42 protein-coding genes (1 of these 42 running past the window's edge) are annotated in these 57,671 nt (G+C 61.9%); 21 read left to right on the forward strand and 21 right to left on the reverse strand.

Features of this window, described 5'->3' with window-relative positions; genetic code table 11:
• Positions 1-46: 46 nt before the first annotated feature.
• The 18 genes from nrfD to N008_RS13270 all read left to right on the forward strand — a co-directional run bounded on the left by nrfD (position 47) and on the right by N008_RS13270 (position 29,454).
• Positions 47-1,504 (forward strand): NrfD/PsrC family molybdoenzyme membrane anchor subunit, encoded by a 1,458-nt coding sequence (gene nrfD, locus N008_RS13185; protein ID WP_081910791.1) that lies wholly within the window; start codon positions 47-49, stop codon positions 1,502-1,504.
• A complete protein-coding gene (locus N008_RS13190; protein WP_044016625.1) occupies positions 1,497-2,021 on the forward strand; it encodes a DUF3341 domain-containing protein in 525 nt (174 codons plus the stop codon). Before nrfD ends, N008_RS13190 begins: the two co-directional genes overlap by 8 nt.
• Positions 2,021-2,770 carry a c-type cytochrome gene (locus tag N008_RS13195; protein WP_052381526.1) on the forward strand — a complete coding sequence of 250 codons (750 nt, stop codon included), beginning with the start codon at positions 2,021-2,023 and terminating at the stop codon, positions 2,768-2,770. Before N008_RS13190 ends, N008_RS13195 begins: the two co-directional genes overlap by 1 nt.
• A gap of 6 nt (positions 2,771-2,776) precedes the next feature.
• Complete coding sequence (locus tag N008_RS13200) at positions 2,777-4,096, forward strand: hypothetical protein (RefSeq protein ID WP_044016627.1); 1,320 nt, start codon at positions 2,777-2,779, stop codon at positions 4,094-4,096.
• A 117-nt stretch (positions 4,097-4,213) separates the two neighbouring features.
• Positions 4,214-5,245, forward strand: a complete 1,032-nt coding sequence (locus N008_RS13205) for a cytochrome c oxidase subunit II (RefSeq protein ID WP_316963289.1) — start codon at positions 4,214-4,216, stop codon at positions 5,243-5,245.
• Between the two features lie 28 nt (positions 5,246-5,273).
• On the forward strand, positions 5,274-7,127 hold the full coding sequence (locus N008_RS13210; RefSeq protein ID WP_156109312.1) for a cbb3-type cytochrome c oxidase subunit I: 1,854 nt from the start codon (positions 5,274-5,276) through the stop codon (positions 7,125-7,127).
• Between the two features lie 176 nt (positions 7,128-7,303).
• Positions 7,304-8,395 (forward strand): COX15/CtaA family protein, encoded by a 1,092-nt coding sequence (locus N008_RS13215; protein ID WP_044016630.1) that lies wholly within the window; start codon positions 7,304-7,306, stop codon positions 8,393-8,395.
• 52 nt (positions 8,396-8,447) lie between these two features.
• Positions 8,448-9,311, forward strand: coding sequence for a heme o synthase (gene cyoE, locus N008_RS13220; protein ID WP_052381528.1), 864 nt, complete (start codon positions 8,448-8,450; stop codon positions 9,309-9,311).
• Between the two features lie 121 nt (positions 9,312-9,432).
• Positions 9,433-10,020, forward strand: coding sequence for a heme-copper oxidase subunit III (locus N008_RS13225; protein WP_044016634.1), 588 nt, complete (start codon positions 9,433-9,435; stop codon positions 10,018-10,020).
• A 21-nt stretch (positions 10,021-10,041) separates the two neighbouring features.
• The gene (locus N008_RS13230) at positions 10,042-10,818 is read left to right on the forward strand and encodes a cytochrome c oxidase subunit 3 (RefSeq protein ID WP_044016636.1); all 777 of its coding nucleotides are present in this window, start codon (positions 10,042-10,044) and stop codon (positions 10,816-10,818) included.
• A 96-nt stretch (positions 10,819-10,914) separates the two neighbouring features.
• Positions 10,915-11,253, forward strand: coding sequence for a cytochrome C oxidase subunit IV family protein (locus tag N008_RS13235; RefSeq protein ID WP_044016638.1), 339 nt, complete (start codon positions 10,915-10,917; stop codon positions 11,251-11,253).
• A gap of 37 nt (positions 11,254-11,290) precedes the next feature.
• Positions 11,291-11,923, forward strand: a complete 633-nt coding sequence (locus N008_RS13240) for an SCO family protein (protein ID WP_052381529.1) — start codon at positions 11,291-11,293, stop codon at positions 11,921-11,923.
• Complete coding sequence (locus tag N008_RS13245) at positions 11,910-12,464, forward strand: DUF420 domain-containing protein (RefSeq protein ID WP_044016642.1); 555 nt, start codon at positions 11,910-11,912, stop codon at positions 12,462-12,464. Before N008_RS13240 ends, N008_RS13245 begins: the two co-directional genes overlap by 14 nt.
• Positions 12,465-12,573: 109 nt before the next feature.
• The gene (locus tag N008_RS13250) at positions 12,574-12,831 is read left to right on the forward strand and encodes a hypothetical protein (RefSeq protein WP_044016643.1); all 258 of its coding nucleotides are present in this window, start codon (positions 12,574-12,576) and stop codon (positions 12,829-12,831) included.
• Positions 12,831-13,244 (forward strand): DUF983 domain-containing protein, encoded by a 414-nt coding sequence (locus N008_RS13255; protein ID WP_231569709.1) that lies wholly within the window; start codon positions 12,831-12,833, stop codon positions 13,242-13,244. The genes N008_RS13250 and N008_RS13255 overlap by 1 nt, the downstream gene beginning before the upstream one ends.
• Before the next feature lie 90 nt (positions 13,245-13,334).
• On the forward strand, positions 13,335-17,057 hold the full coding sequence (locus tag N008_RS13260; RefSeq protein WP_052381530.1) for a sensor histidine kinase: 3,723 nt from the start codon (positions 13,335-13,337) through the stop codon (positions 17,055-17,057).
• A 183-nt stretch (positions 17,058-17,240) separates the two neighbouring features.
• On the forward strand, positions 17,241-21,020 hold the full coding sequence (locus N008_RS13265; protein WP_156109313.1) for a hypothetical protein: 3,780 nt from the start codon (positions 17,241-17,243) through the stop codon (positions 21,018-21,020).
• Between the two features lie 583 nt (positions 21,021-21,603).
• Positions 21,604-29,454: an FG-GAP-like repeat-containing protein gene (locus N008_RS13270; protein ID WP_197062855.1), complete on the forward strand. Its 7,851-nt coding sequence runs from the start codon at positions 21,604-21,606 to the stop codon at positions 29,452-29,454.
• A 173-nt stretch (positions 29,455-29,627) separates the two neighbouring features.
• On the opposite strand, the gene N008_RS13275 is transcribed toward N008_RS13270, so the two are convergent.
• Positions 29,628-31,700 carry a beta-N-acetylhexosaminidase gene (locus N008_RS13275; RefSeq protein ID WP_052381531.1) on the reverse strand — a complete coding sequence of 691 codons (2,073 nt, stop codon included), beginning with the start codon at positions 31,698-31,700 and terminating at the stop codon, positions 29,628-29,630.
• Positions 31,701-31,991: 291 nt separating this feature from the next.
• Between N008_RS13275 and N008_RS13280 the strand changes: the two genes are divergently transcribed.
• On the forward strand, positions 31,992-33,794 hold the full coding sequence (locus N008_RS13280) for a hypothetical protein (protein ID WP_156109314.1): 1,803 nt from the start codon (positions 31,992-31,994) through the stop codon (positions 33,792-33,794).
• A gap of 132 nt (positions 33,795-33,926) precedes the next feature.
• On the opposite strand, the gene N008_RS13285 is transcribed toward N008_RS13280, so the two are convergent.
• The 7 genes from N008_RS13285 to N008_RS13315 form a co-directional block, all read right to left on the reverse strand.
• A complete protein-coding gene (locus N008_RS13285; RefSeq protein WP_044016646.1) occupies positions 33,927-35,282 on the reverse strand; it encodes a DUF58 domain-containing protein in 1,356 nt (451 codons plus the stop codon).
• Between the two features lie 91 nt (positions 35,283-35,373).
• Positions 35,374-35,664, reverse strand: a complete 291-nt coding sequence (locus tag N008_RS13290) for a GIY-YIG nuclease family protein (protein ID WP_044016648.1) — start codon at positions 35,662-35,664, stop codon at positions 35,374-35,376.
• Between the two features lie 131 nt (positions 35,665-35,795).
• A complete protein-coding gene (locus N008_RS13295; RefSeq protein ID WP_231569826.1) occupies positions 35,796-36,689 on the reverse strand; it encodes an AAA family ATPase in 894 nt (297 codons plus the stop codon).
• 340 nt (positions 36,690-37,029) lie between these two features.
• A complete protein-coding gene (locus N008_RS13300) occupies positions 37,030-38,445 on the reverse strand; it encodes a DUF4350 domain-containing protein (RefSeq protein WP_044016650.1) in 1,416 nt (471 codons plus the stop codon).
• A 14-nt stretch (positions 38,446-38,459) separates the two neighbouring features.
• Positions 38,460-39,254: a DUF4129 domain-containing protein gene (locus N008_RS21690; protein ID WP_052381533.1), complete on the reverse strand. Its 795-nt coding sequence runs from the start codon at positions 39,252-39,254 to the stop codon at positions 38,460-38,462.
• A gap of 40 nt (positions 39,255-39,294) precedes the next feature.
• Positions 39,295-40,278: a hypothetical protein gene (locus N008_RS13310; protein ID WP_044016651.1), complete on the reverse strand. Its 984-nt coding sequence runs from the start codon at positions 40,276-40,278 to the stop codon at positions 39,295-39,297.
• Between the two features lie 32 nt (positions 40,279-40,310).
• A complete protein-coding gene (locus tag N008_RS13315) occupies positions 40,311-41,264 on the reverse strand; it encodes a stage II sporulation protein M (RefSeq protein WP_044016653.1) in 954 nt (317 codons plus the stop codon).
• Positions 41,265-41,455: 191 nt separating this feature from the next.
• Here N008_RS13315 and N008_RS13320 point away from each other — a divergent pair, with 191 nt between their 5' ends.
• Positions 41,456-42,175: an RDD family protein gene (locus N008_RS13320; RefSeq protein ID WP_044016655.1), complete on the forward strand. Its 720-nt coding sequence runs from the start codon at positions 41,456-41,458 to the stop codon at positions 42,173-42,175.
• Positions 42,176-42,277: 102 nt separating this feature from the next.
• Here the strand turns inward: N008_RS13320 and N008_RS21695 are convergent, their stop codons facing one another.
• From N008_RS21695 to N008_RS13345, 5 genes are all read right to left on the reverse strand, one after another.
• Entirely contained in the window at positions 42,278-44,257 is a 1,980-nt protein-coding gene (locus tag N008_RS21695) for a DUF4394 domain-containing protein (RefSeq protein ID WP_197062856.1), read from the reverse strand.
• Between the two features lie 287 nt (positions 44,258-44,544).
• Complete coding sequence (locus N008_RS13330) at positions 44,545-45,219, reverse strand: SDR family oxidoreductase (RefSeq protein WP_052381535.1); 675 nt, start codon at positions 45,217-45,219, stop codon at positions 44,545-44,547.
• Between the two features lie 154 nt (positions 45,220-45,373).
• A complete protein-coding gene (locus tag N008_RS13335; protein ID WP_044016657.1) occupies positions 45,374-46,123 on the reverse strand; it encodes an energy transducer TonB in 750 nt (249 codons plus the stop codon).
• Between the two features lie 159 nt (positions 46,124-46,282).
• Entirely contained in the window at positions 46,283-47,824 is a 1,542-nt protein-coding gene (locus N008_RS13340) for a bifunctional GNAT family N-acetyltransferase/carbon-nitrogen hydrolase family protein (RefSeq protein WP_231569827.1), read from the reverse strand.
• A gap of 296 nt (positions 47,825-48,120) precedes the next feature.
• Positions 48,121-49,239, reverse strand: a complete 1,119-nt coding sequence (locus N008_RS13345) for a hypothetical protein (protein ID WP_044016661.1) — start codon at positions 49,237-49,239, stop codon at positions 48,121-48,123.
• Positions 49,240-49,323: 84 nt separating this feature from the next.
• Here N008_RS13345 and N008_RS13350 point away from each other — a divergent pair, with 84 nt between their 5' ends.
• A complete protein-coding gene (locus N008_RS13350) occupies positions 49,324-49,800 on the forward strand; it encodes a hypothetical protein (protein ID WP_044016662.1) in 477 nt (158 codons plus the stop codon).
• A 226-nt stretch (positions 49,801-50,026) separates the two neighbouring features.
• Here the strand turns inward: N008_RS13350 and N008_RS13355 are convergent, their stop codons facing one another.
• The 8 genes from N008_RS13355 to N008_RS13390 form a co-directional block, all read right to left on the reverse strand.
• The gene (locus tag N008_RS13355; protein WP_044016664.1) at positions 50,027-50,683 is read right to left on the reverse strand and encodes a CoA transferase subunit B; all 657 of its coding nucleotides are present in this window, start codon (positions 50,681-50,683) and stop codon (positions 50,027-50,029) included.
• Between the two features lie 105 nt (positions 50,684-50,788).
• Positions 50,789-51,487 (reverse strand): CoA transferase subunit A, encoded by a 699-nt coding sequence (locus N008_RS13360; protein WP_044016666.1) that lies wholly within the window; start codon positions 51,485-51,487, stop codon positions 50,789-50,791.
• Between the two features lie 141 nt (positions 51,488-51,628).
• Entirely contained in the window at positions 51,629-52,576 is a 948-nt protein-coding gene (locus tag N008_RS13365) for a bifunctional riboflavin kinase/FAD synthetase (protein ID WP_052381536.1), read from the reverse strand.
• 28 nt (positions 52,577-52,604) lie between these two features.
• Positions 52,605-53,372, reverse strand: coding sequence for a tRNA pseudouridine(55) synthase TruB (gene truB / locus N008_RS13370; protein ID WP_052381877.1), 768 nt, complete (start codon positions 53,370-53,372; stop codon positions 52,605-52,607).
• A 190-nt stretch (positions 53,373-53,562) separates the two neighbouring features.
• Positions 53,563-54,351: an undecaprenyl-diphosphate phosphatase gene (locus N008_RS13375; protein ID WP_044016670.1), complete on the reverse strand. Its 789-nt coding sequence runs from the start codon at positions 54,349-54,351 to the stop codon at positions 53,563-53,565.
• A 110-nt stretch (positions 54,352-54,461) separates the two neighbouring features.
• The gene (locus N008_RS13380; RefSeq protein ID WP_071884536.1) at positions 54,462-54,782 is read right to left on the reverse strand and encodes a DUF3098 domain-containing protein; all 321 of its coding nucleotides are present in this window, start codon (positions 54,780-54,782) and stop codon (positions 54,462-54,464) included.
• Between the two features lie 145 nt (positions 54,783-54,927).
• Positions 54,928-55,821 carry a cell division protein FtsX gene (locus N008_RS13385; protein ID WP_044016671.1) on the reverse strand — a complete coding sequence of 298 codons (894 nt, stop codon included), beginning with the start codon at positions 55,819-55,821 and terminating at the stop codon, positions 54,928-54,930.
• Positions 55,822-55,965: 144 nt separating this feature from the next.
• Positions 55,966-57,671, reverse strand: partial view of a translocation/assembly module TamB domain-containing protein gene (locus tag N008_RS13390; protein WP_044016673.1) — the final stretch only. Its footprint extends 2,872 nt past the window's final position; only the last 1,706 of its 4,578 coding nucleotides appear in the window; its start codon lies off the right edge, out of view; the stop codon is at positions 55,966-55,968.

The following is a 57,671-nucleotide window of genomic DNA, read 5'->3' on the forward strand; positions in this document are numbered from 1 at the left end:
CAAAAAGCTGAGCCCCTAAGTTCCCAAGACCCAAAATTCTAAAACTATGCAGCACGTATCGCCTGTACGGGAGCCGCTCGTAACCGGGGGGAAAACGTACCACGACGTCACTCAGGACGTGTGCCGCCAGGTAGAAGCCGCTCCCAACGTCCGTTGGATGGCCGCCCTGGCCGTGGCTCTCTTCTTCCTTGGCGTATTCTTCTACTCCGTGTACCGCACCTTGTGGTACGGCATCGGCGAATGGGGCCTGAACAAAACCGTTGGCTGGGCCTGGGACATCACCAACTTCGTATGGTGGGTAGGTATCGGCCACGCCGGCACCCTGATTTCGGCAGTACTGCTGCTGTTCCGCCAGAAGTGGCGTACCTCCATCAACCGGGCTGCTGAGGCCATGACCATTTTCGCAGTAATCTGCGCGGCCATGTTCCCGGTACTGCACATGGGCCGTCCTTGGCTCGCCTTCTATGTGTTCCCGCTGCAGAACACGCTGGGCTCGCTGTGGGTGAACTTCAATTCGCCGCTCCTCTGGGACGTATTCGCCATCTCGACCTACTTCACGGTGTCGCTGGTGTTCTGGTACACGGGTCTGGTACCTGACTTCGCCACCATCCGTGACCGGGCTAAAGGTCCGATTGCCAAAGTAGCTTACTCGCTGCTGAGCATGGGCTGGAAAGGCTCGGCCAAGCACTGGAGCCGCTACGAAACGGTGTCGTTGATTCTGGCAGGTGTTTCGACCCCGCTGGTACTCTCGGTACACACCATCGTATCGATGGACTTTGCCACCTCGGTAGTACCAGGCTGGCACACCACCATCTTCCCTCCCTACTTCGTAGCGGGCGCTATCTTCTCGGGTTTCGCCATGGTACTGACGCTGATGCTCATTACCCGCGTAGTATTCAAGCTGGAAGACTACATCACGCTGGAGCACATTGCCCTCATGAACAAAATCATGATGGTGACCGGCTCGATCGTAGGGGTAGCCTACATCACCGAGTTCTTCATTGCTTGGTACTCGGGCGTTGAGTTCGAGCAGTACGCCTTCATCAACCGCGCAACCGGTCCTTACTGGTGGGCTTACTGGTCGATGATGACCTGCAACGTAATTACGCCTCAGCTGGTGTGGATTCGTCGGGTGCGCTACAGCATTCCGCTGACGTTCATCCTGTCGATCATCGTAAACATCGGTATGTGGTTCGAGCGTTTCGTGATTATCGTAACCTCGCTGCACCGCGACTACCTGCCATCGAGCTGGGCTATGTTCTCGCCTAGCATCATCGACATCGGTATCTATGTTGGTACGCTGGGTCTATTCTTCACCTTGTTCCTGCTGTTTGCCAAGTTCTTCCCAGTAATCAACATGGCAGAAGTAAAGTCGGTACTGAAGTACACGGTCGATAACGGCCCGACGTACACCGGCCACGACCCGCATCACCACGCAGTTCATCAACCCGCCACCCACGGCGTGCCGGCTTCGGCTCCCATAAACTACGATAAGCATGACTAAGCGCTTCGCCCTCGGCATCTTCGAAGACGAAGACGTGCTGCTGCACGCCGTTGAAAACGTCCGCGAAGCGGGCGTGAAAATCTACGAAGTCTTCACCCCGTTCCCCATCCACGGCATCGACGATGCCCTCGGCATCGAACGGTCGCGGCTGCCCATCGCCGCGTTCTTCTACGGGCTGGTTGGTCTGTGCTTCGCCCTGTGGCTGCAGATCTACACGCTCGGTTTCGACTGGCCGATGATCATCGGTGGTAAGCCGCACATCGCGTTGCCGGCCTTCATTCCGGTATCCTTCGAATTGACGGTATTCTTCTGCTGCCATGGCATGGTGATTACCTTCTATACCATCAGCAAGCTGTACCCCCGCTGGAAGACGCCCGTTCTGGACGTGCGCTCCACCGACGACAAGTTTGTGATGGCCATCGAACTGAACGAGAAGACCGACCTGAACCATCTGACGCAGCTGCTGCGCGCCAACGGCGCCTCAGAGGTGAACGAAAAAGAAATGACCAAATTCTAATGACGCATTCGCTGAAACTAGGTCTGCAAGCGTCGGCAATTCTGTTTGCCTCGGTGCTGACCACCGGCTGCAACCGCGCCGATGATCCTGGCATTGAGTACGCTCCGGAGATGTACGAATCTATTCCGTACGACCCCCTGCGTCAGGTGAATGCCAATACGGTAAACCCGATGGGCATCAACGAGCGCACCCCCGTGGTGGGCACCGTGGCCCGCGGCAAAGCCGAGTATTACTCACACATCGCCAAAGACGATGTGGCTACTGCTGAAACCAAGCTGCGCAACCCGTACTCCTATACCAAGGAGAATTTGGAGGAAGGCAAGTCGCTGTATGTGCGCAACTGCCAGCACTGCCACGGTGAGCAGGGCGACGGCCAAGGTCCGGTAGGCATCAAGTTCAAAGGTGTACCGAACTACTCGGCTGGCGCTTACAAAACCATGAACGACGGGCACATCTACCACGTCATTCAATGGGGCCGCAACCGCATGATGCCGCACGGCTCGCAGGTAAACCCTGAAGAGCGCTGGAAGATTGCCATGTACGTTCGCGCACTGCAACTGGGCAAAGGTGCTGATGGCGTAGCCGACCTGCTGAAAGCCAACGGCGCCTCAGCTGCTGGTGTAGCCGCAGCCGACTCGTCGCAGACCACTGACACGCAAACGCAGGCGCCTGTTCAGGAAGCGCAGGCAGACAAAGGCTCGGAAACTCCGGGCCAAGGAGACCAGGCACGTAACGGCACCGCAAACTAATCCACTATGGCAACTCTGACGCAACACGAAGGCGTTACGGCGGAATACCTGGAGATTTCAGCCGGTACTCGCAAGAAATTCATGATGATCATCCTGGCGGGCGTTCTGCTGCTAGTGACGGGTCTGATTGTCGCTTACTTCAACATCGGCGCGGAGCACGCTGAAGGCGCTGCTGGTGCCCACGGTGCTACTGCTGGTCATGCAGGCGGCCACCACGGCAGCCCGCTTTGGCTGAAGCGCCTGATTGTAAGCCTTTGGCACAACAACGTATTCTTCACCGGGGTATCGGTAGTGGGCACGGTATTCATGGCCATCCAATATGTAGCCTACGCCGGCTGGTCAGTTCTGATTAAGCGGGTATATGAGGCCCTCAGCGCCTGGGTAATTCCGGGCGGTGTGTTGATGGTTATCATCTTCTGCCTGGGCCTGATCAACAACGACATCTTCCACTGGACGGTGCCGGGCATAATGGAGAAGGGCAGCGAAACTTACGACGCCATCATTGCTGGTAAGTCGGGCTTCCTGAACATGCCGTTTTACCTGGGCCGCATGATCGTCTTCATTGCTATCTGGGCTTTCTTCACCAAAAAGCTGCGCGACCTGTCGCTGGCCGAAGACCTGAACGGCGGCACGGAGTATTTCCATAAGTGCATCAACGTATCGGCCCTGTTCCTCGTGCTGTTCGCCGTTTCCTCGTCGATTGCGGCCTGGGACTGGGTGATGTCGGTTGACGTACACTGGTTCTCGACCATGTTCGGCTGGTACGTATTTGCCTCGTGGTGGGTATCGGGCATTGCTGCCACCACGCTGTGCACCATCCTGCTGAAGGATGCCGGCTACTTGCGCTGGGTTAAAGCAGGCCACCTGCACGATCTGGGCAAGTTTATGTTCGGCTTCAGCATCTTCTGGACCTACGTATGGTTCTCGCAGTTCATGCTGATCTGGTACGCTAACCTTCCTGAGGAAGCTGTGTACTTCAACCAGCGCTTGGGCGGCTTCAACGGTCAGTACACATGGCTGTTCTTTTTCAACCTGCTCATCAACTTTGCCTTCCCTTTCCTTGTTCTGATGACGCGGGATGCAAAGCGCCAGATGATCATGCTGAAAATCGTTACCATCGCCATTCTGATTGGTCACTGGTTTGACTTCTATTTGATGATCATGCCTGCAACTATGCAGGAGAATAACGGGTTCATCATTGAGTTCGGGGTTGCGTTGGTGTTCCTGGGTAGCTTCCTGCTGCTCATGACTAAGCGACTGGCGCAAGCCTCGCTGGTGCCGCTGCACCATCCGTTCCTCGACGAGAGCGTGCATCACACCACCTAATCAGACATGAGTGCCGGCAGGGGAGAGGCAAATTCCTTTTGCTTCTCTCCTTGCCAGCCTCGCAAATCTCACCTCTTTCCTTACCCAATGACTGCTCTTGGTATTCTGCTGGTACTGGTGTTGCTGCTGGTCGTATTCGGCCTGCTGTTCCGCCTCCAGATTCTGACCTCGATTTTCTCTGGCAGCTCGGCCCGCGAATTTGGGATGAGCAACCGCGTCAACGCGGTGCTGATGATTGTCTTTATGGTAGTCGGTGGTGCGGCCTTCGCTTGGTCGTTCGGCGACAACTTCAATAAAATGAATCCGCCGATTGCCTCCGTTCACGGCTTGGCAACGGAGCGTATGTTCTGGACCACGATGATCATCATCGGCATCGTGTTTGTTCTGACGCAGGTAGCTTTGTTCTACTACTCCTACAAGTACCAGCAAAAGGAAGGTCGTCGGGCCTACTTCTTCCCCCATAACAACAAGATCGAAATCATCTGGACGGTAATTCCTGCCATTGTGATGGCAGGTCTGGTGTTTGCTGGCTGGAAAGAATGGACTCGTATCACCGGCCCGGCTCCCAAAGACTCGGTTGTGCTGGAAGTAATGGGCAAGCAGTTCAACTGGCTTGTACGCTACCCCGGCCGTGACCTTAAGCTCGGCGTAGTAAACTACCGCCTGATTGACGCCACCAACGAATTCGGCTTCGACCTGACCGATAAAACGGGTCTGGATGACTTTGTTGCTGGTGAGATCCACGTGCCAAAAGGCCACCCTGTATTGCTGAAGATCCGCTCGCGCGACGTATTGCACGCAGTATATATGCCGCATTTCCGCGTGCAGATGTACGCAGTGCCTGGTATGCCAACCAAATTCTGGTTCACGCCTACCAAGACGACCGACGAGATGCGCGCCGAGCTGGGCAACCCCAAGTTCAACTATGAACTGGCTTGCAACCAGATCTGTGGCCGTGGTCACTTCGCCATGAAGCTCAACATCGTGGTGGACGAGCCGGACGACTACGTAGCCTGGTTTGGTCAGCAAAAATCTTTTTCTGAACAGAACCCAGATGTGCTGGCTTCTTTCAAACAGAAAGAGGAAAAGCTGGTTGTAAAAGAGGCTGCTGCCGCCGTGACGGTGCCTGCTGCCAACGCTTCACTCTAGTTCAACGCAGTTAATTTGTACGCTTTTTATGGCTGCTAATCTTCCCACTCAAGTGCAGGGGGGCATCGGGGTAACCGAGCCAGGCATCTTGCACGATGAGCACCTGCACGACGATCATCATCACGATCAGCACTGGCTGTTCAAGTACGTGTTCAGCACGGACCACAAGGTGATTGCCAAGCAGTTTCTGATTACGGGTATCTTCTGGGCTATCCTGGGTGGTACTCTCTCCAGCTTGTTCCGTCTGCAGCTCGGCTGGCCCGAGTCGACGATGGAGTGGCTGACGCCTGTGTTGGGCAAATGGATTGAAGCTGGCAAGCTGAATCCGGAGTTCTATCTGGCCCTTGTAACGATGCACGGCACCATCATGGTGTTCTTCGTGCTGACTGCTGGCCTGTCGGGTACATTCTCCAACTTCCTAATTCCGCTGCAGGTTGGTGCCCGCGACATGGCTTCGGGCTTTATGAACATGCTTTCGTACTGGTTCTTCTTTGTATCCGGTATCATCATGTTTACCTCGATGTTCCTCGAAACCGGTCCTGCTTCTGCTGGCTGGACAATCTATCCGCCGCTGAGCGCCCTGCCCCAGGCTATTCCTGGCTCCGGCATGGGTATGACGATGTGGCTGGTGTCGATGGCGCTGTTCATCGTGTCGCAGCTGCTGGGTGGTGTTAACTACATCACTACAGTTATTAACCTGCGTACCCGCGGCATGAGCATGAGCAAGCTGCCGCTCACCATCTGGTCGTTCTTCTTGACGGCTATCCTGGGCCTGTTGTCGTTCCCGGTACTGTTCTCGGCGGCCCTGCTGCTAATCTTCGACCGTTCGTTCGGCACGTCGTTCTTCCTGTCGGATATTTACATTGCCGGTCAGGCTCTGAATAACACGGGTGGTTCGCCGGTACTGTTCCAGCACTTGTTCTGGTTCCTGGGTCACCCCGAGGTGTACATCGTAATCATGCCTGCTATGGGTATGGTGTCGGAGATCCTCGCCACCAACGCTCGTAAACCGATCTTCGGCTACCGCGCCATGATTGGCTCGCTGCTGGGTATCTCGTTGCTGTCGTTCGTCGTGTGGGCTCACCATATGTTCGTAACGGGCATGAACCCCTTCCTCGGATCGGTCTTCATGTTCCTGACGCTGATCATCGCCGTACCATCGGCCGTGAAAACCTTCAACTGGCTGGCTACGCTGTGGCGCGGTAACATCCGCTTCACCACCGCCATGTTGTTCTCGATTGGTTTCGTGTCGCTGTTCATCTCGGGTGGTCTGACGGGTATCATCCTCGGTAACGCCGCGCTGGACATCCAGATGCATAACACCTACTTCGTGGTAGCTCACTTCCACTTGGTAATGGGTAGCTCGGCGTTCTTCGGCCTGTTTGCCGGTGTGTATCACTGGTTCCCCAAAATGTTTGGCCGCATGATGGACGAGAAGCTGGGCTACATCCACTTCTGGTTGACTTTCGTGGGTGTATATCTGGTGTTCCTGCCGATGCACTACGTAGGTATCGCCGGTTTCCCTCGCCGCTACTACGCTTGGACGGGCTTCGATTCGTTCAGCCAGTTTGCTGACCTGAACAAGTTCATTTCGGTGGCCGCTATTCTGGCATTCTTCGCTCAGTTCGTGTTCATCTTCAACTTCTTCTACAGCATCTTCCGCGGCCGTCGTGCCAGCGAAAACCCTTGGCGTTCGACTACGCTGGAGTGGACCACGCCTGTCAACCCTGGCCACGGCAACTGGCCCGGCGAGATTCCGGCTGTGTATCGTTGGCCCTATGACTATAGCAAGCCAGGTGCTGAAGACGACTTCATCCCGCAGAACGTACCGTATTCGAAGACCCAGTCCTCGAACCTGCCGTACGAGAGCGAAATGGAATAGTCACCATTTGACAATCTTCCCGAAACGGGCCGCTGTATTTACGGCGGCCCGTTTTGTTTTACGGCAAACCAAGCCTGTTGCATTGCTGTTTTACTGATGGTCCGGGTGCCGCCAGTACTGGTAGCTACTCCCTTTTTCTGACTGATGGCACAACGAGATGTTGGGCCCCTTTTTCTATGAATCAACCTGCTTTTGTGAGGCGGTTTCGCTTCTTCGGGATTCTGACGGTGGTGGCAGTATATCTGCTGATTCTGGTCGGTGGTATCGTCCGGAGTACGGGCTCCGGTATGGGCTGCCCCGACTGGCCCAAGTGCTTTGGAACCTGGGTGCCACCCACGGCGGTAGGCCAGTTGCCAGTCAACTACAAGGAAATTTATACGGAGCAGCGGGTAGCCAAAAACCAGCGCATTGCCAAGACGCTGGATAAGTTGGGATTCAAGCAGGTGGCCGCTCAAATTTTTGACCACCCCACGCAATACATCGAAACCGACTTCAACGCCACCAAAACCTGGATTGAGTACCTAAACCGGCTGCTGGGGGCCTTAATTGGCGTTTTCATTTTCCTGACGGTGCTGCTGGCCTTACCGTATCTGCGCCGTGACCCGGTGGTGTTTGGGCTGGCCTTCCTTTCGCTGCTGCTGACTGGCTTCCAGGGCTGGCTGGGCTCGTTGGTGGTGTCTACTAACCTGCTGCCTGAAATGGTGACGGTGCACATGGCCGTCGCGCTGCTGATTGTGGCGCTGCTGATTTATGCTGTTGACCGCTCACAGCGGGTAGGGCAGGACAGCCAGGATGTTGAACCATTCTGGACGCCGTCAGCGGGCCTTAGCCTGTGGCTGTGGGTGATTACGCTGGCCACCTTTGGCCAGATTATTCTGGGCACCCAGGTGCGGGAGCAGATAGACGTAGTAGCCGCGGCCGCCGACTATGGCAGCCGCGCCAACTGGGTGGAGCAGCTGGGCCTGACGTTTAAGGTACACCGCTCGTTTTCGCTGCTGCTGCTGCTGCTGAACCTGTACGTAGCCTTCCGCCTGTACCAGACTCGCTCCCAGCGCCTGCAGCGCCTGGCCAACGTAGTGATTGTGCTGCTGGGCCTGGAAATAGCGGCTGGTGTCACGCTGGCCTACTTCGCGCTGCCGGCCGCCGTGCAACCGGTGCACCTGACGCTGGCCACCGTGCTTTTTGGAGCACAGTTTCTGACGATTATCCGCTACCGCCGCCAGACGAAAACACAGGGGCAGGCCGCTATTCCGCGCGTTGTTGCGTAACTTTGCGGCCCGGTTTGGAGTCCTTCCGCCGCCCGTGTTGTTTTAACTTCTGATGATCAAAGCCAGGGCGTATTTTCAACTGCTTAAGTTTCGGCTGGCCCTGACGGTCGCCTTCTCCAGTGCCATAGGCTTTTTGCTGGGGGCTCATGCCTTCGATTGGGGGCGGGCACTGCTGGTGATGCTAGGAGGTCTGGCTATCACTGGTTCGGCCAATACCATCAACCAGATCTACGAAAAAGACCTCGACAAGCTGATGAAGCGCACGGCCAACCGGCCGCTGCCCCTCGGGGTTCTGTCGGTGGCGGAGGCTTGGGTGTTCACCGTCGTGCTGGGCGCATTTGGGTTGGGGCTGCTGGCCTACTGCTTCAATCCGCTGGCGGCGGCGCTGTCCTTGATTTCGCTGATCCTGTACGGCTTCATTTACACGCCGCTCAAGCAGCTCTCCCCGATCTGTGTGTTTGTGGGCGCCATTCCCGGCGGCCTGCCGCCGTTTATCGGGTGGGTGGCCGCCACCAACGCCATTACCGGCGCCGCCAGCATTGGCGGCTGGGTGCTGTTCGGCATTCAGTTTATGTGGCAATTTCCGCACTTCTGGGCTATTGCCTGGGTGCTCGATGAAGACTATCGGGCTGCGGGCTTTAAGATGCTGCCGTCGCCGGGCCGAAAAGACCTGCGTACGGCCTTCCAGATCATGACCTACACGCTGCTGCTGATTCCTATGAGCCTGCTGCCGCTGCAGTTTGGCATTAGCGGCAAAGTATCGGCGCTGGTAGCGGTGGTGTGCGGGGTGCTGTTTCTGATGCAGACCTTCTACCTGATGCGCACCTGCTCCAAAAAAGCGGCCATGAGCATCATGTTCGGCTCTTTTCTGTATCTGCCCATCGTGCAGATAGCCCTTGTTCTCGACAAACTCTAGTAAAGCGTACCGCTTGGTTGACTCTTTTGCGCAGTTAATTGTTAAAGCTCCGGAGGTAGTGAAATGCCTGACATACGCTGAAACCACTGCCGCCGAAAGAGAGTAACAAACCCCATACTTCATGCAAACCACCGAATCCTTAGAAACCAAAGAGCCCGGCTCCGGGCTGCACCCGCTGCGGCTGCTGCTGATTCTAATGATCATCAGCATCATCATGATGTTCGCGGCCTTCACCAGCGGCTTCATCGTGCGCCGCGAAGAAGGCAACTGGCGCGAATTTGATCTGCCCATCAGCCTGCTCTACAACACCATTGTGATTGTGCTGAGCAGCGTTACCATGCAGTGGGCCTACGCCTCGGCCAAGCACGATGAGCTGGGCCGCGCCAAGCTGGCCATGGGCCTGACCGTGCTGCTGGGCTTCGCCTTTCTGGTGGGCCAGTGGTTCTCATGGGGCGATTTGGTGGCTGGCCGCACCTATTTTGGTGGGGTAGATGCCAACCCTTCCGGCTCGTTTGTGTATGTACTGATGGGCGTCCATGGATTTCACCTCATCACCGGAGTGATTTTTCTGGTCAAGACCTACCTGAAAACCCTTCGCTATCAGGTGCATTCGCGGCAGATGATGCCCATCGCCAACTGCACCATCTATTGGCACTTCCTGGGCGGGCTTTGGTTGTACCTGTATTTGTTCCTACTTTTGAACCACTAGTTTCGTCTTACCCCGCACTGTATGTCCACGATTTCCACGACGCAGCCCCTCTCTACTGCCAGCGCCGCCGACCGGCCGCGTAGCGGCAACTGGGACGGAGGCAACGAGCCCTTCAAGGCCAGCTACGGCAAGCTGATGATGTGGTTCTTCCTGCTGTCGGACGCCTTCACGTTCGCCGCGTTCCTGACCACCTACGGCCTGATCCGCCACCGCTACCCGGCATTTGATGCCGCTGCTGGCAAGGCGTTCGAGTTTTCGACCGCCTACTGGCCGGTGCCGGACAAAGTATTCAATGGTTTCCCCGGCCTGCACGGCATGGACGTACCATTGGGCTTTGTGGCCCTGATGACGATGATTCTCATCTTCAGCTCCGTGACGATGGTACTGGCCGTAGAAGCCGGCCACCGCATGGACAAGAAGGACGTGCAGAAGTGGCTGTTGTGGACTATCCTGTTCGGGGCCACGTTCCTGGGTTCGCAGGCTTGGGAGTGGAGCCACTTCATCCACGGCACCGATGCTGGCACCAAGATGCTGGACGGTACCACGGTATATGGCGCCAACCTAGCCGTGAACCAGTACGGTCCGGTGCTGTTCGCTGACCTGTTCTTCTTCATCACCGGTTTCCACGGGACGCACGTATTCTCGGGTGTCTGCTTGCTGGTGTGGTCGTTTATCGCCACCACCAACGGCACCTTTGAAAAGCGTGGCCACTACGAAATGGTCGAGAAGATTGGCCTGTACTGGCACTTTGTAGATCTGGTGTGGGTGTTCGTTTTCACCTTCTTCTACCTCGTTTAAATTGTTTAATGGCTGAAGTGTTGAATGGTTGATCCTTCGACTGACTCGCAGAACCGTAAACCATTTAGCAATTCAACAATTTAACCATTCACTAAAATGGCTAATCACGCAGGCACTGAGCCTACCGCTCCCGGCGAAATCGCCAAGCCAAACACCGGTTGGATCTGGAGGACATTCTGGATTCTGGTTGGCATCACGGCCCTGGAATTCGTCTTCGTATTCCTGATGGATCCGAGCACGCTCCGCAACTCCATCTTCATCATCCTGACGATCTTCAAGGCGTTCTTCATCGTGGCCGAGTTCATGCACTTGAAGCATGAAGTGAAAGCTCTGATCTGGACGATCCTCATTCCGATGGCCCTGCTCGTCTGGCTGCTGATTGCCCTGGTGACGGAAGGTTCTTATCAGAACTCGTTCTGGAACGTATTCAACTAACTACATGAGGCCCAAACACGTCCTGTTGTTGGGCCTCATGCTGTTGGTCCCGGTGCTGGCCTTTGTGTTTCTGTACACGTTCGGCACCAACCGTTACGCGCTGCCCACTTACCTGCCCACGGGCGTCGATTCGACGCTGGTGGAAGGGAAGTGGCGGCGCGATACTGTTTTCCACCAGCTGGCCGATTTCCGGTTTACGTCGCAATCCGGCCGGGTGGTAACGCAACGCGAGGTGGCGGCCAACGGCCTGTATGTGGCCAACTTCTTCTACACCACCTGCCCCGGAGCCTGCCCGCGCATGAACAGCCAGATGGCGCGCGTGCAGGAGCGGTACCGCAAAGATCCGCGCGTGAAGCTGGTATCGTTTACCGTTGACCCGGCCCAGGATTCGGCGGCCGTGCTGGAGCGCTACGCCGAGCGGTATGGTGCCATTGCCGGCAAATGGTTTTTCCTGACCGGAGACAAAACGGCGCTTTACCGGTTAATCACGGATGAGTTTCGGCTGGAAGCTCCCAAGGGCCAGGCGCCCGGCATCGAGCACAGCCAGAACCTCTACCTCGTAGACCGCGACCATCGGGTGCGCGGCATCTACGACGGCACCAAAACCAAAGACGTTGAGCGCCTCATGACGGAAATCGACGTGCTGCTCTACTCCTATGAACACGAATAACCCTTCTGCTTCTGCCGGCGGCAACACCAAATTCAAGGTGCTGGCGGCCGTGCTTGGCGCAGTCATTCCGGTGGCTGTGGCGGTGCTCCACTTCTTCCCCAACGTGTTCCGCATCGAAGGCGCGCAGGTGAAGATGCTGCCGGCCGTGAATGCCGTGCTCAACTCCCTGACGGCGCTGCTGCTGATGGCCGGCTACTACTTCATCCGCCGCAAGGACATTGCCAAGCACCGCGCCATGATGGGGTTGGCCTTTCTGTTGGGCTCCCTGTTTCTGGTGTCGTACGTGGCTTACCACTCGCAGGTGCCCAGCACCACGTTTGGCGGGCAGGGCTTGATCCGGAGCTTCTACTACTTCATTCTGATTACGCATATTCTGCTGGCCGCCATTACGGTGGCGCTTGTGCTGTTCACGCTGTATTTCGCGCTGACCGAGCAGTTTCAGAAGCACCGCCGCATTGCACGATGGACCTACCCCATCTGGCTGTACGTGTCCGTGACGGGCGTGATTGTGTACTTCATGATTGCGCCGTACTACACGTAGCGTGCGCAGAAGGGCTGCCGCCAGAGCAGCATTCTGGCCGGATTGTCAGCAAGAGTACCATTTGTCGTGCCGGGCAAACCATTCACCTACAAACGCAGTTGGTAAGAGTATGAAAAAGCTGTTTGTAACTTCGGTATTCGCCCTTCTGCTGGGCGTGCTGTTCAGCCTGGCTCCTAGCCCGGCGGCGGCACAGTGCACCATGTGCAAAACGCAGGTGGAGTCGGCCCGGACGGAAAAGGATGGGTATGACTTCTCGGGCCTCAACAAGGGCATTCTGTACATGGCGGCCATTCCGTACCTGCTGGTGGGGGCCGTGGGCTACTTCTGGTACCGCAACTCCAAGGCTAAGAAGCCGGCGCGCCGCTAGTGGCCCCTCGGGCCGACTCGACGGTGGCGGCCATGCTGGCGCAGAAGTGCCCGCGCTGCCACCGGGGCCCGTTGTTTCGCTACTCAGCGCTGCATCTTACCCGCTTCGACGATATGTATGAAAGCTGCGCGGTCTGCGGGCAGCACTACGAGCCGGAAGTGGGGTTTTACTGGGGAGCCATGTACATCAGCTACGGTTTCTCGACCCTGATTGTGGTGCTGACCGGCGTGCTGCTGTTTTACCTGGCCCACGACCCGCCGGTCTGGGTGTACGTTACGGCGGTGGCCGTAGTGGTTGTTGCCCTGACGCCATTGCTGTTCCGGTACGCCCGCGTGGTGATGTTGTACTTTTTCGGCGGCATCCGCTACACTCCCCGATTCGCTGAAAGTTTGCCGCTGCGCCCCGCGGAATAGGAGCCAGCTAGGAAATGCCGCCATTTGGCGGCATTTTTGTTTGGTAGCGGCTTCTGCGTAGCCGTGTGCTGCCGCTCAATCCTGCGCCTGTTGAAGTTCGCCCGTTCCCTACCGCTAGCCCTGCTGCTGGCCGCTTTCCTCTGTTTTGCGGGTGCTTTCCTGAGCAACCGGTATGGACAGACGCCCGACGTGCTGTTGCGCGCCGATGCGCTGCGGCTGCAGAAGCTGGTGCGGGACGCCGAGCAGAAGGCCGAACGGGAAGCCACCGACGTACTGCAGCAGGCAGTCCGGGGCGAGCTGCGCTTCGGCTCGCTGGTGGGCCGCACGACCTATCCGAGCTTCATCTACCAGAACGGCCAGCTGCGCTACTGGTCCGACCACACCACGCGGCCCCAGCCCGAAAACGTCGGCCAAAGCTTTCGGGAAAAGCTGGTGGACATGCAGTTTGGGCGCTATCTGGCGCTGCGCCAGGCCTCAGGCCCCTACGTGGTGCTGACCTATGTGCCGCTGGAAAAACGTTACGGCATCAGCAACCGCTACCTGCGCGAAGGCTCCGAAAAGGCCCTGTTCCGGGGGCTGAACGTGCGGCTGGTAACCGATAAGAAGCCTGGTCTGCCGGCTATTGAATCGGATGAAGGCCGCTACCTGTTCTCACTGGAGCGCCTGCAGCGCAACCCCATCACCGGCAAGTACATCCCGATGGCGCTGCTGGTGGTGGGGCTGCTGCTCTATCTGGCCAGCTGGCTGATGTGGGCCCGGCGGCTGTTCGGGGCGGGGCGCGTGCTGGCCGGCAGCGCGGCGCTGCTGCTGCCGCTGGGCTTGTTGCGAGCCGTGCTGCTGCCGTTGGGGCTGCCGTTTTCCTTTATTGAGCTGCCCTTGTTCGACCCGCGGGTGTACGCGGCGTCGTGGCTGTCGCCCTCGCTCGGCGACCTGTTCATCAACGCGCTACTGCTAGCGCTGGCGGCTTACTGCGGGCTACGGCTGTTCCGGCACTACAACCCCACCCGCTGGGTGGAGCGCCTCACCAAAACCTCGGACCGCACGACGGTAGGCGTGGTGGCCGGGGTGCTGTTTTTTGTGCTGCTGGAGCTGCAGTTTCAGTTCTATTCCAACAGCTTCAACAACTCGCGGGTCATTCTCGACATCACGCAGGATATTTCGGTATCGGGCCTCAAGCTGCTGCTGACGCTGGCTATTGCCCTGCACACCGGGGCCTATCTGGTGGGGTACTATCTGGTGGCGCAGCTGTTCAGCGCCACGCTGGGTACCGGCAAAGGGCGGGAGGGCGTGTTTGGCCTGGGTTTGGGGGCGCTGCTGTTTCTGCCGGTGGGCGTGGCACTGGGGCAGGTGCAGGTGATGCTGGTCGGCATCACGCTCTGGATTTTCCTGCTGCTGCGCCTGACCGGGCTGCGGCGCGTGGCGGCCATGGGCACCTACCAGGTATATCTGTTCATCTTCCTGATGCTCAGTGTCAGCGCGGCCGTGGGGGCGTTGGCGCTGTTCGAGCACTTCGACCGCCAGCTGGTGCAAAACAAGCAGAACCTGGCCGGCAACCTGCTCACCGACAACGACCTGCAGGGCGAGTTTCTGCTTACGGAGCGGGCCCGCGAAATTGCGGCCGACCCGCTGATCCGCAAGGTGCTGGCTGGTCCGTTTGCCAACCCGGAAGTGGTGCGCCAGAAAATTGTGAAGCATTATCTCGGCAACTACTTCGGCAAATACGAAGTCACGATATCGTTTTTTGATGCCGCCGGCCGGCCCATCGGGGCGGGGCAGGGGGCCGAAACCCTGTCGCAGGCGCGGTACAGGCTGCTGCAGAACTCCACCCGCACCGACCAGCTCAACCTGTTTCTGGTGCGCGGCAGCAACTCGTTCAGCACCCGGCGCTACGTGGATTTCGTGGCCGTGCCCGGGGCGGGGCAGGGTACCAACACTGTGCTGCTGGAGCTTAGCCTCAAGAAGCTGACCACCTACAGCGTGGTGCCCGAGCTGCTGGTCGACCAGAAGCTCTTTCAGCCTGGGCTGGGCGCCGAGCTGAGCTACGCCGGCTACGAGCAGGACCGGCTGGTGTACAGCGAAGGGGATTTCGACTACGTGAACCGCCTGCGCCGTCAGCAGTACAACGACCCGCGCCTGTACCGCACGGGGCTGGTGGTGGGCCGCTTCCACCATTTGGCCGTGCGCGACGAAACCCAGCACCGCACGGTGGTCGTCACCACGTCCACCTACAGCTTCTCCGACTGGCTGGCCAATTTCTCGTTTCTGTTTTTGCTGCACACCTTCTACTGGCTGCTGGCCATGGCACTGTACCTGCTGGTGCGCGGCGAGTACCTGGCCGTGCTGCGCACCAACTTCAGCACCAAGATTCAGCTGTTTCTCAACTTCGGGATTCTGGTGCCGCTGGTGCTGGTGAGTATTGCCACGGCCAGCCAGGTAACGTCGTCGTATAAGCGCGACCTGCGCCGCACCTACGAGCGGCGCGGCCGCACCGTGCAGGACAACCTGCTGCAGAACCGCGTCCTGCTCACCGACTCGGCCGGCCGCCCCGCGCTGCTGGCCCTGGCCGACAACGTGGCCTCGCTCACCGAAACCGACCTCAACCTCTACGACGCCCGCGGCCAGCTCATCGTCAGCAGCCAGCCCATCATGTTCGAGTCGGGGCTGCTGGGGCCGCTGATGAACCCGCAGGCCGTGGCGGCGCTCAAGGAGCGCGCCCAGCCGCGGGTGCTGCTGATGGAGCGGGCCGGCTCGCTGTCGTTCAACTCGCTGTATCTGCCGCTACGGGCCGCCGAAACCGAGGCCGGGCAGGCCGGGCGGGTGCTGGGCTACGTGGGCATTCCGTTCTTCGACTCCGAGAAAGAGCTGGACAACAAGCTGATTGAGCTGATTTCGACTCTGCTCAACATCTTCACGGGTATGTTCATCGTGTTTCTGGTGCTCACGTTTGTGGCCTCGCGCATGCTCACCAACCCGCTCAAGCTGCTCACCCAGAAGCTCCGCCAAACCACGCTCACCGGCCAGAACGAAACGCTCGACTACCAGTCGGACGACGAAATTGGGCTGCTGGTGCGCGAGTACAACGCCATGCTGCTCAAGCTGGAGGAAAGCAAGCTGGAGCTGGCCACCCAGGAAAAGGAAGCTGCCTGGCGCGAAATGGCCCGGCAGGTGGCCCACGAAATCAAGAACCCGCTAACGCCCATGAAGCTGAGCCTGCAGTTTCTGCAGCGCGCCATCCAGGACCAGCGCCCCAACCTCGACGAGCTGATTGCCAAGGTGTCGCAGACGCTCATCACCCAGATCGACGTGCTGACCGACATTGCTACCTCGTTCAGCACCTTCACCAACCTGCCCGCCATGCGCCCTGAGCGCCTCGACGTGGCCCCGATTCTGCGCCGCTGCGTGGAGCTGCACCAGGGCAGCCGCCCCGACGCCCGTATCGAGCTGCACCTGCCCGAAGAAGAAACGCCTACCATCGTGTTTGCCGACGAAAACCTGTTGGTGCGCACGTTCAATAATCTGCTCATCAACGCGCTGCAGGCCGTGCCGGAAGGCCGCGCCGCCCAGGTTTCGGCCCAGCTGAGCGTGCAGAGCAACAAGCGGGTGCAGATCAGCATCCAGGACAACGGCGCCGGCATCCCGGCCGACGTGCGCGAGAAAATCTTCATTCCCAACTTCACCACCAAAGCCACCGGCTCCGGTATCGGGCTGGCGGTGGCGCGCCGCGGCATCGAAAGCGCCGGCGGCAGCGTCTGGTTTGAGACGGAGGAAGGCACCGGCACTACGTTCTATATCGAGCTGCCGCTGGCGGGGTAGGGCTAAGCTCCGGCCTGGCGACGAGCCGCAGGCGAGTAGCCGGAACCGCGCCACTTGCGCTAGCGCGAGGTACTCGCTCCGCTCGTTCGCCAAGCTGGAGCTTAGCGGTACAACAGGCTGGCACGAATCCACGCTATTTTTACGTTGAGCTACCGGCAGCCCGCCGGCGTGTATATCTTTTCTATGAGTAGCAGCTTTCCGCCCCACTTTCTGCGCCTGTGCCTGCTGCTGGCGTGCGTGGTGGCGTGGGCGGGCGCGAAGGCCCAGCAGCGGCCCGAAACCCCGCCCAACACTCGCCGCTGCCTGTGGGTGCGCCTGCTGCCCGGTCGGGATACCACGGATTTTGCCTTGCCCGACACGCTCACCGTAGTGCCCACTTCCGTGAGCATCAAGGGCCGCGCCGTGGCCTACGACGCCCGCCAGGACCGGTACCGCTACGTGGAGCCCGGCCGCCGCCTGCCCAGCCCCGAGCCCGGCCAGCCGGATATTGCCGTGCCCGGCCTCGATTCGGTGCTGGTGTGCTACCGGGTGCTGCCGCTGCGGCTGGCGGCGCCGGCGTTTCGGCGGCCGCGCGGTTTGCTGGATAGTCTGAGTTTCCCGCGCCGCACGTTCGGGCAGGAAGATTTCACGGTGAAAGAGCAGATTCTGAGCACACCGGGCATCAACAAAACCGGTAATCTGGCCCGTGGCATCAGCTTCGGCAACGCCCAGAACGTGTTTGTGAACTCCTCGCTGAACCTGCAGCTCGAAGGCCGCCTCACCGACAACATCAACCTCACGGCCGCCATCAGCGACCAGAACGTGCCCTTCCAGCCCGAAGGCAACACCCAGCAGCTGCAGGAATTCGACCGGATCTACATCACGCTCACCAGTCCGCGCTGGAACCTGACGGCTGGCGACGTGGTGATGCGCAACAAGCCCGACTACTTCCTGCGCTTCTACAAAAACGTGCAGGGCGCGGCCCTGGAAGTGAATCTGGGGCAGAATGCGGGCGGCCTCAGCGGCTTCAGCACGCCCCAGCTCACGCCCCTGAGCGGCTATCCGGGCGTCGGTTCAGGCTCGTATTCGACCACCACCATCACCAACGGCGGGCAGCAGGGCGCCACCACCGCGCCCGGTAGCCCGCTGGCGCCGGTGGGTTTGGGCGTGCCGCAGGTGGCCGGCACTACCGTTTCAGGCGAAACCCGCGGCCGGTTCGGGCCCGTTCGGTCGTCTACCACGGTGGCGGGCGGTGTGGCCAAGGGCAAGTTCGCCAGCATTGATGTGGCCCCGATTGAGAACGTGCAGGGTCCGTACCGTTTGCGCGGGCCCAACGGCGAGCAGTTCATCATCGTGCTGGCCAACTCCGAGCGGGTGTACCTGGACGGGCGCCTGATGACGCGCGGCTTCGACAACGACTACGTCATCGACTACAACCAGGCCGAAGTCACGTTCTCGCCCCAGCACCTGATTACCCGCAATTCGCGCATCAAGATTGACTTCGAGTATTCCGATTTCAACTACGCCCGCTCGCTCTACCACGCCAGCCACTATCAGCAGGCGGGCCGCCTGAACGTGCACGCCAACTTCTACCGCGAAGCCGACAACCCCGACAACTCGCCCAACCTCCAGCTCGACAGCGTGGACCGCCGCCGCCTGCGCGAGCTGCCCGACAATGTGGCCCAGGCCAGCACGCCCGGCGGCGGCAGCCCCGTGGCCTACACCCGCACGCAGGTGCTCTACAACCGCGAAACGCGTACCATCAACGGTCTGCCCGTGGAGGTGTTCACGTACCCGGCCGACTCCACGCGCGACGTGTACAACGTGCGCTTCACGGAGGTGGGCCCCGGCAACGGCGACTACAACCTGAGCACCCGCTTTCCGGGCGCCAACGGGCGGGTGTTTGAGTTTGTGGAGCCGGTGGCCGGCGTGCCGCAGGGCCGCTACGCGCCCATCCGGCTGCTGCCGGCGCCGCTGCTTAAGCAAATTGTGTCCGGCGGGGCCAGCTTTCAGCTGGATTCCACGGCTTCGGTGTTCGTGGATGTGGCCGTGTCGGAGCTGGATCTGAACCGCTTTTCGCCGGCTTCCGACAAGGGCCAGGCCATGCGCGTGGGCTACGCCGTGCAGGACCGCCGCCTGCCCGGCCTGGGCTTCCTGCGCGACTACCGCTTCCGCAGCGCCCTCGACTACGAGTACACCAGCAGCCGGTTCGCGCCCGTGGATCGGTTTCGCGACATCGAGTTTGACCGTAACTGGAGCACCGCCAGCACCGTGCAGGGCAACGCCACCCGCCGCGAGGCGCAGTCCGACAACATTCTGAACTTCGCGGTGGGCGCGGCCAAAGACGAAAACAACGCCGTCAACTACCGCCTCAGTCGTCGGTTTCGGGCGGGGGAGGTTAGCGGGCTGCAGCACTGGCTGGATGCCGCCCGCCAGATCGGGGACGTGCAGCTGCGTGGCAGCTTGTTTCTGCTGAGCTCGCAGGCGGGGCGCAAGGAGTCCCGGTGGGCGCGGGGCGAGGCGGCGGCGCGCTACGTGGGCGCGCCCATCGTGCCCGGCTACGCCTACCGCTTCGACAAAAACCGGGTGGCCCTGCCCGCCGGCGACTCCGTCACTTCGGCCAACTACTTCGACGAGCACAACGTGTTCCTGCAAAGCCAGGACTCGGCCCGCACCCGTTTCCGCGCCGACTATACCTTCCGCCGCGACCAGACGCCCAACCCCGAGCAAACCGCCATCCAGCCGCGCAGCACCGCCCAAACCTGGCAGGGCACCATGACCACGCGCCTCGGCAAAAGCCAGGACCTAGCCATCCTAGCCACCTACCGCAACCTGGCCGTGCGCGACAGCGCCCGCCAGCGCAACGTGCTGGCCAAAATCGACTGGAACGCCAGCTTGCTACAAAACCAGATTCGCTCCGAGCTGAGCTACCAGGTGGCTACCGGCCGCGAATTAAAACGTGATTACGCGTTCGTGGCCATGCCCAACGGCCAGGGCACGCACTACTACGGCGGCGACACCAACGGCAACAACACCGAGGACCGCGACGAATTCCTGGAAGCCCAGACCTCGGACGCCGTCTACCGCACCCACATCAAGGTGTACCTGCCCACCGACGACTACATTCTGGCCTTCACCAACCGCTTCAGCTACCGCCTTACTACCAGCGCCCCGCGCGCCTGGCGCGAAGCCGGCGGCTGGCGGGCGGCTGCGGCCCGCTTCTCGGCCATCAGCACCGTCACGCTGGACCGCCGCACCACGGATAACAGCCTGTCGTCGCGCCTGAACCCGTTTGCGTTCCAGACCGAGGACTCGCTGCTGCTGAGCCTCAACAAGCTGCTGCGCAACACGCTGTACTTCAACCGGTCCAACCCCATCTTCGGGGCGGAAATGACCGTGCAGCAAACCCAGCAGAAGGTGCTGCTCACGCAGGGCTCCGACATCCGCAACCTGGCGGCGCAGAGCCTGCTGCTGCGCCGCACGCTGGCGCAGTCGTTTACGGGCCGCCTGAACCTGAGCCGCACCATCCGGCAAAACAGCTCCACGTACCTGGAAACCCGCAATTTCCGGGTGCTGGCCTACGAGGTGGCGCCCGAAATCAGCTACCAGCCCAACGGCACCTTTCGCTTCACCGGCACCTACCTGCGCACTGACAAAAACAACGTCGCGCCCATTAACGACGCCAACAAAGCTCGCGGCATCTTCGACGAGCTGGGTATCGAAACCCGCATCAGCCAGGTCAGCAAGCGCACCATCACGGCCACCACGCGCTACGTGCGCATCAGCTTCGATGGCGCCCAGGACTCGGTGGTGGGCCTGGAAATCCTGAACGCCCTGCGCCCCGGCAGCAACTTCACCTGGAACCTGAACGCCGAGCAGCGCCTCAGCAACGGCCTCAACCTAAGCCTGGCCTACGACGGCCGCAAAGCCAACGGTATCGGCGCCGTGCACACCGGCCGCATGCAGGTGTCGGTGCTGTTTTAGGGCGGCTCGCTTCAAAGCGTATCTGTACTTTGGAGGGAGTTTAAAAGTGCCCTCGCAGAACTCACTGAGCGAAAAAGTGCGCCGGCCAGAAGTAAGTAAAACAGTAAAACTTGCTATTGCATATATACAGATGTCAGCAGCTTTTTGGTAGTTTTCCTGTGTCGTAGGACTGTAGAAAAATCATTCGTTAGTAAACACTCATTGTTTGGCTAAAACATTTACTTCCGCCTTAATCCCCTATTGTCCTTTATCCACCGCATTTCCATCTGGCCGCTTCTGGCGGAACGTAGGAGTGGTTGTGGCAACAATGCTTACCGGTGCTCAGACCGCGTCTGCTCAAATGGTGGTGTCAACTCGCCAGCCCACGCGTTCAGTTGTTTCGGCGCCGCGTGGTAGTGCTGTGGTAATAGGGTTCTCGCAACCTGTAACGGGCGCCACCGCCGCGGGTATGCGCGTGTACAGCCCGCTTCTGCAGGGTCGCCGCGCCGGAACCCTGACGGGCGGCAGCACTAGTACGCTCACGTTTACGCCCATCAGGGCCTTCGCCCCGGGTGAATTGCTCTCGGTCAGCTTACCTTCAACCTTGCTTTCCACCAATGGTGCGGCGTTGCGGCGCGAGGTCTATCAGTTTCAGGCTGCTACCGGCGGCCCCGGCCGCGGGTTCTTCCTCGACACTACCATAGTGGGCAACACCACCACCCGCGACCAGGTGCTTGGCGACCTGGACAATGATGGCGACCTGGACCTGGTCACGACCGGCTCGCTGTACGGATGCCGCATTTTTCTGAATAACGGGGCCGGTCGGTTTGCTCTCAAATCCGGGCTGGTGACGGCCGAAGAGCCCAGCGGCGTAGCGCTGGCCGATGTCGATCAGGACGGTGACCTGGATATGCTGGTTAGCGACGCTGAAAATTCCACCGTGGCCGTGTGTCTCAATGATGGTACCGGGGAGTTCATCGGGTCAGTTGGTGGGGCGCAAAATGCGCCTGTAGGGGCGCGGCCGGTAGAAGTGGCTGCCGGCGACGTAGATGGCGACGGCGACCTGGATTTTGTAACGGCCAACGCCGACGACGGCTCAGCCACGGTGCGCTACAACAATGGCAGTCTGCCACTGCTATACACTGGCGTTACAACCGTGCCCATGGGCGCCGGCCCTACGTCCGTTGCGCTGGCCGACATCGACAATGATGGCGACCTGGACCTGCTGACAACCAATGCTGGCACGCCGAGTGCGCCATCCGGAAGCGTGAGCGTAAGCCGCAATTCGGGGATGGGCGTCTTTGGGAGCTACACCAGCGTGACCGTGGGCCTACAGCCTTCTGATCTGGCTTTGGCCGATGTAGACGGTGATGGCGACCTGGACCTGCTGACGGCCAGCGTCGGAACAGCCAGTGTGAGTTTGCGGCTAAACAATGGTAGCGGGACTTTCACGGGCACCACCACGTTGCCGCTGCCTGCGGGCAGTACTCCCAGTGGCTTGCGAACCGGTGACGTAGACGCCGACGGCGACCTGGATGTAGTGGTGGCCCAGGGCCGTGGCGGGCGCGTACTGACGTTTCTGAACACGGCCGGCACGTTTGCGCAGCAGAGTCGGGCGCTACGCCTGAACCGTACCCCAGCTACAATGGCCGTCACCACAGAAGGCGTAACGCTGGGCGACGTTGATGGTGACCTGGACCTCGACCTCATCACGTCCGACAACGAAGGCCACGTGCTACTGAGCCGGAACGAAGGCCCACCACCGCCATTGCCGTCGCCACGTGTTACCGGCCTGACACCCGAGCGGGGGCCGGTGGGCACGGTTGTTACCATCACCGGTACTGCCCTGCTTGATATAGCTGCTGTGACGTTCAATGGTGTACCGGCCGTGGGGGCTGTGCCAAATGCTGCCGGCACTTCTCTGGACGTGACCGTGCCGGCCGGTGCCAGCACTGGTCCGGTGGTGGTCGTGACCGAGGAAGCCGGCACCGCCACCTCGCCTGCCAGCTATGAGGTTACGCTGCCCGTGCCGGTGCTGCTGACGGGGATTGTGCCCGCCCGCCACGCGGTGAATGCACCGGTTACCAGTCCTGTCACAGCGAGCTTCTCGGCTTCAGTTACGGCGGCTTCTGCCGGAAAAATGCAGATATTCAGCCGCTGGCGTGGGCGTAGAGCCGGTACGCTGGACGGTGCCGGCACCGCTACCCTTAGCTTCCGACCGGCGCAGCCCTTCGCAGCGGGTGAGCAGCTCAGCGTGAGTCTGCCGGCCAGTATGCAAGCCCCCGACGGCAACCAAGTGCGCAAACAGGTGGTGCAGTTTACTGCCGCCGTGGTCGGCACCGGGCGGCACGACTTCGTGACCAGAAGTGTACTGCCGGCCATTGAGACCAATCATTTCCGTGTGGGCGACCTAGACGACGACGGTGACCTGGACTTGGTGGTTCCCAGCGGCAACACAGGAATAGTGAGATATCTGAATGACGGGGCTGGTAATTTCACCAGTGCCTCCACCATCAGCGGCCCCGCCGCGGCCAACCTGCTCGAACTTGGTGACCTGGATGCCGACGGCGACTTGGACCTGCTCAGCACAGCATACAATGGCCAGGCGGTAGTGTGGCGCAATAATGGTCCGGCCGGGTTCAGCATCGCCGGAAACTTGTATACCGGGGGCTACGCGGGCAACGCGCTGGTAGACGCAGATGCCGATGGCGACCTGGACCTGCTGGCTCTGCGGGGCAACGTAGTCAGTACTTTTTACAACAACGGCAGCGGTATTTTTTCGGCGCAGCAGGATTCCTATCCTGGGGTAGCAGGTACGAGCCTGCTTACCGGCGATGTAGACAACGACGGAGATATTGATCTGCTGATTTTGGGTACTACCGGCGGTTCGAGCCAGCGGGTAGCCGGCATAGCCCTGAATGATGGTAATGGCGTGTTCAGCGCCTCCGCCAGCCTGCCGCCGGTGGCGGGCATTGCTGCCCAGGCCGCCCTGGCTGACCTGGATGCTGATGGCGACCTTGACCTGGTGACGAGTGTTGGCTATCAGGAGTCTCTCAACGTCCGGCTCAACGATGGGCAGGGCCGTTTCGGCAACAGTATTGCTACCCTGTCGCTGGTCTGTACGAGCTTGGCCATAGCCGACGCGGATTCGGACGGCGATTTGGATATCATCACTCATGCCGGAGTGGCGCTCAACGATGGTGCCGCTCGCTTCCCCCGCATCGTGGCTACCCCGGAAGCCGGCCTTTCGGCCAGCCTAGCCCTGGTCGCCGACCTAGACGGCGACCAGGACCTGGACTTGCTTACCAATGATCAGCAGGGAGCTATCCGGGTCAAGCTGAACCGGCCCGGCCCACCGCCCACCGTTACGGAGTTGCAGCCAGGTAGTGGCCCGGTAGGGGGGCTAGCCCGCCTTGTCGGTGCCAACCTGCAGACGGTGACGGGGGTGGTGTTCAACGGTGTGCCGGCTATCAGCTTCACGGCTATTTCGCCCACTCAGGTGCTGGCCACCGTGCCCGCCGGCGCCACCACCGGTCCGGTTGTACTCACCACACCAGCCGGTACCGCTACGGCTCCCGGTAGTTTTGTGGTGACGCAGCCGCTGGCCGTTACCGGATTGGCACCGCGCCTCAACGCCAATAATGTGGCCGCCAATACGCCCGTCACGGTGACGCTGTCCCGCGCTGCCGGGGCTGGTGCGGCCGCGGAGCTACACGTATTCGGCAACCGGCACGGTGGCCGCCGCCAGGGTACCACCACGGGCGGTGGCACCACCACCTTGGCCTTTACCGCTGCCCGGCCCTATGCCGCCGGCGAACTGGTGAGCGTTACGATTCCTGACCGCCTCACGGGCGCCGATGGCAGCCACGCGCTGCGCCAGACCCAGCAGTTTCGGATAGCGGCCACAGGCACGGGTACGGGGCTGATGATGCCGTTGCCCAACGGTCGTTCTGTGGCGGCTTACCAGTCGCGCTACGGGTTTGCCGTGGGCGACGTGGACAATGATGGAACCACAGATTTGCTTACCACGGCAGGTATGGTCCGCTTCAACGATGGAGAGGGCGGCTTTGCCGACAGCCTGGCATATGCGCTGTTCATTGGCGACAGTCCGCGCCAGGTAGCCCTGGCCGACGTGGACGCCGACGGTGACCTGGACCTGCTCTCTAGCAGTGGCCACCTATGCCTCAATACCGGCAGCCGTACGTTCGACCGGCAACCGCGTATCAGGGGCCTCTACGAAGACACACCAGACTTTGCCTTGGGCGACCTTGATGCTGATGGCGACCTGGATATTGTGGCGCCGAACGCTGCTCGCGACAGTGTGCAGGCGTTGTTCAATGACGGGGCCGGGCACTTTGCCGCCCGGCTAGGAGTGGCAGTGGGGGGGCAGTCTGCTGGCATCAGCCTCGGCGACCTCGACAACGATGGCGACCTGGATTTTGTAGTGGCCAACGAAAGCGGACCAGGCACCGGCACCGGCAGTACGCTCAGCATCGGCCTCAACAACGGTACCGGCTGGTTTGCTCAGGTGCAAACGGTGGGAGCGGGCACGGGCCTGACCCGCGTGGTGCTCGGAGACCTGGACAATGACTACGACCTCGACCTAGTGACCAACAACGGTCTGGTACTGCTCAACAACGGCACCGGGGCGTTTGCAGGTGGCCCGGCCGCCCCCGCCGGAACCGGCCTAGCATTGGCCGACCTCGACGCGGATGGCGACCTGGATCTGGTAGTTACGGCGGCGGCTGCAACGCTGGTGCGGCGTAACAACGGCCTGGGGCAGTTTAGTGGCAACGAAAGCCTGGCAGCAGGCGACCAGCTGCACGATCCCACCCTCGCCGACCTGGATGGCGACGGCGACCAGGATCTGCTCGTAGCTGATTCCGGTAGCCTACTGCTGCACAGCCTGCTCAACCAGCGTCTGGCAGCACCCGCCGGCATCAGCGTGTCGCCGACCAGCGACTTGCCGGGGGCTGTAGTGTTCGTGACGGGTGCTGACCTGATCGGCACAACCAGCGTAACTTTCAACGGAACTCCAGCGCCTGATTTTACCGTCCTGACAGCCTCTCGTTTGGCAGTGCGTGTGCCACCTGGGGCTTCTTCAGGCATCGTACAGGTTGTCAATACGGTAGGTGCGGCCAACTCAGCAGGCGTGTTCACGGTGCTTCAGCCGGTGGCAGTTGTCAGCACCAGTCCGTTGCGGCAGGCTACGGCTCCGCGCACGGCGCCGGTTGTAGTCGGTTTCGGGCAGGCCCAGCCGGTGCACACACCGGCAAACCTGGCGATATTCAGCCAGCGGCGCGGTGGCCTGCTGGCTGGTGCCCGCAGCGGGGCCGGCAGCTCTACGCTCACCTTTACGCCCACGCAGCCCTACGAGCCGGGTGAACGGATATCGGTGAGTGTGCCGCCGGCTACCGTTGCCGGCCAGAGCCGTGTTGTGAGGCGGGTATTTCAGTTTACGGCGGCCGTTGAAGGCACCGGCCGCGGATTTCTGGGGGCCGCCTCTGCAACTCAGGACGGCGACCGGCAGGTGCTGCCCGCTGATGTTGACAACGATGGCGACCAGGATCTGCTGCTGCTCGGCGAGCTGCAGGTGATGCTGAAGCGCAACAACGGCACCGGTACCTTTGGGCCGTCCACGCCCGTGCTGGTGAGTACGTCGCAAGCCGGATTGCTGGGCAATATGGCAGTAGGCGACATCGACGGCGACGGCGACCTTGATCTGGCCGTTACGAATGCTAGCGCCGATGTGGTGCATCTCCGCCTCAACAACGGCAACGGAACATTTACCGCGGCCCCTGATGTGTCCGTAGCAGATCGGCCGATTCAGGTGGTGCTAGCTGATTTTGATGCTGATGGCGACCAGGATCTGCTAACAGCCAACTCCGGCGAGTTTGCCACCACCACCAGCCTGCGGCTCAACAATGGCAGTGGCAGCTTTGGCGGTACCACCAACGAGGTACTTTATCCAGATGGCTACGCGGCAGTTGGACTGATCCGAGTTGGCGACCTCGACAATGATGGCGACTTGGACTTGGTGATGACCTATAGCATCACTAACTACGTGCGGCTTAATGATGGGCAAGGGCACTTCACCTCCGCGGAGCGACTGCCCTTCTCGCAGGACATTGGCGCGTCGTCGCTGCATCTGGCCGACGCGGACAACGACGGCGACTTGGACGTGCTGGCGCTGAGCTGGCGCGACACTGTGGGCAATGTCCATCCGCTGGGGCAGTCCTGGCTGAACGTGGTCCGTAACGATGGCGCCGGCAACTTCCGGCCCGGCGGCTTTTGGGCGGGACGGGGTATGGACGGAATGACCGTGGGCGACCTGGATGCCGACGGCGATACGGACCTGGTCACAATCAGCTCCGGCTTCAGCACCGCCGAGGTGCTTGCTAATGACGGTGCCGGTCGCTTTGCTTTGCGGCAAGGGCTGCCTACGCTCTCCCGGCAATACAACCCTACGCTGGCTGATATTGACCGTGACGGCGACCTGGATCTGCTCCAGACCTACCCATATTTTGTAGTGCACCAGAACAATGTGCCGCCGTCCCCAACTATCACCAGTTTTACACCGGCTATCGGGCCCGAAGGCACCGTAGTACAGCTGACTGGCAGCAATTTCGTGGGGGTGTCGGCAGTGCGCTTCAATGGGGTAGTAGCACCGGGCTTCTTGGTAAACTCGGCAACGCAGCTTACCGTGAGGGTGCCCGCCGGAGCCTCCACGGGGCGGTTGACAGTGGTAACTGCGGGTGGCACGGCTACTTCCGCTAGTAATTTCACAGTGCAGGTGCTGGCTGTAACCAGCGGCTTGGTGCCTGGTCCCAATGCTGGTTCGGTGTCGCGCGCGGCTACTCTGAACCTCACATTTTCCGCCCCGATTACAGCCGCTACAGCCGGTAACATGCGGGTGTTCGGCAGTCAGTTACGTGGGCGCCGGCCTGGGGTAGTGATGGGCGGCGGCTCCGCCACGCTGCGCTTTGACCCAGACCAGGACTTTGCGGCGGGCGAACGGGTTAGTGTAAGCTTGCCGGCCAGCATGCAAACCACCACGGCTGGCATAGTACGCAAGCAAGTATATCAGTTCACCGCTGCTACGTCAGGAGCAGGGCGAGGCTTCTTCCGACCGGGCGTCGAGGTGCCACTACGGCCCTACACGTACGCGCTGGCCACCGGCGACCTCGACAATGATGGCGACCTGGATGTGCTTACTTCCACAGAAACCAACGGGGTATTCGGCGTTGGAGTGTTGCTTAACGATGGCCAAGCCCGCCTGCTGCCGGGACCAGTAATTAATACCGGCAACCGCACTGCAGTATGGCATATTGAGGCGGCTGATGTCGACGGCGACAGTGACTTGGACGTGGTAGCCAGCGCCGGTACACTCAGTCCGGTGGTATGTCTCAACAACGGCAACGCTACCTTCGCACCACCCCGATTCATTACCATGAACTGCGACTGGTTTGCCTTGGGGGATATGGATGCCGATGGTGACCTGGACTTGGTAGCCGCTGCCTCTGGTGCCAACCTTCTGACGGTGGCCCTCAACGATGGACAAGGATATTTCACGGCCCTGCCGACCACGCTGTCCGCGCCTTCGGCCGTGATGGTGGTACTGGTCGACGTGGACCGGGACGGTGACCTGGATGCGCTGACGGCCAATCAGGCATCGGGTATGCAGCAGTTTCTTAATGATGGCGACGGGGTGCTGGTAGCTGGGACGTCGCCGCGCGTGCCGGGAGCACCGCAGAGCCTAGCCGTCGGCGACCTGGACAGTGATGGAGATGCAGACTTGGCTGTAGGCTACACTGACTTCACCTCCGGTGGGTGGGTAGCCATCCTTGCCAACAATGGCAGCGGAGAGTTTACGCGTACGGGTACGCCTCTGGCGGCAGGCAGCGTCGGTCAGATAGTGCTCGGCGACCTAGACCAGGATGAGGATTTGGATCTGGCCGTCACTGATGCCGGCAGTAGCCTTGTGCGGGTGCAACTTAATAATGGCGGAGGAAGCTTCAGCACGTCGCAGAGCGTAGCCGTGCCCGGCAACCCGGCCCGCTTGCTGTTAGCCGACTTCGACACGGATGGTGACTTGGACTTGGGTGCACTACCAGCTACCAGCAGTGCTTCGCAATTGTCAATCCGACTCAATGAAGCACAGCCTTTATCTGGGCTGGCTGCCAAACCCAAAGCACACGTGTTGACGTTGTATCCTAACCCGGCGCACAGCGAATTTACTCTCATCGTTCCAGATAGTCAGCGTCGAAATACGGTGAATACTGTGGCTGTGGTCCGTCTGTATAATACGGTTGGCAACCTCGTGTTGGAACAGGAAGTGCCAGCATCAGCAAGTGGTCGGCACACGATGCAGGTGGCACATTTGCCGGCCGGGATGTATGCAGTACACCTGATAGTGAAAGGCGAGGCAGCTGTGAGTAAGATCGTGCTTCGCTAGCCACTGAGCAGACATACGCTGTACTCACTAAGCAGTGCTGAAACCAGCCTGTTCCATATACACAGTAGCCCTGAAAAGCGCGCGGCCTGCCAGCAGTTATCCGCTGGCAGGCCCGGCTTTTCAGGGCTACTGTGTATTGGGCGCAAGGGCCTGAATTTAGAAGTGGCAACTTATCAGGGAGCCAGCAGCTTCCGGAACCCGGCCACAACCGCCAGCTCTGTCTGGCCGGCCGGTACTTTGGCGGCGTCCAGCTGCTTCTGGGCAGCGGCCAGCCACGCAGCCGACGGCACGGTGCCGCGCTCCAGCTGCGTGAGGCGCTCCAGGCCCAGCGCGGCCAGCAGGCGCAGCTGCCCGGAAAGCGGGGCGTACTCGGTGAGGGTGGGGGAGGTGAGCAGCAGCGGCTGCAGGCGCGGGTCGTTGGTTTGCCAGAGCTCCAGCTGCGTGCGCAGGCGCTTGTGCAGGTCGCGCGCGGCGGCGGTGCGGGGCAGGGCGGCGGTTTTGGCGGGGCGCAGGGCCAGCAGCGAATCCACGCGCCAGCTGAACTGCCGCGCCACGTCCGATTCGGCCGGCGCGGCGTCAACGAGGCGGGTTAGGGGCGTACTGGGGGTATAACTGAAGCCCTGGAAGTGGCGCTTGTATTCCTTCACGGGCTCCAGCACGGCCGCGAAGGTGCGCAGCGGCGCCAGCATGGCTGGGTCGGGCCCGGCGAGCTGCCGGAGCAGCTGCAGCGGCGCGCGGCGGTGCTGCAAGCCCAGCTTCTCCAGCTGCCCCGCCACGGCCTCCAGCCGGCGGTACATATCCGGCACGTCCTGCACCGTGCGCGCCGACCACAGCCGCTCGGCCACGGCCGCGCCGCGCGGCCAGATGCGCGAATCGATAACCACGCTGTCGGCAAACTCGCTCCACATCGTGGCCTCGCCGCCCAGAATCAGGGCCTGCTGCTCGGGCGTGAGCGGGTTGTCGGCGGGGAGCGGGTCGGTGAGGTAGCTGCTGGCGGCCGTCAGGTAGAGGTCGAGGTAGTAGCCGCTGGACAGCAGGGCCGGGTTGCCGGCTTTGGCGGCATCGTAGAGGCCCTTTTTGCCGCGCCAACTTTGGATAACGGCATTCTGCGGCAGGCCGGGGCCCAGGATTTCGTCCCAGCCCACCATCTTCTTGCTGTACTTCGTGACGATGGCCAGCACCCGGCGGTTGAAGTAGGTCTGCAGAGCGTGCTTGTCGAGCGTCTTATCGGCTTTCAGCATGCCATTGACGCGAGCAAACTCCATGATGCGCGCACTTTTGCGCCACTGCCGCCCGTCGTTTTCGTCGCCGCCGATGTGGAAATACGGGTCCGGAAACAGCGCCGTCATTTCCCGAAACAGCGTGTCGAGCAGCGCGTAGGTGGTTTCCTTGGTGGGGTCGATGGCGAGGTTGGCGGTGCGCCAGCTCTGGTACACGCCGTAGATGGAGTCGTTGGAGGCCAGCTGCGGGTAGGCCGCCATCCAGGCAATGGTGTGGCTGGGCACGTCGAACTCGGGCAGCACCCGGATGCCGCGGGCGGCGGCGTAGCGCAGCACCTCGCGCACCTGCGCCTGGCTGTAGTGCTGCCCGCTGACTTCGTGCAGACGCGGCAGCGTGCGGCTTTCCACCCGAAAGCCCTGGTCGTCGGCGAGGTGCCAGTGCAGCACGTTCAGCTTCACGGCGGCCATGGCGTCGAGGTTGCGCTTGATGACCGACACCGGCATGAAGTGGCGGGCCGCGTCAATCAGCAAGCCCCGCCACACAAAGCGCGGCTGGTCCTGGATGTCCACTTCGGGCAGCACCGTGCGGCGGCCGTCGGGCTGCGGCAGCTGCTCCAGCGTGGCCAGGGCCCGCAGCACGCCCAGCGTGGTGGGCGCGTCAATCAGTACGCCGGTGGGCGTCACGCGGAGGCTGTAGCGCTCCTCGTCCTGCTGTTCGGGCAAGCCCACGCGGCCGTAGCGAATCTGCAAAGGCGCGGCGGCCGGGCTGCCGGCGGGCAGGGCGCTGCCGTTGCGGCGCAGCCGGTCCAGCGTGCGCCCGACGGCAGCCTTCAGCACCGGGTCGGCGGGGCCGGTAAGCAGGGGCCGCAGCGCCAGCCTGGCGCCCAAACTGCCAGAGCCCCAGCGTACGGAGGTAGGCACCGGCAGCAGATTGCGGGTAGCGGCCGGGGCAACGGCCTGCGCCTGCAGCAGGCCGGCGGGCACCAGCGCGGTCAGCAGCAGCACAGCGAAAAAGCGGAAAAGCATAAGCGGCAAAAGAGCAGGGTGGGGGCGAAAGATACGGCACCCGCCGAATCAGCCGAGGCTATCTGCACCATTCGTGCCGGGCTTGAACGGCGGTAGCGCGAAGCCTTTGCTTCGCGTACCCTCGGACAATTGACTTATGCGTCGCACACTCACTGTGCGCGGCGCCTACGTGCCGTGGTGCGCAAAGCAAAGGCTTCGCGCTACAGCGGTCCGGCCTCAGCCGCAACTCATGCGTGCAAAGGCGCGGGCTTTTCCGCAATTTGCGGCAGCGTATTCCTATTGTTCCTATTCATGATTTCTCCTTCCCGATGGGCGGCTTGGGTTTGCACGGCGCTGCTGCTGGTGCTGGCTTGGTGGTATTATCCGGCCCCGCAGAGTGGCAATAAGTCGCCGGTGCTGAATTGGGATGCTTCCGGCTACTACCTATACCTGCCGGCCACCTTCATCTACCACGACCTGCGCGAGCTGAACTTTCGCGACGCCTACCTGCGCGACTACGCGCCCACGCCCGATTTCTACCAGGCTTACCGCGACTCCGCCAGCGGCCATTTCGTGCTGAAATATCCGGCGGGCCTAGCTTTGCAGGAGCTGCCGTTTTTTCTGGCGGCCCACGCCGTGGCAGCCCCGCTCGGCTACCTGCCCGACGGCTTTTCGGCGCCGTATCAGCTGGCCGTGAAGCTGGGCAGTCTGCTGGTGTCGGTGCTGGGGTTCTGGCTGATTCGGCGGGCGCTGCTGCCGCGGTTTGGCGAGTGGCCCACGGCGGGCGCGCTGCTGATTTTGCTGCTCGGTAGCAACTACCTCACCTACAGCGGCGCTGGCCACGCCGGCATGACGCATAGCTGGCTGCTGACCTGGTACGCCGCCTTGCTGCTGCTTACGCCCGCCTTCTACGCGCGGCCTGGCTGGGTGCGGGCCGCTGGTATCGGGGCCATTATCGGGCTGATGACGCTCACGCGGCCTACGGCGCTGCTGGCCGTAGTGCTGCCGCTGCTCTGGGGCCTGACTTCGCTGGTGGCGCTACGGGAGCGGCTCACGTTCTGGCGGCGGCACTGGCTTTTGCTGCTGGGGGCGGCGGTGGCCGGCGGCGCGCTGCTGAGTCTGCAGCCGCTGTACTGGCACTATGCCACCGGCCGCTGGATTGTGTACAGCTACCAGGAACAGGGCTTCAACTGGCTGAAACCGCACCTGTTCGAGGGCATCTTCAGCTTCCGGACGGGCTGGCTGCTGTATTCGCCGCTGCTGGTGGTGGCGCTGCTGGGCTTCGGGCCGCTGCGGCGGCAGCAGCCGGCGGCGTTCTGGCCGCTGCTGGTGTTCATGGTGCTGTTCACCTACGTCACGTTTGCCTGGAACGAGTGGCTGTACGGCGGCGGACTGGGTGCACGCGCCATGATTGACAGCTACGCCGTGCTGGCCTGGCCGCTGGCCGCCGCGCTGAGCTGGCTGCTGGCCCGGCCGCGCTGGGCAGTGGCTGCGGCGCCGCTGCTGCTGTTGGGCTGCGCCTACGGCTACTGGCTGACGCAGATGGCCATTCCCGGCGGCCAAGGCCTGCTGGCGGCCGGCGACATGAACCGCACCTACCTGCGCCGCATCCTGTTCCGCTACGAAGTGCCCCCAGAAACCCGCCTGCTGCTCGACAGCAACTCCGAATTCACGGGCGAGGCCCGCAACACGCGTGTGCTCTGGCAGCAGGATTTCGAGCAGCCTGCGCCGGGCCTGTGCGGCACGCCGGCCCTGCAAGGCGCCTGCTCCCTGGCCCTCGACGCCCAGCACCCGCACAGCACCGAATGGACGGTGCCGGTCCAGCCCGGCCAGTTCACCTGGGTGCGCGCCTCCGCCCAGGCCCGCGCCGACCAGACCGAGTGGGACATGAACCGCATGACGCAATACGTGGTGCGCTTCCGCCGCGGCCAGGAGGTGGTGAAGGAGCGCACCGTGCGCCTGCAACGGGCCCTGGAAGGCGGCTGGCCCCGTGACCTGCACTTCGACATGCGCCCCCCGCAAGCCGATTTCGACAACGTCTCCATCACCTTCCTCTACTACGGCACCAGCGCCAACCTGCTCCTCGACAACGCCCGGCTGGAGGCTTTCGACTAATCACGGATTTTTGCGGATTAAACGGATTAATCGGATTTCGTGGACGGCGTGCTGTGGTAGGGTTCTGCTACTTCTATAGGTGCTGACGACTATAAAATCCGACCAATCCGTTTAATCCGCAAAAATCCGTGATTATATCAGCCCCCGAGCCTTGAATTCCAGGTATTTGTTGATGGTGTTCACCGTCAGGTTTTGTGGGGCCGTGAGCAGGGCGTGGATGCCGTAGCGGTTCAGCTCGCGCACAATCTGGCGCTTTTCCTGCGCGAATTTATCGGCAATGGTTTGGTTGTAGACGTCCTGCGGGGTGGCGGCGGGGGCGTCCAGAAACTCGCGCAGCTCGGTGTTTTCAAAGAACACCACCAGCAGCAGGTGGTCTTTGGCGAGGCGGCGCAGGTAAGGCAGCTGGCGCTGCATGCCGCTCAGCGTCTCGAAGTTAGTGAACAGAATCAGCAGGCTGCGCTGTCGGACGTTGTTCCTGACGCTGATGTACAGCCGCTCGTAGTCGGTTTCAAGGTACTTGGTGCGCTGGCGGTAGAGCACTTCCAGCAGCTTGCGCATATGGCCGCCACGCCGGTCGGCGGGCAGCACCGCGCCGGGCTGGTGCGAGAAGGTAATCAGGCCGGCCTTGTCGTGCTTGAGGATGGCAATGTTGCTGACGACCAGGGTAGCGTTGATGGCGTAATCCAGCAAACTCAGGCCCTCAAACGGCATACGCATCACGCGGCCCTTATCAATCAGGCAGTACACCTGCTGGGCGCGCTCGTCCTGAAAGTGGTTGACCACCAGCGAGTCGGCGGTGTGGCCGGTGGTGGTGCGACGGGCGGTGGCTTTCCAGTTGATGGAGCGCGGGTCGTCGCCGGGCACGTAGGGCCGGATCTGCTCGAACTCCATGCTGTGCCCGACCCGCCGGATGCGCTTCACGCCCACTTCCGTCAGGCGGTTGCTGATGGCCAGCAGCTCGTACTGCCGCATCTGCAGAAACGACGGATACACCGGCACCACCCGTTTCTCATCAAACTGAAAGCGCCGCCGCACCAGCCCCAATGGCGAGGCCACGTACACGTTCAAGGCCCCAAACTCGTACTCGCCGCGCTTCACCGGCCGCAGCTGATACCGGATTACCTGCGTCTCGCCCGGCCGGATAGCAGCCCGAAACAGCACGTCGCGGCGCTGAAACTGGTGCGGAATCTCGTCGATGGTTTCGGTGCTGACCGGGAAGCGGTAGTGGTTTTCGAGGTAGAGGCTGATGTCGTTGTCGGAGCCGTTGGCCAGCTTGTCGCCCAGCACGCGCCGCCCGAACAGGTGGCCGGCGCCGCCTTTGGCCGGGGCGTAAAGCAGCAGAACATCCAGCGCCAGCAGCACCAACAGCAAGCCCAGCGCCAGCTGCACCGGTGCCAGCCAGCCCGGCAGAAAAAACGCCACCACCAGCCCCAGGATAAGAGCGGCAAGTAGCAGAAAGAAGCGGCGGGTGAGAAAGAAGGATTTCATGGATTGTCATTGCGAGCGGAGCGAAGCAATCCTTCCTCTCTAAGCTCAAAACGCCCCTTCAAGACAAGCTCTCCGGATGAAGGTGTACTACTCAAATCGTGTCAAATAAGTCCAGCCAGCCAGAATTATTCATTTCAATCAAGGCTATTTTCTTCGCCCGTGAACCGCCCTTCAATCGTTTCTCGCGCGCAATAGCGGCTTTCACATCCTGATAATGCTCGAAATAGACCAGCTTATTCAGGTTGTATTTCTGCGTGAAGCCGGGCTGCTTGCCTTCTTTGTGCTCAGAAACGCGCCGGCGTAAATCGTTGGTGACGCCGATGTAGAGCGTAGTATGATTGGCGTTGGTGAGGATGTAGACGTGATAATTATGCTCACGCATAGCGAACAGCGGTTAACCAGTAAGCTGGCGACGGAGACCTTTGCGCTTAGGATGGCTTAGAGCTCAGAGAGGAAGGATTGCTTCGTCGTGCCTCCTCGCAATGACAACTAGGATACTTCTCGCAATGACAGCTACCGCGGAACCTCAATCTGCTGCAGAATCTGCTTCACGATGTCGTCGGGGGTGCTGCCTTCCATTTCGCGCTCGGGCGTGAGCTGGATGCGGTGGCGCAGTACTGGGGCGGCCAGATACTGCACGTCTTCGGGCGTTACGAAGTCGCGGCCGCGGAGGGCGGCCAGTGCCTTGGCACCGTTGAGCAGGGCCAGCGAGGCGCGGGGGGATGCGCCGAGGTAGAGGCCTTTGTGGGCGCGGGTCTGGCCTACCACCCGGGCAATGTACTCCAGCAGCTTGGGCTCGACGTGCTGGCGGCGCACCTGCTCGCGCAGGCTACGCAGGTCGTCGGCGCTGAGCACGGCCTGCACCGCTTCCAGCGGCGTGCCGCCAAAACCGGCGTGGTGGCCCTGCAGAATGGCAATTTCCTCTTCCATGGTGGGGTAGCCCACATGCAGCTTGAACAGGAACCGGTCGAGCTGGGCTTCGGGCAGGCGGTAGGTGCCTTCCTGCTCGATGGGGTTTTGGGTGGCCAGCACCACGAACGGCTCCGGCACGGCGTAGCGGGTGCCGTCCTGGGTCACCTGGCGCTCCTCCATCACCTCAAACAGCGCCGACTGCGTTTTGGCCGGCGCCCGGTTAATCTCGTCAATCAGCACGATGCTGGCGAAGATGGGACCGGGCCGGAACTCAAACTCGGCCTTGTTAGGGCGGAAAATGGAGGTGCCTAGCACGTCGGAGGGCATGAGGTCGGGCGTGAACTGCAGGCGGCTGAAGGGCACGTCGAGGGTGCGGGCCAGCAGCTTGGCGGTGAGGGTCTTGGCCACGCCAGGCACGCCTTCCAGCAGAATGTGCCCGTCGGCGAGGATGGCGGTCAGCAGCAGCTCGGCCAAGGGCTGCTGCCCTACAATCACCTTGCTGAGCTGCTGCCGGATGGCTTCGGCATGGCGGCTGAGGGCGCTCAGGTCGGTGCGGGCGGCGAAGGGGGCGGCGGTGTCCGGTGCGGCGGCAGCTTCGGCAGTCGGCTCCGGGGCGGGCTGGGCGTGGGGCTGGGGGAATTCGTTTTCAGGCGTCAGATTATTTTCCATCTTGGCAGTCAAAAGCAGGAAGAAGCGAATTGGGAGAAAGAGGTGTAGCGGGATAATGTCATAGAGGTTATTCTATGTGTAGAGAAAATGCGTGTTTAGTGCGTTATATCAGGTATATTGTAATAGTTATAAAAGGAAAAATTCAACTATAACCCATAGTGCAATTTTAAGCGGCGGCTTTCCTGAACTCGTTGAGGGCCTTATTGAGAGCCAGCAACTCCGCATCGGAAACGCGCGGGGCGGTGAGCAGGAAATTGATGCGGCGCACCAGCGCGTCGACTTCGGCGCGGGCAATACCGGTTTTCTGGGCCAGCCTCTCGCGGGCGGCTTCGTCGTTGAGGTCGAGGCCGGGCTCGTGGAAACGGGTGCGCAGATGCTCCAGAAACAGCTGAATCTTTTTCTCGGCAATGGGCGCGTGGCTGTTGCCCTGGCGGTAGAGGCTGGCCACGGTGCGCGTAAACAGCAGCGTGGTGTTGGGTAGCGGCCGCAGAATCGGGATGATGCGCTGCCGCCGCCGGGCTTCCACGCCCACAAACAGCAAGGCGCCCAGCAAACTCAGGTACAGCGCCCAGCGCAGGGCATCGTGGGCCAGCAGCACCCGCAGCAACGACTGTTCCTCCAGCCGGCCCTGCTTCTGGTACTCGTCCCACCACACCGGCCGGCCCGTGGGCAGGTACGACAGCGCCGCAAACGCAAAGTTGCTGGTGGCCGGCTGCAGCACAAAGTAGTTGGTGAAGGCCAGCGGCACGGTGCACAGGTAGAGGTGGCCCCGGCCGTGCGGCACGCGCACCAGCACGGCCCGCCCGGCGGTGTCGGCCGCGAGTTGGGTGGCGCGCATGGTGCTATCGGGCAGCAGGCGGTAGGAGGCGCCCAGGGCTGGCAGCCGGAAGTAGGGGCGGCGGGTCTGGCGGGCCAGCCCGGCGTTGCTGAGCTGCAGCTGCACAGAATCGTTGAGCAGTTCCTCTGTTGAGGCCTTCTTCAGGCGCGGCCGCTGCACGAAGGGCGCCGTGCGAAAGCCCAGCGTGTCGGCAAACTGCCGGTCGAACTGCTCGGCGGCAATGAACACATCGTTGCCGCGGGCCACGTGACGCAGCAGGGAGCGGCAGTCGGAGCTGCTGAGCGTGAATTCATCGTCCACGAACACGTAGGTGGCTTTGGGAAAGCCGGATTCCGCGAGGCCCGCCATGTAGTCGGCGTCGCCGGTTTCCACGGTTTCGGTGGCGCTGCGCTCGGGCGTGGCGGCGGTGCTGGCGGTAGCGTCTTCGGAGGAAATGGTATCGGCTGCGCTGAAGGATTCGGTGGAGTCGGCTGCTTCGGCCGTGGTGTCCTCGGCGGCTGCGGTGGGTTCGTCTTCGCCCTCAATCTGGTTGTAGATGGGCACGCGCACGGCTTTCACCTCGCGCTTGGCCACGCCCATCACCTCGGGCAGCACGTCGTAGAGCACGTAGGTGCCGTACGGAATCTTGTCTTTGTTCTGGAAGGTGGGCGTCCAGTCGAGCGGCTTGGGGCGGTAGTATTCCACGGCCACGTAGGCCCCGAAGAGCAGCGCCAACCCCAGCAGATACCAGCGGAAAGTGGTCATGGGTGAGGGGGAAATCAGGCGGCGCGGCGGCCGGTGGAAAGGAGTTGCTGGAAGGCCAGCCGCGTAGCGCGGGCCTGGGCGTAGTGGCCGGGCGTGAGGTCGTCCTGCTCGCCGTACCACACGTAGTCGAACTGCCGGGTCAGCTCCCGGAAGGCGTCGGGCAGCGGGCCCGGGGGCAGCTCGAACAGGTAGTCGTGGTTGGTTTTGTCGGGCTGCCACCGGATCAGGCCCTGGTCGGTGAGCTGCTTAAGCACCTGCAGGTAGCCCAGGCGCACGGCCAGGCGGTAGTTGCCGGCTGTTTCGGCGGCCGTTATCAACTCGTCAAACTGCAGACCGTGGATGTCCTCGCTCTCCACATCGTAGGGCAGGGCCGCGGCGCGCGGGGCCCGGCCAAAGGCGCGGGTGAAATCAATCTGCAGCAGCTTGAGCACCACGAATACCAGCGCCACCACCAGCCCGGCGTAGATGCCGTATTTCCAGACCACCTGCCCGGAGCGGGTATCCAGGAGCTCGGCCAGCCAACGCCAAAACCGCACCCAGAATAAATCCCAGGCGCTTTGCTCGCTTTTCACCTCCACGTACTGAAACTCGCGCTGCTTGCGGAAGTCGCGTAGCCGGGCCGGGACCGGCTGGCGCAACGTGGGGGCGCCTGTTCGGTCGGTCGGGAGTTGAAGGGTGGCCGCCTCGTTGCGCACCGGCGTGCGGGCCACAACGGGCCCGCCGGCCCAAAGCAGCACCAGCGCCAAAGCCAGCAGCCACCGGCGGCAGCGGCCTGTTATCAGCAAGGAAAAGGGGTTGGCAGCAACCACGAACAGGACAGAAAAGCGGGGTAGATATTGAGTAGCGGGCCTAGTACTCGCCTTCGTCGTCGGGGCGGTGGGCGTGGCTGTAGGCCACCGGGGCCGGGCCGGTGCCCAGGCTATCTACCAGGTTGCGCAGGCCTACTCCTTCCTTGCGCTCCACCAGGTTGAAATACTGAAACGCCAACGCCAGCAGCAGCACCGGATACGTGAGCATGGCGCCCGCCACGTACAGGCACTGCGCGGCCATGCCCACCACATCGGAGCCCAGCACGGGCACCTTCAGCATTTTGCCGAACATCACGGCGTACTGCGGCAGCGCAAACAGAATCGTGAGCATACCCTGAATCATCCCGGCCACGACAACCAGCCCCAGCGTCGACCACCACTTGCCACGGGCCAGCACGAAGCAGCGCCGCAAGGCCGCCAGCACGCCGCCTTCTTCCAGCAGCAACACCGGGAAATACAGCATCAGTGGCACGCCCACGTACATCAGGGCCGGAAACAGCACCAGCATCAGCACAAACGACATTTTTTGCAGCACCGCTATCAGCCCCACAAACACGCCGACAAATGCCAGATACAGCCCCATGAACAAAGCAAACGACAGCAGAATCCGGCCAATACGCTGCTTCATCAGATGCCAGACCTGCGCGGGCGTCGGCGGCGCCTGTGGCTCGGTGGTGAGCAGCAGGCGCACGTAGCTGTACACGGTGCTCATCACGGCCACAAACGAGAGCATGCTGCCGATCATCACCAGGCCCATGCCGGAAAAGTAGGAGGCTCCGAACATGTCGGACGGGTCGCGCATAGCTTGCGGGTTGGACTGCATCTTGCCCATCAGGTTGAACATGTTGTTCATAACCAGGCCCAGCCCGATGCCCATCACCAGCGACACCGGCAGTACGAAGTAGAGCAGGCACTTGCCCAGCGGCCGCCAGTGAGCTCCCAGAAACTCAAACGTGGCCCCGATTTTGGCCCCAAAATCCCGCTCCTGGCGGAAATCGGCTTCGCGGGTAAATTTTGCTTGCATACTGTAGTAGTTAATAACGAAGGGAAGGAAAGTCAGGCGGGCACCTGGCCGGCGCGCTTCAGGCGCAGCGGGTACAGGATGAAGTACCAGACAATGAAAGCCGCCGACGAGCCGATGATGCCCAGACTCAGCCACAGCGGCATGCCGGTGTGCCGGGTTACGAAGCCTTCCAGAAAGCCGGCCACGATGAAGATGGGCACCAGCCCGAGGGCCAGCTTCAGGCCGTCGCGGGCGGCCTGGCGAAAGGCGTCAGTGCGGGAGTAGGTGCCGGGGAAGAGCAGGCCGCGCGCCATCACAAAGCCCGCGCCGCCGGCCAGCACAATGGCCGAGATTTCCAGCGTGCCATGGATCCAGATGGTGAGCAGCGAGGGCAACAGCACGCCTTTCTGGTAGAAAAAATACTGAAACGAGCCCAGCATCATGCCATTGCGGAACAGCGCGTACACGGTGCCCAGCCCCAGCGTGGCGCCCAGGGCGTAGGCCGTAAGGGCCACGTAGATGTTGTTGGCGGTGATGGCCAGAAACATGGGCGTTTCGCTCATGCCCTTGTAGACGGCCATCGGGTCGCCGCGCTCAATGTTTTCCAGGGTTTTGTTGACGTAGGCGTCGCCGAGCACCACGCGCACAAACGTGTCGTCGTAGGCCGCCGACAGCGCCCCCAGCAGCGTGAACACCGTGAACAGCACCAGCGAAACCGCCAGCGGGCGGTGGTGGCGGGCCACCAGCAGCGGCAGCTCCTGCCGCCAGAAGTGGGCGAAGCGGTTGGTGGTTTCGGGCTTGTTCTGGTAGATGGCCTGGTGCTGCTTGGCGGCCAGGTCGTTGAGGTAGCGGGTGGTGGGGGAGGTGGGGTAGAAGGTCTGGGCGTAGGCCAGGTCGTCGGTCAGCTCCACGAAGCGGGCGGCCAGCTCGTCGGGCCCGGCGGGCGGCTGCAGCTCATACTGCTTCCATTTGGCCTCATTCACCCGCAGAAACACGGCCTCACGCATACGGATACCTGTTGAAAAGAAGAAGCAGCAACCAAGATAGAATAAGCCGCGCGGAAGTGGCCGGAATGTGGGCAGAACCCGTAATTTGCGGCTTTCCGGACGGGGCGAAGATGGCCAATTTTTCTGACCCCGCTGCTATTCGTTCCGCCTTATAAATTCCGGCCGGCCCGGCGGCCGGTTTCCGCTACCTCATGAGTACCATCCGCGTCCAGACGGCCCAGAACGTCACCCTCGAATACGAAGTCGCCAGCGTGGGCGAGCGAATTGTGGCCGCCCTCATCGACGGCCTGATTTTGGTGGCTTGGGTGCTGTTTTGGCTGCTGCTGTTCGATTTGTTGGGCTCCAACAAGGTTCTGGCAGCAATACTGATTATCGTGGCAGGTGTGCCGGCCGTGTTCTACCACCTGCTGTGCGAGCTGTTTTTCAACGGCCAGAGCCTGGGCAAGAAAGCCCGTCACATCAAAGTCATCCGCCTCGACGGCACCCGCCCCGGCTTCGGCGACTACCTGTTGCGCTGGATTTTGCGCATCGTGGACACCGGCATTATGAGCGGGCTGATTGCGGTGGTCGTGATTCTGGCCAACGGCCGCGGGCAGCGTCTCGGCGACTTGGCCGCTGGCACATCGGTGGTGAGCACCCGCCCCCGCCAGCAAGGCGGCCCGCTGGCCCCCGCCTTCACCGACACCGACTACATGGTGGTATTTCCGCAGGCCGCTGCCCTCCAGGACCACGACGTGGCCACCATCCGGCAGCTGCTCTACAAAGGGCTGGAGCACGAAAACTACGAGCTGCTCAACGAAGTCGCCAACAAAGTGAAGGCCCTCACCAGCATCCAGACCCAGCTGCCCGACGAAGCCTTCCTGCGCACCGTCCTGCGCGACCACGCCCACCTGGCCGCCGCGCAGGCGTAGGCGTCCGGTATCAACCCGGCAGGTTCAAACAAAAAAAAGCCTCCGCAACGGGCATCTCACTGCGAGATGCCCGTTACGGAGGCTTGTTGTTTCAGGCGAAACCTATTCCGTCACGACAGCCTGGCGGGTGCCGGCGGGCTGGTTGTCGAAGCGCAGGTTCAGGAAGTAAGTGCCGGCGGCGCGGCCTTTGCTGTCCCATTTCACCACTTGAGGGCCAGCATTCCGCAGGCCTGCGTCTACCGTGTCTACGGTGCGGCCCAGCGCATCCGTCACGGTCATGGTGACGCGGGCGGCGCGGGGCAGCCCAAAGCTGACGCTGGCAATGCCGCGTACCGGGTTGGGGTAGAGGGCCAGATTGGTGGCCAGCTCGGCCCGACGCACACCCGTTACGCCGGCAGCTCCAGCCACCGCAATGTCACGGATGGCGCTACCGTTGCCGATGGTGCCTACCGGGGTAGTAGCGCCGTTGCTGGTATTGAGGGTATACAGCGTGCTGTTGCCGTTGGTGGCGGCGTTGGCCACCAGGTAAGCCGTGTTAGTAACGCCGGCCGTGTAAATATCCATGTCCACGTCGCGGGCGGCGGTGGCCGTAAGGCCGGTGGTGCCCAGCGTGTTCAGCGTGCCTTCGTTTGGTGGGTTCTGCAGGGCCAGTACGTTGCGGGCCTCGTCGTACACAAACAACTGAGTGGCCGTGGCGGTGGCTACGCTGTTGGTGTAGGCTGCTGCCCCTACGGAGGGCGTGTTGGCGGCATTCGCGTCGCCGGCGGCGTAGGTGAGCTGGCCGTCGGTGGCGGCTACGGTGCCGTCAACGGGGTTGAGGCGGAAGTTGGCGCGGTTGGCGCCCACCACCCGGATGCGGTCGACGGTGGGGTTGAAGTCGAAGCCGATGCTGCCGGTGCCCAGCGCCAGCGCCACCGGCGTAGCATTAATGGCCCGCGCCGCGCCCGTTGCGGCATTGATGGTATACACGGTAGCCGTCTGGGCCGTGGCGTTGTAGCCCAGCGCGTACAGCGAGTTGGTGGCCGGCCGCACATCGAGGCCCACCAGTGTCTGGGTGGCGTCTACGCCCGTAATGCCAACGGCGGCCCGGATCAGGCTGGGGTTGGCCGAGTCAAACGTAATCAGGTTGGTGCCGCCCAGGCCGTACACCAGCTGGCCCGTAATGGCTGGCAGCGAAGCAGGTCGTTCGATGGCCACCGCCAGGTCAATAAACGTGACATTGGTGGCGCTGCCCAGCGTACCGGCGGCCGTAGCCACGCCGGAAGCCAGGTTGATGGTATACAGCTGGTTGCTGACCGTGAAAGTCGGCGAAGCCGTAGACAGCGACATGTAGGCAGCGTTCTGCCCGGTGGTTGGGTTGAAATAAATGTCCAGATCAGCAATCTGCAGGTTGCTGTTGGTACTCACCCCCAATGGCCCCACGGTGTTGAGCGTGCCGTCGTTTGGCGGAATCTGGGTGACGAGGCGGCTAAAGGCCTCGTCGATATTGTAGAGCGTGGTAGCGGTGCTGCCGATGTAGGAGTTGGTGTAGGCCGACGAGCCGACGCCGGGCGTCTGGGCTGCGTTAGGGTCGGCAGTGGCATAGGTCAGGTTGCCATCAGTAGCGGCAATCCCGCCCGTAACGGGGTTGAGGCGGAAGTTGGCGCGGTTGCCGGCCGTCACCCTGATCCGGTCCACGGTAGGGTTGAAGTCGAAGCCGATACGCGTGAAATCAGTGCCCAACGCCAGCGTCACGGGGCTGCCCACGGGCGTAAGCACACCAGTGGTGGCCAGCGTGTAGAGCTGCGCGTTGTTGGTGGTTGCTCCGGCGTTGTAGCCCAGCGCAAACAGCTGGCCGGTGTTCGGGCGCGTGTCGATGCCCACCACCCGCTGGCCGGTCGTTATACCAGTAATCGGTACCGTAGCGGTGAAAGTGCCGGGGGCCGTCAGCTGAAAAGTAACCAGCCGATAATCCCCTAACAGGTCTGCGGTTATGCCATAGGCCGTTTGGGCCTGGGCGGCGCCGGCGGAAAGGCCGAGTGCGGCCAAACCCAGGAAGGCAGAGCGCCAGGAAGAAGTGCGCGAAGTAGTTTTCTGAAGCATAACGAAAAAAAGGAAAATGGGTAAAAAAAGAAAGCAGATCAGGAACGGATAGGCCCCTGCTTCCATTCCCTACGGGCAGATAAACGGCTTTGGCTGATTTTAACGCGCTTTTAATGGTTTTGCCACGAGGCGCCGGCCCGTTGCGGCCGCGGCTGGCGCGCCGGCGGTGGGCCGCCAAAACAAAAAGGATGACCTTTTCGCAAAGGTCATCCTTGTCAGGCTTCAGTTTGCTGGCGTGCGGTCTACCAGGGCACAAACTTGTTTTGCCAAGTCACGAAGCTGCCGTTTTACTCGTCGTGCAGCTGCTCGGCGAGGCGCAGGATGCCCTTGGCCGCCACGGCCGGATCCTGGGCCGCAGTGGTGCCGCCCATGCCGGTGCGCACCCAGCCCGGGTCCACCAGCATCGACAGCACGCCGTACTGCCCGATTTCAGCGGCCAGGGCCCGCATGTACATGTTCAGGGTGGCTTTGCTGGCGCTGTAGTGGTACGGGTCGCCGGCGGCTTTCCAGGTAATTGAGCCCTGCCCTGACGACAGGCTGAGGATGCGCGGCTTGGTGCCGGCGCGCAGCAAATCCAGAAACGCCTGCGCCACCAGCAGTGGCCCCACGGCATTCACGCGCAGCACCTGCAGCGCCACATCGGCCGTGAACTGCCCCAGGCGCTGGTTTTCGGGGTCTTCGGGCCCCGCGCCCGGATACACGCCGGCGTTGTTGATGAGCAGATCGAGGCTAGCGGTAGCCGATTCGACGGCCGCGTGGGCCGCCCGGATGCTGGCTTCGTCGGTAACGTCGAGGGCGACGACCGTCAGGCGGTCGGGGTAATGCCCGGTCAGCGCGTGCAGGTCGGTAGCGGATTCGGGCCGGCGGCAGGTAGCGAATACCAGGTCGCCGCGCTCCAGTGCCTGCCGGGTGAGCTCCAGGCCCAGGCCGCGGTTGGCCCCAGTAATGAGGACGCGTTTCATAAGAAGAGAAAAATGAAAGGGTACATTATGGGGGGAGGGGCCCGCAGTTTAGCGAAAAACCGCCAGGCCCGCGCGCCAACCCCGAATTCTGCACCACGCAAAACGGCCCGCCAGGTTCTGGCGGGCCGTTTTCAAAGGCAGGTCGCACCTAGTGCTACTGCGGCCGACTACGGATTGGAGTGGTCGTGCGCGTAACCCCAAAGGCCGTCACGACCACTTCATCCACGTATGGTGGGCGCCGGGCCGGCGCGGCAGCGGAGTCCGGCTGAGTAGCCGCCGCCAGCGCGGCCTGCTTGCGGGCATTGGCCGGATTGAACGGGCTGTTTTTAATCTCAAATGTCACCTTGAGATAAAAGCGTGTATCCACCGGCTGGCCCTTATAAATGGCGGGTATCCAGGTGTCGGGCAACTGCTGTACTGCTTTCCAGACTTCCTCCGTGCAGCCACCGCCCACGCCACTGACCACGGTATAGTCGCGGCTAAGGCCGTTGGCTCCTACGGTGTAGGCCAGCACCACGGTGCCCTGCAACTGCTGCTGGAGTGCCGCCAGCGGGTAGCGAATCTGCTTTGCCAGCATCATCATCCGGTGTTCCTTGCTGCCCAGAATGCGGGGCGGCCGGCTCATGGCCGTCAGGGCCCACTGGTCGCCGCCGCTGAGCATGGCGTAGCGGGCCGTATCGGAGGGCAGGAAGCTGATGCGGCTGGAGTCGTAGTCGAACGCCAGCTCAAGTTGGTGCTTGTCGTCGTAGAAATTCCACTTGCCCACCCGGCGGCCGTCTGTTCCAGTCGTGCCCTGCTCCAGCGCCGCCTGCGTGGTATCCGACGATTTATTCTTCTTTTTCTGTGCCTGCGCGGTGGTACCAGTCAGCAGGATGGCCCCCAGCAGGACCAATAAATTCTTCATTGCAGAGAAGCTATAGCGGTATAAGGATTGCCAAATGTAACAGAAGTAGCGCAAGGCACAGCGCACTGATAGCGGCGGCGGCCACGGCACAAAAAAAGCGCCCTACCTGGATGGTAGGGCGCTTTAGTCAGGCAATAAACAACGTCAGCAATACCGCCTTTACCCCGCCGATACGGCCTTGCGCTTGCTGGCGGTTTTGGGGGCGCGCTCCTCGCCCTGGGCCAGCAGCTCGTCGTCGCGCTCGGTCTTCTTCGACCAGCTCAGCGAGTACAGATCCTTGCGCCGGTCGCGCAGGTTGCGCACCGCGCCGCTGGTGTTCAGGTCCTTCAGCAGGTCCAGGTCGAGGTCGGCAATAAGGGTCATTTCCGTGTTCGGCGTGGCCTCGGCCACAATGGCGTCGTGGGGGAAGGCGAAGTCAGAGGGGCTGAACACGGCCGACTGCGAGTACTGGATGTCCATGTTCTCTACGCGCGGCAGGTTGCCCACCGAGCCGGTAATGGCCACGTAGCACTCGTTTTCGATGGCCCGGGCCTGGGCGCAGAGGCGCACGCGCTGGTAGGCGTTCTTGGTATCGGTCCAGAACGGCACGAACAGGATTTTCATGCCCTCGTCGCTCAGCATACGGCTCAGCTCCGGAAACTCCACGTCGTAGCAGATCAGGATGCCGATTTTACCGAAATCCGTGTCGAAGCAGCGCAGCTTGTCGCCGCCGCGCATGCCCCAGTAGCTGGCCTCGTCGGGCGTCACGTGCAGCTTGTACTGCTCGTCCACGGTGCCGTCGCGGCGGCAGAGGTACGATACGTTGTAGAGCTTACCGTCTTCGTAGAGCGGCATCGAGCCGGCAATGACGTTGATGTTGTAGCTCACGGCCAGCTCCATCATCTTGGTTTTGATGGGCTCGGTGAAGGCCGCCATCGAGCGGATGGCCACCGATGGCGACTCCTCGTTGGTGAGGGCCATCATGGGCGCGTTGAAGAACTCCGGGAACAGCACGCAGTCGGCCTTGTAGCCCGATACGGTATCCACGAAAAACTCAATCTGCTGGAAAAAGTCCTCCAGGTTCTTGGTGGCGCGCATCTGCCACTGTACAATGCCGATGCGCACGTTGCTCTTCTGGTTGCCGATGAGCTTGTCAAATTCCTCGTCGTAGTACACGTTGATCCACTCCAGCAGCGTGGCGTAGGCCTTGCTTTCGGAGTCGTAGGGCAGGTACCCGCGGATGATTTTGCGGACGTAGAAGTCGTTGGAGAGCTGGAAGGTGAGGATGGGGTCGGTGAGCTCCTTGTTGCGCACCATCTCCACGTACTTGGCAGGCGTCATTTCCTCGGCGTACTGGTTGTAGCCGGGAATGCGGCCGCCGGCCACCATGGCGCGCAGGTTCAGGTTTTCGCACAGCTCCTTGCGGGCATCATAGAGGCGGCGGCCCAGGCGCAGCGAGCGGTACTCGGGGTCCACGAACACGTCCACGCCATAGAGCGTGTCGCCGTCGGAGTTGTGGGTGTCGAACTTGCCGTGGCCCGTGATTTTGGCGTAGGTGTGCCGGTCGCCGAAGTCGGAGTACTGCACGATGATGGCCAGCGCGGCCGCCACCACCTGCCCGTTGTCCTCGATGCAGATCTGGCCCTCGGGGAATTTCTTGAGCAGGTTGTTGTACTCCTCCTGCGACCAGGCGCCCTCCATGTTGGAGTACACCTTGTCCATGATTTCCTGGACTACCTTGAAATCAGAGCGTTTCAGGGTGCGCAGTACCAGTTTGTGCGCGGGTACGGCCGTGGGCGTGAGGCGCTCAGTAGCAGCGGCAGCGCCCTTTTTGGCGTGGCTACCGCCCGTTTTGCCAGTGGAGTTCGTGGCCATATGGATTCAGCAAAATGAAAGTCGGAAGAAAGCGCAAAGGTACCAGCGCCGGCGAACCGGCTGCTGCTAGTACGGCGGCACAACAACTTCGGGGGCAAAAAAGCTCAGTGGTACGTATTGCCCGGCCACCCGGAGCGGGGGCGCTACTCCCGCACCACGCGCCGCACGGCCACGCCGGCCTCCGTTTGCACCCGCAGCACCGCCACGCCCCGAAAGCCGCCGAACAGCGCCGCCGGTAGCTCGGTTTGCAGCGCCGCCGGGGGCAGCACATACCGGAACAGCTGCCGCCCGGCCAGGTCGGTAGCCGTGACGGTGGCGGCCCCGGCCTCTGTGCGCATCAGGTGCAGCGGCCCCTGCGCATTGCCCGGATTGGGATACACCTGCACCGCGGCGGCGGCCAGCGCCGGGCGGTTGCTCAGCACAAGGCGGCGGTATACGTCGCGGTATTCTACGCCCGACACCACTTCCTGCGCCCCCACCTGGGTGGTGGTAATGGTGAGGAGCGGCACGTGCTGGCCGGGAGTTAGCCACTTGTACTCGCGCCGCACCGGCAAATCAAACCCCTGGCTCGTAGTACCTACCGACACGCTGTCGTGGTCTTCGAGGCGTGTCACGACGCGCACCGTGGCAAACGTGCCGAAGGGCGTGGTGAGCGTGCCCCAGGCGTCGGGCCGGTTCACGCGCTTGCGCTTCTGGCTAAGGTAGCCGGCGCCGGGTACGCTGATGCTGAAAAAGGAATTGCTGGAATCGGGGGCGCTGGCGTAGCTGAGCGGAAACCGGTAGAGTATGTCCTGCTGGGCGGGGCTGGCATACGTCACGGGTACGGCCGTGCCGGCCAGCGTGCCGCCGTAGCCCACCGAGCGGAAGTCGGCGGCGGAGGCGTTGAAGAACTGGTACGGGTCGGTGATGGGCAGCGTGAAGCCGGGCGGCAGCGGCACGCTTTGCGGCGAGGCCACCGTAGCGCGGCTGGGCAGGTTCAGCGGCGAGTTGAACGTGAGCAGGTACAGCGGCTGGGCGGGCACCCCGGTGAAGCGCGCTACATTTTGGGCGGTAGCCACCAGGGCGCCGTAGTTCCAGGTCTGGTTGGGGCCGCGCTGGCTCAGGGGCGGGGCGCTGGCCGGCAGCTGCACGGCGGCCGTGCTCTGGCGTAGCGTGTCTGTAGGCACCGGCATGTCGGCGCGGGTGAGCGTGGGGGAGGTGGTGGTTTGGGCCTGAGCGGTAAGCGCCGACACGGCAAGTAACAGAAAGTAGCAGTAGCGCATAGCGACGGGAGATACGGCGAAACCTCAATATAGCGCATGCGCAGTTCTGAGTGGCATCCGGGCGCGCCGTCGTACCTTGCGGGCATGCTTCCGCCCGAAGAACGCCGCCTCCAGACCCTGGGCCGTCTGCTTGCTCAGCCCGCCGGGTTTCCGCCCACGGCCTGGCTGTGCGCTCCGCCCGACGCCAGCCGCTGGCAGCCCGATATGCCCGCGGCCGTGCTGCTGGTAGCGGCCGCCGGCCAGCTGGTGCCCGCGCCGCCCGGCCTGGTGCGCACCCTGTTCATGGACGAAGTGCAACTGGTGATGGAGCGCCTGCTCACCCAGGTGCCGGGCGCCTCGCCCGAGCTGCGCGTAAACGTGCTGGCCAGCTACAAGCTGCAGCACGAGTTTCCGGCCCTCACCGGCCACCCCGACCAGCTGGCCGACCACCTCGCCGACGCCGTGCGGGCCGGCGGCCTCAGCCCCGCTGCCGCACTGTCCCACTTGCGCCGCTACTTCGGCCATTTCACGGCAGAAGCCGCCGAGCGCATCATGGCGCAGGCGTTTCGGCGGTTGAAGTGATTTTTTAAGGTGATGAAGTGATGGGGTGATGAGGCGAATGGTACGTCATGCAGACGCACGCGCAGCCGAAGCATCTCGCGTGGCCTCACCCCCCGACCCCCTCTCCCGTGGAGAGGGGGAGCCTGACGCTCTTTCTCCGGCGGCAGAGTTTTTTTGGGGTTAGCCTGCGGGCGAGATTCCTCGCGCTGCTCGGAATGACGTTCTTACCTCATCACCTCATCCCAACTCACACCCCAGTCATTTCCGGGATTTCGCCGCGCACGACCAGCTTGCCGGCGGTAGCGGCCTGAATCTGCTCCACGGTCACGCCGGGGGCCCGCTCGCGCAGCACAAAGCCGTCGGGCGTCACGTCGATGACGGCCAGCTCCGTTACGATTTTCTTCACGCAACGCAGGCCGGTGATGGGCAGGGTGCAGGCGGGCAGCAGCTTGCTGCTGCCGTCGCGGGCCACGTGCTGCATGGCCACGATGATGTTTTTGGCCGAGGCCACCAGGTCCATGGCCCCGCCCATGCCCTTCACCATCTTGCCCGGAATCTTCCAGTTGGCAATGTCGCCGTTCTCGGAAACCTCCATGGCGCCCAGAATGGTCAGGTCCACGTGCTCGCCCCGAATCATTCCGAACGAGTCGGCGGAGCTGAAGATGCTGGAACCGGGCAGGGTGGTGACGGTTTGCTTGCCGGCGTTGATGAGGTCGGGGTCTACCTGGTCTTCGGTGGGGAAGGGGCCCATGCCCAGCAGGCCGTTTTCGCTCTGCAGCTCCACGTTGATGCCTTCCGGGATGTAGTTGGCCACCAGCGTCGGGATGCCGATGCCGAGGTTGACGTAGGAGTTGTTCTGGACTTCCTGCGCAATGCGCCGGGCAATGCCGTGTTTATCTAACATGGGGTAATGAGGTAAAAGGTGATGAAGTGATGAGGTTGAAAAGGACGTTTCGGGAAAGCTGAGGATGGATTTGGCCACCTCATTACGTTTCCCTTCATCACCTCATTACCCCTGCCGAACTGTTCGCTGCTCGATGCGCTTTTCGTAGTTTTTGCCTTCGAAAATGCGCTGCACGAAGATGCCGGGCGTGTGAATCTGGTTGGGGTCCAGCTCGCCGGCGGGCACCAGCTCCTCCACTTCGGCCACCGTGATTTTGCCGGCCGTGGCCATCATGGGGTTGAAGTTGCGGGCCGTACCCTTGAAGATGAGGTTGCCGGCCGTGTCGCCGCGCCAGGCTTTCACGAAGGCATAATCGGCGTGCAGGGCGGTTTCGAGCAGGTACATCTTGCCGTTGAACTCGCGGCTTTCCTTACCCTCGCCCACCTCCGTACCGTAACCGGCCGGCGTGTAGAAGGCCGGAATGCCCGCGCCACCGGCCCGGCACCGCTCGGCCAGCGTGCCCTGCGGAATCAGCTCCACTTCCAGCTCGCCCGACAGCAGTTGGCGCTCAAACTCGGCGTTTTCGCCCACGTAGCTGGAAATCATCTTGCGCACCTGCTTGGTCTGCAGCAGCCGCCCGATGCCGAAATCATCGACGCCGGCGTTGTTGCTGATGCAGGTGAGGTTGCGCACGCCCAGGCGCAGGATTTCCTCAATGCTGTTTTCGGGGATGCCGCACAGGCCGAAGCCGCCCAGCATCAGGGTCATGCCGTCCGTCAGGCCCTGCAGGGCTTCCTGCGGGCCGCTTACTACTTTATTAATCATGGGGAATTGGGTGGGGTTTGGGCCGGCAAGGTAAAGTATCTCGCAGTGTTTCGCAGTGAAAAAGCGCGGTGTTGGGCAGTGCTCCAGCGTCAGAACACTGCGCAACACCGCGCTTTTTCACTGCGAAACACTGCAAGAAACCTATAAAAGTGCCGCCTGCGCTGCTTCGGCGTCCAGCGCCAGCTGGGCTTTCAGCTCGTCGAGGCCGTTGAACTTCTGCTCGGCGCGGAGGCGGGCCACAAACTGTACGGTCAGGGGCTGGTCGTATAGGTCGCCTTCGAAGTCCAGCAGGTGGGCTTCCACGGTCTGGGCCAGGTCGCCGCCGATGGTGGGGCGCACCCCGATGTTGAGCATGGCCGGGTGGTGGGTGCCGGCGGCCGTAGTGGCCAGCACGGCGTACACGCCGCGCGCCGGAATCAGCTTCAGCGGCTCCTCACACACGATATTGGCCGTGGGCCAGCCGATGGTGCGGCCCAGCTGCCGGCCCTTCACCACCAAGCCGGTCAGCGGATAGGGGTAGCCGAGGTAGCGGTTGGCGGTGGCCACGTCGCCGCTTTCCAGGGCCCGCCGGATGCGGGTGCTGCTCACGCCCACAGCGTCCACGTCTTCGCGCGGAATCTCCTCCACGCTCATGCCGTAGCGGTCGGCGTGCAGGCTGAGGTAGTCGAAGCCGCCTTCCCGGTTTTTGCCGAAGCGGTGGTCGTAGCCAATCACCAGCTTGCGCGTGCCCACGGTGCGCAGCAGAATGTTCTGGATGTACTCTTCCGACGTCCACTGCGCAAACTCGCGGGTGAAGGGCACCACCAGCAGGTAGTCGACGCCGAACTCGGCCAGCTTGGCGGCCCGCTCTTCCAGGGTGCTGAGCAGGCGCAGTTCCAGCAGCTCGGGGTGGGAGGGCGGCGGCCCCAGCACCAGCCGCGGGTGGGGCCAGTAGGTGATAACCACGGCTGGGCCGGCGCTGTGGCGGGCCACTTCGCACAGCCGCCGCAGAATCTGCTGGTGCCCGATGTGCACGCCGTCAAAGGTGCCGCTGGTCACGACGGCATTGCCGAGGTGCGGGAATTGCGCCGGGTCGTGGATGACGTGCATAGCTCGCTGATTTGCGCTGATGAAGAGGCTAGGCCTGCCCGGGGGTGGTGGCGTCGGCGGGTGGCGGGGTATCGGTTTGAGTGGCCGAGAAGAACTCCAGGCCGGCGCGGCGCTCGGGGCGGGGCTGGCGCTGGCGGCGGGGCCGCTCGGTTTCGCCTTCTAGGCGCGGCGGGCGCAGGGCTTCCACGGCCTCCATGGTCAGGGCATCCGGCAGGCGGTACTCGCCGATGCGGGTGCGCACCAGCTTGGTGAGGTGGGCGCCGCAGCCCAGGGCCAGGCCAAAGTCGCGGGCGAGGCTGCGGATGTAGGTGCCTTTGGAGCAGGTCACGCGGAAGTCCACCTCGGGCAGCGCGATGCGCGTGAGCTCAAACTCGCGGATGGTGACCTGCTTGCTCTTGATGTCGGCCTCGCCGCCGCGGCGGGCCACTTCGTAGGCCCGCTCGCCGTTCACCTTCACGGCCGAAAACAGCGGCGGCGTCTGGGTAATCAGCCCCACAAACTGCGCGGTGGCCGCCCGGATTTCGTCTTCGGTGAGGTGCTGGTAGGGCAGCTCGGCGTCCACGGGCGTTTCCAGGTCGAAGCTGGGCGTGGTCTGGCCGAGGCGGAAGGTGCCAGTGTACTCCTTTTCTTGGGCCTGAATCAGGTCGATTTCCTTGGTTTTTTTGCCGGTGCACAAAATCAGCAGGCCGGTGGCCAGCGGGTCGAGGGTGCCGGCGTGCCCGATTTTCTTGATGCGCAGCGTGTTCTTCACCTTGCGCACCACGTCGAACGACGTCCAGGTGAGCGGCTTGTCCATCAGCAGTACTTCGCCGGCTTCAAAGTCGAATGAGCGGGGATTTTCCAAAGGAGTGGTTGGTATTGAGTACTGAGTAGTTGGTATTTGGTGGCTGGTACTGAGAAGTTGGTGTTGAGTGCTAGCACCGCTTTTAGGGTTGCCGACTCGCGTCTGAATTCTCAGTACTCACTACTAGCTACTCTATACTGAGTTAAATCAGCTGCATCGGAATGCCCAGCGCAATCATCACCAGTATGATGACGCCCACGATGATGCGGTAGAAGCCGAACGCCCGGAAGCCGAAGCGCGACACGAAATTCACAAACGACTTCACGGCCAGCAGCCCCACGATAAAGGCCACCACGTTGCCGAACAGCAGCAGCTTGAGGTCCTCAACGCCGGGCGCGTCGACTTTGTAGGTTTTGTAGAGCTGGTAGGCCGTAATAACGACCATAGTCGGCACGGCCAGCAGAAACGAGAAGTCGGCGGCCGAGCGGCGGTCGAAGCCCTGGGCTAGGCCGCCCACGATGGTAGCGGCCGAGCGGCTCACGCCGGGCACCAGCGCCAGACACTGAAACAGCCCGATGCGCAGCGCCTGGCCCAAGCTGGGCGTGGTAACCGCCTTGCGGGTGCCGGAAAACCAGCGGTCCACGAACAGCAGAATCACGCCACCCACTACCAATGATATAGCCACTACCGTCACGCTTTTCAGCAGCTCCTGAATCACGTCTTTCAGCAGAAAACCCAGCACGCCAAATGGCAGAAAGGCCACCAGCAGCTTCACGTAAAAGTCGAAGCTCTGCAGAAACCGCCGCCAGTACAGCACCACCACCGACAGGATGGCGCCCAGCTGAATGGAGGTGATGAAAGTTTCGGTAAAGGGCAACTGCCCGATGCCGAGCAGGTTGGCCACAATAATCATGTGCCCGGTGCTGGAAACCGGCAGAAATTCCGTCAGGCCTTCGACGATAGCCAGAATCAGGGCGTACCAGTAGTTCATGGGCAGAAAGTAGCGCGAAGCTTCTGCTTCGCGCCTAGTTGCACGAGGTAAATAGAACTGGCCCGGAAAGGCTGTTCAACGAAGCGCAAAGCAAGTGCTTTGCGGCGCTACTACCGCTTATAAGTAGGAGCGACGTATGTGGCCGGCGCGGCCGGCGTAGGCTGCTGGGCCAGCGTTTCGCGGGTGGTGGGGTCCTGGGCTACCGGGGCCGGGCCGCCGGGCTTGGCCATGATGGCCCAGAACTCAATCAGGAAGCCGATAACCAGCAGAATGGGGCCGAGCGTGATGCCCAGGAATCCTTCGCCGTAGTCGGCGGTGTCCAGCGTCATGGTGATGAAGCCGGCCGCCAGCACGGCCAGGCCCACGAACATCAGGCGGTAGTTGCGGGGCCCGAAGGCGAAGCGGGGAGTTTGCGGGGAAGTAGGTTCCATATAAGGGTCGTTTTAGAAAAGCACGTTATGCAGAACGAAGCATCTCGCCAGAGGCTATCTTCTTTTCGTTCTCCAGCGCCGGGATGCTGGTGGTTACTACACTGGCGAGATTCCTCGCGTTGCTCGGAATGACGTTCTACGATGGTTAATACAATTCATCCAGCGACATGCCCAGGTACTTGCGCACGGCGCGGTAGGAGCTCAAAAAGCCAATGCCGCAGCCCAGCGCCACCATCACCAGCAGCAGCGCCCCAATCAGGCGGTCGTCGCGGAGGGCGCGCAGGTCGGCTACCTGCAGGTAGGCGTATTGCAGTAGCGCCAGCAGCAGCAGGCTCGCCAGGATGCCGCTCACGAGGCCCTGCCATGTGGCCCGGTTCAGGAAGGGGCGCTGAATGAAAAACGAGGTAGCGCCCACCAGCTGCATGCTCCGGATGAGGAAGCGCTGCGAGAAGAGGGCCAGCTTGATGGTGTTGTTGATGAGCACCGTCACGACGAACGTGAGCACCACCGCAAAGCCCAGTAGCACCAGGCTCAGCTTGCGCACATTCTGGTTGATGGAGCTGATGAGGCTCTGTACGTACTGCACCTCGTGCACGCCCGGCTCGGCTTTCAGCTCCCGCTCAATGCGGCCCATCTGCAGCGAATCGGAATATTCGGCGTTGATTTTCAGGATGTAGGCGTCGCGCAACGGGTTGTCGCCGAGGAACTGCTGGAAGTCTTCGCCGGTCTGCTCGATGAACTGCTTGGCGCCTTCTTCCTTGCTCAGGAACCGCACCTGCGCCTGGCCGTCGCGCTGTGCTATGTAGGGCTTGCGGGCGAAGTCCTGCTGCAGCCGCAGCAGCTCGGTGGGCGGCAGGTCGCGGTCCAGGTACACCTGCATTTCGATGTTCTCCTTCACGAGGTTGGAGAGCTTGTGCGCATGAATCAGCAGCAGCCCGAACAGCCCAATAACCAGCAACGCCAGCGTGATGCTGAACACTACCATCGTGTGCGGGTAGCTGCCTAGCTTCTTCTTGCGGGTCGGGCGGGGTTGGGCCATAGAGGGCAAAGGTAATAAAGGCGCAAAGGTAAATCAGAGAAAGAACGTCATTCCGAACGCAGTGAGGAATCTCGCCAGTGTGGTGATTTACTATACTGGCGAGATTCCTCACTGCGTTCGGAATGACGTTCTACCATTATTCATTCACATACTCGTCCGCGGGTCGTCGTCGACGTTGAGGACTTCGCGGGCTTTGCGGGCGTTCTGCTGCTTGCGCGTGAGGTGCTTGCGGGCAAACAGCTCCGTGAGCGAGTCGAACTGCTCGGTGTGCAGCAGCGAGATACCAGCCCGGGCCTGGTTCTGGCCGTTGCTCAGGGCGCTCAGGTCGCGCGGGGTGGTTTCGTAGCGCAGCTTCGCCCGGAACTTGCCGTCGGCGCGCAGGTAGTACTCCAGCGTCAGGTCGCCGATGATGGACGAGTTGTTGGCCACTGTAGTGGTAGCGCCGGTGTTGGCGTCGGTCACCACGCCGTTGTTGAAGCCGCCTTCGCGCGTGACGCGCAGCCGGCCGTTCAGGAACGAGTAGCTCAGGCGCACCTGCAGGGCCTGCAGCTGCTCGGCTGAAAGCCCGTTGAAGTTGAAGCTGATTTCCAGGTTAGGGTCGAGCTGCGAGGTGAGGGCGCCGAGCTGGGTGCTGATAATCTGGCCCAGGCTGTTGCCGAAGGCGTTGTTCTGGCCCTGAAAAGAGGTAATCGACGACAAGGAAGCCGCCGGAGCCAGCTGCCGGAACACCACCAGACTGAACACCTGCCGGCTCAGCTCCTGCTCGTCGTTGCGCAACGACGACAGGAACGGCACCAGGTCGCTTTCCAGCGACGACGGAATGTCGTTGAATTCCAGGTTGAGCTTGATGACGGGCAGCAGCAGCGGCCCGGTCAGGTTCATGACGGCCGTTACGGGCACCACGGCGTTGTTGGTGGCCAGGATGGGTGCCAGGGACGTGCGCTGAGTGTAGGCGGCCGTCACGTTCATCTCGCCGGCCAGCGGGTCGCCGTTCCAGGCAATAGTGCCGCCGGGCCGCACCACAAACTCCTTGTTTACTAGGCCCTGCAAGGTGAAATTGTAGGCCCCGCGCACAATCTCAATCTGCCCGAACATGTTGAAGTCGCCGCGGGTGTCGATGTTGAGGCGCAGCCGCCCGGCGGCCGTGCCCCGGATAACGTCGCCGGTGCTTTCGTCCAGCAGAATCTCTACGTAAGCGTCGGGCGTCACCTCCAGGTTCATGTTCAGCCGGATGCCCGACAGGTCCACCTTTTCCTGCGCGCCCACCGGAATGGGGGTTCGGGCCGTGTCGGTGAGGTTGCGGTTAACGAAGCGGATGTAGCTGGCTTTTTCGGCGCGGGCGGCATTGTCGAGTGGCAGCGAGAGGCGCGTGCCGGGTTCCGACTTGGCCTGCACGTTCACCACCAGGTTGTTGGCGGGCCCGTTTACGCGAGCCGAGCCGGTGGCGTAGGCCGTGCCGAAGTACAGTTCGTTGTCTTTACGGGTGGTGTTGAGCACCAGGAGCTTACGGAACGACGCCTCCAGCGCCAGCCGCATATTCTGGAATCCATCATGGAAAATGTCGCCCGTAATCACGCCGGTGTTGCCCAGCGGGTCCTTCATCCGGATGTCGCGCAACGCAATCCGGTCGTCGGCAAACCGGATTCGGTCGGAGAAGGTGTAGGTGGTGCCCAGGTAGATGAACGTCAGCTGCCCATCGCTCACGTCGAGGGTGCCGGTGAGGTGGGGCTGGCTGAAGCGGCCCGCCAGGCGCAGCGTGCCTACGGCTGTGCCGCCAATATCCTTGAACAGGGTTTTCAGGAAGGGCTCGGCCAGCTTTACGGGAGCCTTGTCGAGGGTGGCCGTGAGGT

The sequence above is a fragment of the Hymenobacter sp. APR13 genome (genome assembly GCF_000737515.1).
In the GTDB taxonomy this organism is placed as follows: domain Bacteria; phylum Bacteroidota; class Bacteroidia; order Cytophagales; family Hymenobacteraceae; genus Hymenobacter.

Coding starts and splice junctions, on each gene's coding strand:
- nrfD (WP_081910791.1), top strand. CDS start 47: ATGCAGCACGTATCGCCTGTACGGGAGCCGCTCGTAACCGGGGGGAAA.
- N008_RS13190 (WP_044016625.1), top strand. CDS start 1,497: ATGACTAAGCGCTTCGCCCTCGGCATCTTCGAAGACGAAGACGTGCTG.
- N008_RS13195 (WP_052381526.1), top strand. CDS start 2,021: ATGACGCATTCGCTGAAACTAGGTCTGCAAGCGTCGGCAATTCTGTTT.
- N008_RS13200 (WP_044016627.1), top strand. CDS start 2,777: ATGGCAACTCTGACGCAACACGAAGGCGTTACGGCGGAATACCTGGAG.
- N008_RS13210 (WP_156109312.1), top strand. CDS start 5,274: ATGGCTGCTAATCTTCCCACTCAAGTGCAGGGGGGCATCGGGGTAACC.
- N008_RS13215 (WP_044016630.1), top strand. CDS start 7,304: ATGAATCAACCTGCTTTTGTGAGGCGGTTTCGCTTCTTCGGGATTCTG.
- cyoE (WP_052381528.1), top strand. CDS start 8,448: ATGATCAAAGCCAGGGCGTATTTTCAACTGCTTAAGTTTCGGCTGGCC.
- N008_RS13225 (WP_044016634.1), top strand. CDS start 9,433: ATGCAAACCACCGAATCCTTAGAAACCAAAGAGCCCGGCTCCGGGCTG.
- N008_RS13230 (WP_044016636.1), top strand. CDS start 10,042: ATGTCCACGATTTCCACGACGCAGCCCCTCTCTACTGCCAGCGCCGCC.
- N008_RS13235 (WP_044016638.1), top strand. CDS start 10,915: ATGGCTAATCACGCAGGCACTGAGCCTACCGCTCCCGGCGAAATCGCC.
- N008_RS13240 (WP_052381529.1), top strand. CDS start 11,291: ATGCTGTTGGTCCCGGTGCTGGCCTTTGTGTTTCTGTACACGTTCGGC.
- N008_RS13245 (WP_044016642.1), top strand. CDS start 11,910: ATGAACACGAATAACCCTTCTGCTTCTGCCGGCGGCAACACCAAATTC.
- N008_RS13250 (WP_044016643.1), top strand. CDS start 12,574: ATGAAAAAGCTGTTTGTAACTTCGGTATTCGCCCTTCTGCTGGGCGTG.
- N008_RS13265 (WP_156109313.1), top strand. CDS start 17,241: ATGAGTAGCAGCTTTCCGCCCCACTTTCTGCGCCTGTGCCTGCTGCTG.
- N008_RS13275 (WP_052381531.1), bottom strand. CDS start 31,700: ATGCTTTTCCGCTTTTTCGCTGTGCTGCTGCTGACCGCGCTGGTGCCC.
- N008_RS13280 (WP_156109314.1), top strand. CDS start 31,992: ATGATTTCTCCTTCCCGATGGGCGGCTTGGGTTTGCACGGCGCTGCTG.
- N008_RS13285 (WP_044016646.1), bottom strand. CDS start 35,282: ATGAAATCCTTCTTTCTCACCCGCCGCTTCTTTCTGCTACTTGCCGCT.
- N008_RS13290 (WP_044016648.1), bottom strand. CDS start 35,664: ATGCGTGAGCATAATTATCACGTCTACATCCTCACCAACGCCAATCAT.
- N008_RS13300 (WP_044016650.1), bottom strand. CDS start 38,445: ATGACCACTTTCCGCTGGTATCTGCTGGGGTTGGCGCTGCTCTTCGGG.
- N008_RS13310 (WP_044016651.1), bottom strand. CDS start 40,278: ATGCAAGCAAAATTTACCCGCGAAGCCGATTTCCGCCAGGAGCGGGAT.
- N008_RS13315 (WP_044016653.1), bottom strand. CDS start 41,264: ATGCGTGAGGCCGTGTTTCTGCGGGTGAATGAGGCCAAATGGAAGCAG.
- N008_RS13320 (WP_044016655.1), top strand. CDS start 41,456: ATGAGTACCATCCGCGTCCAGACGGCCCAGAACGTCACCCTCGAATAC.
- N008_RS21695 (WP_197062856.1), bottom strand. CDS start 44,257: ATGCTTCAGAAAACTACTTCGCGCACTTCTTCCTGGCGCTCTGCCTTC.
- N008_RS13330 (WP_052381535.1), bottom strand. CDS start 45,219: ATGAAACGCGTCCTCATTACTGGGGCCAACCGCGGCCTGGGCCTGGAG.
- N008_RS13335 (WP_044016657.1), bottom strand. CDS start 46,123: ATGAAGAATTTATTGGTCCTGCTGGGGGCCATCCTGCTGACTGGTACC.
- N008_RS13340 (WP_231569827.1), bottom strand. CDS start 47,824: ATGGACAAGGTGTACTCCAACATGGAGGGCGCCTGGTCGCAGGAGGAG.
- N008_RS13345 (WP_044016661.1), bottom strand. CDS start 49,239: ATGCGCTACTGCTACTTTCTGTTACTTGCCGTGTCGGCGCTTACCGCT.
- N008_RS13350 (WP_044016662.1), top strand. CDS start 49,324: ATGCTTCCGCCCGAAGAACGCCGCCTCCAGACCCTGGGCCGTCTGCTT.
- N008_RS13355 (WP_044016664.1), bottom strand. CDS start 50,683: ATGTTAGATAAACACGGCATTGCCCGGCGCATTGCGCAGGAAGTCCAG.
- N008_RS13360 (WP_044016666.1), bottom strand. CDS start 51,487: ATGATTAATAAAGTAGTAAGCGGCCCGCAGGAAGCCCTGCAGGGCCTG.
- N008_RS13365 (WP_052381536.1), bottom strand. CDS start 52,576: ATGCACGTCATCCACGACCCGGCGCAATTCCCGCACCTCGGCAATGCC.
- truB (WP_052381877.1), bottom strand. CDS start 53,372: ATGGACAAGCCGCTCACCTGGACGTCGTTCGACGTGGTGCGCAAGGTG.
- N008_RS13375 (WP_044016670.1), bottom strand. CDS start 54,351: ATGAACTACTGGTACGCCCTGATTCTGGCTATCGTCGAAGGCCTGACG.
- N008_RS13380 (WP_071884536.1), bottom strand. CDS start 54,782: ATGGAACCTACTTCCCCGCAAACTCCCCGCTTCGCCTTCGGGCCCCGC.
- N008_RS13385 (WP_044016671.1), bottom strand. CDS start 55,821: ATGGCCCAACCCCGCCCGACCCGCAAGAAGAAGCTAGGCAGCTACCCG.